The organism is Mycobacterium sp. ENV421 (genome assembly GCF_002887815.1).
Lineage (GTDB): Bacteria > Actinomycetota > Actinomycetes > Mycobacteriales > Mycobacteriaceae > Mycobacterium.
The window spans coordinates 1-57,263 of sequence record NZ_PDHO01000031.1; the positions used below are offsets into that span (position 1 = coordinate 1).

53 protein-coding genes, 1 tRNA gene, 1 other RNA gene and 1 pseudogene (1 of these 56 running past the window's edge) are annotated in these 57,263 nt (G+C 66.7%); 24 read left to right on the forward strand and 32 right to left on the reverse strand.

Translation table 11 applies throughout. The annotated features are described in order from the left end of the window. Positions 1–82 precede the first annotated feature (82 nt). On the reverse strand, positions 83–1,648 hold the full coding sequence (gene glpK, locus CRM90_RS24725; protein ID WP_199190040.1) for a glycerol kinase GlpK: 1,566 nt from the start codon (positions 1,646–1,648) through the stop codon (positions 83–85). Position 1,649: 1 nt separating this feature from the next. Here glpK and CRM90_RS24730 point away from each other — a divergent pair, with 1 nt between their 5' ends. The 3 genes from CRM90_RS24730 to CRM90_RS24740 are packed head-to-tail and all read left to right on the forward strand — an operon-like array spanning position 1,650 to position 4,635. Beyond that, entirely contained in the window at positions 1,650–2,405 is a 756-nt protein-coding gene (locus CRM90_RS24730; protein ID WP_102809595.1) for a class I SAM-dependent methyltransferase, read from the forward strand. Between the two features lie 47 nt (positions 2,406–2,452). Next, complete coding sequence (locus CRM90_RS24735) at positions 2,453–3,931, forward strand: glutamate-cysteine ligase family protein (protein ID WP_102809552.1); 1,479 nt, start codon at positions 2,453–2,455, stop codon at positions 3,929–3,931. A gap of 26 nt (positions 3,932–3,957) precedes the next feature. Further along, positions 3,958–4,635, forward strand: a complete 678-nt coding sequence (locus tag CRM90_RS24740) for a class I SAM-dependent methyltransferase (protein WP_102809553.1) — start codon at positions 3,958–3,960, stop codon at positions 4,633–4,635. Positions 4,636–4,676: 41 nt separating this feature from the next. Here the strand turns inward: CRM90_RS24740 and egtE are convergent, their stop codons facing one another. The 12 genes from egtE to CRM90_RS24795 form a co-directional block, all read right to left on the reverse strand. Next, positions 4,677–5,792: an ergothioneine biosynthesis PLP-dependent enzyme EgtE gene (egtE, locus tag CRM90_RS24745; protein ID WP_102809554.1), complete on the reverse strand. Its 1,116-nt coding sequence runs from the start codon at positions 5,790–5,792 to the stop codon at positions 4,677–4,679. Further along, a complete protein-coding gene (gene egtD / locus CRM90_RS24750; RefSeq protein WP_102809555.1) occupies positions 5,789–6,754 on the reverse strand; it encodes an L-histidine N(alpha)-methyltransferase in 966 nt (321 codons plus the stop codon). The genes egtE and egtD overlap by 4 nt, the downstream gene beginning before the upstream one ends. Next, on the reverse strand, positions 6,751–7,443 hold the full coding sequence (gene egtC / locus CRM90_RS24755; RefSeq protein WP_102809556.1) for an ergothioneine biosynthesis protein EgtC: 693 nt from the start codon (positions 7,441–7,443) through the stop codon (positions 6,751–6,753). Before egtC ends, egtD begins: the two co-directional genes overlap by 4 nt. Continuing rightward, a complete protein-coding gene (egtB, locus tag CRM90_RS24760) occupies positions 7,443–8,729 on the reverse strand; it encodes an ergothioneine biosynthesis protein EgtB (RefSeq protein WP_102809557.1) in 1,287 nt (428 codons plus the stop codon). Before egtB ends, egtC begins: the two co-directional genes overlap by 1 nt. Next, positions 8,726–10,015 (reverse strand): ergothioneine biosynthesis glutamate--cysteine ligase EgtA, encoded by a 1,290-nt coding sequence (gene egtA, locus CRM90_RS24765; RefSeq protein ID WP_102809596.1) that lies wholly within the window; start codon positions 10,013–10,015, stop codon positions 8,726–8,728. The genes egtB and egtA overlap by 4 nt, the downstream gene beginning before the upstream one ends. Positions 10,016–10,092: 77 nt before the next feature. Then, positions 10,093–10,734, reverse strand: a complete 642-nt coding sequence (locus CRM90_RS24770) for a sensor domain-containing protein (protein WP_102809597.1) — start codon at positions 10,732–10,734, stop codon at positions 10,093–10,095. A gap of 5 nt (positions 10,735–10,739) precedes the next feature. Continuing rightward, complete coding sequence (locus CRM90_RS24775; RefSeq protein WP_199190041.1) at positions 10,740–11,168, reverse strand: organic hydroperoxide resistance protein; 429 nt, start codon at positions 11,166–11,168, stop codon at positions 10,740–10,742. An 83-nt stretch (positions 11,169–11,251) separates the two neighbouring features. Beyond that, positions 11,252–12,700, reverse strand: a complete 1,449-nt coding sequence (locus tag CRM90_RS24780; RefSeq protein WP_102809559.1) for a catalase — start codon at positions 12,698–12,700, stop codon at positions 11,252–11,254. A gap of 147 nt (positions 12,701–12,847) precedes the next feature. Further along, positions 12,848–13,303 (reverse strand): hypothetical protein, encoded by a 456-nt coding sequence (locus tag CRM90_RS30775; protein WP_199190042.1) that lies wholly within the window; start codon positions 13,301–13,303, stop codon positions 12,848–12,850. Between the two features lie 677 nt (positions 13,304–13,980). Then, on the reverse strand, positions 13,981–15,060 hold the full coding sequence (locus tag CRM90_RS24785; protein ID WP_102809598.1) for a DUF4185 domain-containing protein: 1,080 nt from the start codon (positions 15,058–15,060) through the stop codon (positions 13,981–13,983). A gap of 81 nt (positions 15,061–15,141) precedes the next feature. After that, entirely contained in the window at positions 15,142–16,176 is a 1,035-nt protein-coding gene (locus tag CRM90_RS24790; RefSeq protein WP_102809560.1) for an aspartate-semialdehyde dehydrogenase, read from the reverse strand. A gap of 2 nt (positions 16,177–16,178) precedes the next feature. Continuing rightward, positions 16,179–17,444, reverse strand: coding sequence for an aspartate kinase (locus CRM90_RS24795; protein WP_102809561.1), 1,266 nt, complete (start codon positions 17,442–17,444; stop codon positions 16,179–16,181). A 95-nt stretch (positions 17,445–17,539) separates the two neighbouring features. Between CRM90_RS24795 and CRM90_RS24800 the strand changes: the two genes are divergently transcribed. Continuing rightward, entirely contained in the window at positions 17,540–18,223 is a 684-nt protein-coding gene (locus CRM90_RS24800; RefSeq protein ID WP_102809562.1) for a nitroreductase family protein, read from the forward strand. Here CRM90_RS24800 and CRM90_RS24805 read toward each other — a convergent pair. Then, a complete protein-coding gene (locus tag CRM90_RS24805; protein ID WP_102809563.1) occupies positions 18,164–18,607 on the reverse strand; it encodes a hypothetical protein in 444 nt (147 codons plus the stop codon). The two genes, CRM90_RS24800 and CRM90_RS24805, sit on opposite strands and share 60 nt — an antisense overlap. Before the next feature lie 133 nt (positions 18,608–18,740). Between CRM90_RS24805 and CRM90_RS24810 the strand changes: the two genes are divergently transcribed. The 7 genes from CRM90_RS24810 (at position 18,741) to CRM90_RS24840 (ending at position 26,156) form a co-directional block, all read left to right on the forward strand. Further along, positions 18,741–19,994 carry an ammonium transporter gene (locus CRM90_RS24810; RefSeq protein WP_102809564.1) on the forward strand — a complete coding sequence of 418 codons (1,254 nt, stop codon included), beginning with the start codon at positions 18,741–18,743 and terminating at the stop codon, positions 19,992–19,994. 90 nt (positions 19,995–20,084) lie between these two features. Continuing rightward, the gene (gene glnT, locus CRM90_RS24815; protein WP_102809565.1) at positions 20,085–21,392 is read left to right on the forward strand and encodes a type III glutamate--ammonia ligase; all 1,308 of its coding nucleotides are present in this window, start codon (positions 20,085–20,087) and stop codon (positions 21,390–21,392) included. Positions 21,393–21,411: 19 nt separating this feature from the next. Continuing rightward, the gene (locus CRM90_RS24820) at positions 21,412–22,305 is read left to right on the forward strand and encodes a class II glutamine amidotransferase domain-containing protein (RefSeq protein ID WP_102809566.1); all 894 of its coding nucleotides are present in this window, start codon (positions 21,412–21,414) and stop codon (positions 22,303–22,305) included. Then, complete coding sequence (locus tag CRM90_RS24825; protein WP_102809567.1) at positions 22,293–22,979, forward strand: protein glxC; 687 nt, start codon at positions 22,293–22,295, stop codon at positions 22,977–22,979. Before CRM90_RS24820 ends, CRM90_RS24825 begins: the two co-directional genes overlap by 13 nt. Then, positions 22,980–24,314, forward strand: coding sequence for an FMN-binding glutamate synthase family protein (locus CRM90_RS24830; RefSeq protein ID WP_102809568.1), 1,335 nt, complete (start codon positions 22,980–22,982; stop codon positions 24,312–24,314). Then, entirely contained in the window at positions 24,311–25,507 is a 1,197-nt protein-coding gene (locus CRM90_RS24835) for an NAD(P)/FAD-dependent oxidoreductase (RefSeq protein ID WP_102809569.1), read from the forward strand. The genes CRM90_RS24830 and CRM90_RS24835 overlap by 4 nt, the downstream gene beginning before the upstream one ends. Then, positions 25,482–26,156 (forward strand): helix-turn-helix domain-containing protein, encoded by a 675-nt coding sequence (locus tag CRM90_RS24840; RefSeq protein ID WP_199190043.1) that lies wholly within the window; start codon positions 25,482–25,484, stop codon positions 26,154–26,156. The genes CRM90_RS24835 and CRM90_RS24840 overlap by 26 nt, the downstream gene beginning before the upstream one ends. On the opposite strand, the gene CRM90_RS24845 is transcribed toward CRM90_RS24840, so the two are convergent. After that, the gene (locus tag CRM90_RS24845; RefSeq protein WP_142391448.1) at positions 26,128–26,988 is read right to left on the reverse strand and encodes a hypothetical protein; all 861 of its coding nucleotides are present in this window, start codon (positions 26,986–26,988) and stop codon (positions 26,128–26,130) included. The genes CRM90_RS24840 and CRM90_RS24845 overlap by 29 nt on opposite strands. Before the next feature lie 213 nt (positions 26,989–27,201). Between CRM90_RS24845 and leuA the strand changes: the two genes are divergently transcribed. Together leuA and CRM90_RS24855 are read left to right on the forward strand one after the other, a co-directional pair. After that, complete coding sequence (leuA, locus tag CRM90_RS24850) at positions 27,202–29,079, forward strand: 2-isopropylmalate synthase (RefSeq protein WP_233209495.1); 1,878 nt, start codon at positions 27,202–27,204, stop codon at positions 29,077–29,079. A 29-nt stretch (positions 29,080–29,108) separates the two neighbouring features. Next, positions 29,109–29,495: an SHOCT domain-containing protein gene (locus CRM90_RS24855; RefSeq protein WP_102809572.1), complete on the forward strand. Its 387-nt coding sequence runs from the start codon at positions 29,109–29,111 to the stop codon at positions 29,493–29,495. A 93-nt stretch (positions 29,496–29,588) separates the two neighbouring features. Here CRM90_RS24855 and CRM90_RS24860 read toward each other — a convergent pair whose 3' ends face one another. From CRM90_RS24860 to CRM90_RS24870, 3 genes are all read right to left on the reverse strand, one after another. Then, positions 29,589–29,795 (reverse strand): hypothetical protein, encoded by a 207-nt coding sequence (locus CRM90_RS24860; protein WP_102809573.1) that lies wholly within the window; start codon positions 29,793–29,795, stop codon positions 29,589–29,591. Positions 29,796–29,914: 119 nt separating this feature from the next. Further along, positions 29,915–32,230: a putative bifunctional diguanylate cyclase/phosphodiesterase gene (locus tag CRM90_RS24865; RefSeq protein ID WP_233209496.1), complete on the reverse strand. Its 2,316-nt coding sequence runs from the start codon at positions 32,228–32,230 to the stop codon at positions 29,915–29,917. Between the two features lie 41 nt (positions 32,231–32,271). Continuing rightward, complete coding sequence (locus CRM90_RS24870; RefSeq protein ID WP_102809575.1) at positions 32,272–33,261, reverse strand: DEDDh family exonuclease; 990 nt, start codon at positions 33,259–33,261, stop codon at positions 32,272–32,274. Positions 33,262–33,365: 104 nt separating this feature from the next. Between CRM90_RS24870 and CRM90_RS24875 the strand changes: the two genes are divergently transcribed. Both CRM90_RS24875 and CRM90_RS24880 read left to right on the forward strand, forming a co-directional pair. Continuing rightward, positions 33,366–34,631: a Mur ligase family protein gene (locus CRM90_RS24875; RefSeq protein ID WP_102809576.1), complete on the forward strand. Its 1,266-nt coding sequence runs from the start codon at positions 33,366–33,368 to the stop codon at positions 34,629–34,631. Continuing rightward, complete coding sequence (locus tag CRM90_RS24880) at positions 34,628–35,338, forward strand: type 1 glutamine amidotransferase (RefSeq protein ID WP_102809577.1); 711 nt, start codon at positions 34,628–34,630, stop codon at positions 35,336–35,338. Before CRM90_RS24875 ends, CRM90_RS24880 begins: the two co-directional genes overlap by 4 nt. 33 nt (positions 35,339–35,371) lie before the next feature. Here CRM90_RS24880 and CRM90_RS24885 read toward each other — a convergent pair whose 3' ends face one another. The 4 genes from CRM90_RS24885 to CRM90_RS24900 form a co-directional block, all read right to left on the reverse strand. Then, on the reverse strand, positions 35,372–36,253 hold the full coding sequence (locus CRM90_RS24885) for a type IV toxin-antitoxin system AbiEi family antitoxin (protein ID WP_102809578.1): 882 nt from the start codon (positions 36,251–36,253) through the stop codon (positions 35,372–35,374). 121 nt (positions 36,254–36,374) lie between these two features. After that, positions 36,375–37,148 (reverse strand): EAL domain-containing protein, encoded by a 774-nt coding sequence (locus tag CRM90_RS24890; protein WP_102809579.1) that lies wholly within the window; start codon positions 37,146–37,148, stop codon positions 36,375–36,377. A 19-nt stretch (positions 37,149–37,167) separates the two neighbouring features. Further along, complete coding sequence (gene recR, locus CRM90_RS24895) at positions 37,168–37,779, reverse strand: recombination mediator RecR (protein ID WP_036341909.1); 612 nt, start codon at positions 37,777–37,779, stop codon at positions 37,168–37,170. A gap of 4 nt (positions 37,780–37,783) precedes the next feature. Then, positions 37,784–38,110 (reverse strand): YbaB/EbfC family nucleoid-associated protein, encoded by a 327-nt coding sequence (locus CRM90_RS24900; protein WP_036346464.1) that lies wholly within the window; start codon positions 38,108–38,110, stop codon positions 37,784–37,786. A gap of 203 nt (positions 38,111–38,313) precedes the next feature. Between CRM90_RS24900 and CRM90_RS24905 the strand changes: the two genes are divergently transcribed. Then, entirely contained in the window at positions 38,314–39,027 is a 714-nt protein-coding gene (locus tag CRM90_RS24905) for an Rv3717 family N-acetylmuramoyl-L-alanine amidase (RefSeq protein ID WP_102809601.1), read from the forward strand. Here CRM90_RS24905 and CRM90_RS24910 read toward each other — a convergent pair. Beyond that, on the reverse strand, positions 39,024–39,470 hold the full coding sequence (locus tag CRM90_RS24910) for an SRPBCC family protein (protein WP_102809602.1): 447 nt from the start codon (positions 39,468–39,470) through the stop codon (positions 39,024–39,026). The genes CRM90_RS24905 and CRM90_RS24910 overlap by 4 nt on opposite strands. Before the next feature lie 88 nt (positions 39,471–39,558). Between CRM90_RS24910 and CRM90_RS24915 the strand changes: the two genes are divergently transcribed. Together CRM90_RS24915 and CRM90_RS24920 are read left to right on the forward strand one after the other, a co-directional pair. Next, the gene (locus CRM90_RS24915) at positions 39,559–40,941 is read left to right on the forward strand and encodes an FAD-binding oxidoreductase (RefSeq protein WP_102809580.1); all 1,383 of its coding nucleotides are present in this window, start codon (positions 39,559–39,561) and stop codon (positions 40,939–40,941) included. After that, positions 40,938–42,251, forward strand: a complete 1,314-nt coding sequence (locus CRM90_RS24920) for a class I SAM-dependent methyltransferase (protein WP_102809581.1) — start codon at positions 40,938–40,940, stop codon at positions 42,249–42,251. Before CRM90_RS24915 ends, CRM90_RS24920 begins: the two co-directional genes overlap by 4 nt. A 3-nt stretch (positions 42,252–42,254) precedes the next feature. Here the strand turns inward: CRM90_RS24920 and CRM90_RS24925 are convergent, their stop codons facing one another. The 4 genes from CRM90_RS24925 to ffs form a co-directional block, all read right to left on the reverse strand. Then, positions 42,255–42,626 carry a heme-binding protein gene (locus CRM90_RS24925; protein WP_102809582.1) on the reverse strand — a complete coding sequence of 124 codons (372 nt, stop codon included), beginning with the start codon at positions 42,624–42,626 and terminating at the stop codon, positions 42,255–42,257. A gap of 83 nt (positions 42,627–42,709) precedes the next feature. Then, positions 42,710–44,644 carry a DNA polymerase III subunits gamma/tau gene (locus CRM90_RS24930; RefSeq protein WP_102809583.1) on the reverse strand — a complete coding sequence of 645 codons (1,935 nt, stop codon included), beginning with the start codon at positions 44,642–44,644 and terminating at the stop codon, positions 42,710–42,712. Between the two features lie 9 nt (positions 44,645–44,653). After that, positions 44,654–45,949, reverse strand: a complete 1,296-nt coding sequence (locus CRM90_RS24935) for an aspartate aminotransferase type Ic (protein ID WP_102809603.1) — start codon at positions 45,947–45,949, stop codon at positions 44,654–44,656. A 13-nt stretch (positions 45,950–45,962) separates the two neighbouring features. Beyond that, positions 45,963–46,057, reverse strand: an RNA gene (ffs, locus tag CRM90_RS24940) — signal recognition particle sRNA small type. A gap of 105 nt (positions 46,058–46,162) precedes the next feature. On the opposite strand from ffs, the gene CRM90_RS24945 reads away from it, so the two are divergent. From CRM90_RS24945 to CRM90_RS24960, 4 genes are all read left to right on the forward strand, one after another. Then, positions 46,163–46,248, forward strand: a tRNA-Ser gene (locus CRM90_RS24945). A gap of 72 nt (positions 46,249–46,320) precedes the next feature. Next, entirely contained in the window at positions 46,321–47,091 is a 771-nt protein-coding gene (lucA, locus tag CRM90_RS24950; RefSeq protein WP_102809584.1) for a lipid uptake coordinator LucA, read from the forward strand. Positions 47,092–47,152: 61 nt separating this feature from the next. Continuing rightward, positions 47,153–48,220 (forward strand): NAD(P)H-dependent amine dehydrogenase family protein, encoded by a 1,068-nt coding sequence (locus CRM90_RS24955; protein ID WP_102809585.1) that lies wholly within the window; start codon positions 47,153–47,155, stop codon positions 48,218–48,220. A gap of 501 nt (positions 48,221–48,721) precedes the next feature. Then, positions 48,722–48,937 (forward strand): hypothetical protein, encoded by a 216-nt coding sequence (locus CRM90_RS24960; RefSeq protein WP_102809586.1) that lies wholly within the window; start codon positions 48,722–48,724, stop codon positions 48,935–48,937. A gap of 8 nt (positions 48,938–48,945) precedes the next feature. On the opposite strand, the gene CRM90_RS24965 is transcribed toward CRM90_RS24960, so the two are convergent. Next, positions 48,946–51,237, reverse strand: coding sequence for a CocE/NonD family hydrolase (locus tag CRM90_RS24965; RefSeq protein ID WP_233209497.1), 2,292 nt, complete (start codon positions 51,235–51,237; stop codon positions 48,946–48,948). A gap of 16 nt (positions 51,238–51,253) precedes the next feature. Here CRM90_RS24965 and CRM90_RS30555 point away from each other — a divergent pair, with 16 nt between their 5' ends. Next, positions 51,254–51,397 (forward strand): hypothetical protein, encoded by a 144-nt coding sequence (locus CRM90_RS30555; RefSeq protein WP_158249058.1) that lies wholly within the window; start codon positions 51,254–51,256, stop codon positions 51,395–51,397. Positions 51,398–51,625: 228 nt separating this feature from the next. On the opposite strand, the gene CRM90_RS24970 is transcribed toward CRM90_RS30555, so the two are convergent. After that, positions 51,626–52,936, reverse strand: a complete 1,311-nt coding sequence (locus CRM90_RS24970) for a PecA family PE domain-processing aspartic protease (RefSeq protein ID WP_102809588.1) — start codon at positions 52,934–52,936, stop codon at positions 51,626–51,628. 40 nt (positions 52,937–52,976) lie between these two features. On the opposite strand from CRM90_RS24970, the gene CRM90_RS24975 reads away from it, so the two are divergent. After that, positions 52,977–53,243 (forward strand): hypothetical protein, encoded by a 267-nt coding sequence (locus CRM90_RS24975; RefSeq protein WP_102809589.1) that lies wholly within the window; start codon positions 52,977–52,979, stop codon positions 53,241–53,243. Between the two features lie 239 nt (positions 53,244–53,482). On the opposite strand, the gene CRM90_RS24980 is transcribed toward CRM90_RS24975, so the two are convergent. The 3 genes and pseudogenes from CRM90_RS24980 to ligD all read right to left on the reverse strand — a co-directional run. Continuing rightward, positions 53,483–55,453: a cadherin-like domain-containing protein gene (locus CRM90_RS24980; RefSeq protein ID WP_158249059.1), complete on the reverse strand. Its 1,971-nt coding sequence runs from the start codon at positions 55,451–55,453 to the stop codon at positions 53,483–53,485. Positions 55,454–55,887: 434 nt separating this feature from the next. Further along, positions 55,888–56,088, reverse strand: a pseudogene (locus tag CRM90_RS30780) (PASTA domain-containing protein); the annotation flags it as partial. 152 nt (positions 56,089–56,240) lie between these two features. Further along, on the reverse strand, positions 56,241–57,263 hold the 3' portion of the coding sequence (ligD, locus tag CRM90_RS24990) for a non-homologous end-joining DNA ligase (RefSeq protein ID WP_199190044.1). The gene runs 30 nt beyond the window's last position; the window shows 1,023 of its 1,053 coding nt (coding positions 31–1,053); its start codon lies off the right edge, out of view; its stop codon occupies positions 56,241–56,243.

Here is a 57,263-nt window from a genome sequence, read left to right on the forward strand (position 1 = left end):
CAACCTCCCCGCTGAAAACGACACCGACCGACTCCACGCAGCTTGACAACGCCCGACAGCGCACGAAACCGCGCCCAACTCGTCAGACCTCCACCCAATCCAGGGTGCGCTGCACGGCTTTGCGCCATCCGGCGTAGCCGGCCTCACGCTGGTCGTCGTCCCACTCCGGCGACCACCGCCGGTCCTCCTGCCAATTGGCTCGCAGGTCATCGGGATCGGCCCAGAATCCGACCGCCAACCCGGCGGCATACGCCGCACCCAGTGCGGTGGTCTCGGCCACCACCGGGCGCACCACGTCCACGCCCAGCACATCGGCTTGGATCTGCATGCACAGCTCGTTCTGGGTGACCCCGCCGTCGACCTTCAAAATCTCGAGGTGCACACCGGAATCGGCTTCCATCGCGTCGACCACGTCGCGGCTCTGATAGCAGATCGCCTCCAGCGTCGCGCGGGCAACATGGGCGTTGGAGTTGTAGCGGGACAGCCCGACGATCGCCCCACGCGCGTCCGAACGCCAATACGGCGCGAACAGCCCCGAGAACGCCGGCACGAAGTACACGCCACCGTTGTCGGCGACCTGCCGCGCCAGGGTCTCGCTCTGCGACGCGCCGCTGATGATGCCGAGCTGGTCGCGCAGCCACTGCACGGCCGAACCCGTCACCGCGATCGAACCCTCAAGAGCGTAAACGGGTTTCGCTTCTCCGAACTGGTAGCACACCGTGGTCAGCAACCCGTTCTCGCTGCGCACGATCTTCTCGCCGGTGTTGAGCAGCAGGAAGTTACCGGTGCCGTAGGTGTTCTTGGCCTCGCCCGGACTCAGGCACACCTGCCCCACCATCGCCGCCTGCTGATCGCCGAGGATGCCGGTCAACGGCACCTCACCGCCCAGCGGGCCGCCGGGTAACGTCACCCCGTACGGCTCGGGCGACGACGACGGTCGGATATCCGGCAGCATCGCGCGCGGAATGCCGAAGAGCGACAACAGTTCGTCGTCCCAGTCCAGCGTCTCCAGATTCATCAGCATGGTGCGGCTGGCATTGGTGACGTCGGTGACGTGCGTACCGCCGTGGGTTCCCCCGGTCAGGTTCCACAGCACCCAGGTGTCCGGCGTCCCGAACAGCGCGTCACCGCGTTCGGCGTCGGCACGTACGCCGTCGACGTTCTCCAGGATCCATTGCAGCTTGCCGCCGGAGAAGTACGTCGCCGGCGGCAGGCCCGCCTTGCGGCGGATGATGTCGCCGCGGCCATCCCGGTCCAGGGCGGCTGCGATCCGGTCGGTGCGGGTGTCCTGCCACACGATCGCGTTGTGGTACGGCCGTCCCGTCTTGCGGTTCCACACCAGCGTCGTCTCCCGCTGGTTGGTGATGCCCAGCGCGGCGAGGTCTTCGACGGACAGTTTCGTCTTGTTCAACGCCGAGACCACCACGGTCTGCGTGCGTTCCCAGATCTCCACCGGGTTGTGCTCCACCCACCCGGACTTCGGCAGGATCTGTTCGTGCTCGAGCTGGTGTCGGCCCACCTCGGCGCCCTTGTGATCGAAGATCATGCAGCGGGTGCTGGTGGTGCCCTGGTCAATCGAGGCGACGAAGTCAGCCAACGGTGCTCCTCTGACGTGCGATGCTGCCGAGGCAGCCGACCTTTCGTCCATGATGGCCTACATGGCATCCGAGATCACCGACATCGCCGACATGCCGCGGGGTGGCCCGGACGCGTCGTGTCTGGATCGCCTGCTGGAGACCAACCGTCCGGAATACCTCGACCGCGACGACGTCGACGACGAGGTCAAGCGCGGCATCGTCACGGCGCTGGACGTGATCGGCAACCTGTTCCGTGAACACGATCGCAACGCCGAACTGGTGCTGCGCGAGGTCGCCGATGTCGTCGACCCCGCCATTCTGGAACTCGGCGCCGGTCACGGAGCGTTGTCGCGCCGGGTGCTCGAGCAGCATCCGACCGCCCACGTCACGATCTCCGACGTCAACGCCGAGTCGGTCGCGGCTATCGCGGCATCCGACCTCGGTGAGCACCCCCGCGCCACCGTGCGCACCATCGACGCGACCGCGATCGACGCCGACGACGGCGCGTTCGACCTGGCCGTCTTCGCGTTGTCGTTTCACCATCTGCCGCCCACCCAGGCCGCCCTGGTTCTCGCCGAAGGCACCCGGGTGGCCAACGAACTCCTGGTCATCGATCTGCCCCGGATGCCCTCGCTTCTGCACATCGCCAAGCTGGCGGCGATGGCGCCACTGGTGTGGTGGCCGTTCGTGCACGACGGACTGGTCAGCTCGCTGCGCTCCTACAGCCCGTCGGCGCTGCGGGCGCTCGGCGCCCACGCCGGAGTCGAGGTGGAGGTCAGCACCAACCCGTTCGATCGACAGGTTCTGCGGGCACGCCGGCGCGGTTGATGGCGATTTGCTTGCGCAGCTTGGTCTGAACCGGTTCCATCGACCCCATGGGCGACGAGGTCAAGCACGCCACCTTCAACCGGGCGCACCGGCAGCAGTACCGGCGCAAGGTCCAGTTGTGCCTGGACGTGTTCGAAACGATGCTGGCCCAATCCAGCTTCGACTTCGACCGGCCGCTGACCGGGATGGAGATCGAGTGCAACCTGGTCACCGATGACTACCAGCCGGCGATGTCCAACCAGGAGGTCTTGGCCGCGATAGCCGATCCGGCCTACCAGACCGAATTGGGTGCCTACAACATCGAATTCAACGTCCCACCACGACCTCTACCCGGTCGGACGGCACTGGAGCTGGAGGCCGAGGTTCGTGCGAGCCTGAATGCCGCGGAGACCAAGGCCAACACCGACGACGCACACATCGTGATGATCGGGATCCTGCCGACGCTGATGCCCGAGCATCTGACCGGCCACTGGATGAGTCCGTCGCTGCGCTATCAGGCACTCAACGATTCGATCTTCACCGCCCGCGGCGAGGACATCCTCATCGACATCACCGGCCCTGAGCGGCTGAGCATGCACGCGGAGTCCATCGCTCCCGAATCCGCTTGTACCAGTATGCAATTGCACCTGCAGGTTTCCCCGGCCGAGTTCGCCGCCAACTGGAACGCCGCTCAGGTGCTGGCCGGCCCGCAGCTCGCCCTCGGTGCCAATTCGCCGTACTTCTTCGGCCACCAGTTGTGGGCCGAGACCCGCATCGAGCTGTTCGCCCAAGCCACCGACACCCGGCCCGACGAACTCAAGGCGCAGGGCGTCCGTCCGCGAGTGTGGTTCGGGGAACGGTGGATCACCTCGATCTTCGACCTGTTCGAAGAGAACGTCCGCTACTTCCCCTCCTTGCTGCCGGAGATGTCCGACGAGGACCCGGTCGCCGAGCTCGCGGCAGGCCGCACGCCTGCTCTGTCCGAACTGCGGCTGCACAACGGGACGGTGTACCGCTGGAACCGGCCGGTATACGACGTCGTGAACGGTCGGCCGCACCTGCGGGTGGAGAATCGAGTGTTGCCGGCCGGGCCCACGGTCGTCGACATGATGGCCAACTCGGCGTTCTACTACGGCGCCTTGAGAGTGTTGGCCGAAGAGGACCGTCCGCTGTGGACGAAGATGAGTTTCACTGCGGCACATGACAACTTCATCGAAGCCGCTCGGCACGGCATGGACGCCAGGCTGTACTGGCCCGGGCTCGGCGAGATCACGCCCGACGAGCTTGTGCTGCGCACCTTGCTGCCGATGGCCGATGAGGGTCTGCGCCGCTGGGGCGTGGCCGCCGAAGTACGGGACCGCTATCTCGGCGTGATCGAGGGCCGCGCGAAGACGGGGCGCAACGGGTCGGCATGGCAGGTCGCGACGGTGCAGGCGCTGCAGGGTCGGGGCATGGCGCGCCCGGAGGCGCTGGCCGAGATGCTGCGGCGCTACTGCTCCCTGATGCACAGCAACGAGCCAGTGCACACCTGGGACATCACCGAGTGACAGCGAGTCCTTGTAAGTTGACGGACATGGACTCTGAGGTGATGGACTGGGACGGCGCCTATAAAGAGGAGGGCGCGTTCGCCGGGCCGCCGCCGTGGAATATCGGTGAGCCGCAGCCCGAACTGGCCGCTCTCGTCCGGGACGGGATGGTCAGCGGTCATGTGCTGGACGCGGGCTGCGGGCATGCCGAACTCGCGTTGGCCCTCGCGGCGACGGGCAGCACCGTCGTCGGTATCGATGTGTCGCCCACGGCGATCTCGGCCGCGACCGAAGCCGCCCGGCAGCGCGGGTTGAGCCACGTGACCTTTGTGTGCGCCGACATCACCTCCTTCACCGGCTACGACGAGCAGTTCGCCACGATCATCGACAGCACGCTGTTCCATTCGCTGCCGGTCGGCGCCCGCGACGCCTACCTCGGTGCGATCCACCGGGCGGCCGCACCCGGGGCGCGGCTCTATGTTCTGGTCTTCGCAAAGGGCGCCTTCCCGCCGCACCTCGAGACCAAGCCCAACGAGGTCGACGAGGACGAGCTACGCGCCGCGGTGTCGAAGTACTTCGTGATCGACGACATTCGGCCGGCGAAGATCCATTCCCACAAGCCGGCGTTCGCCGACCTGCCCCAGGGGGCGATGCCGTTCGAACTCGACGCGAAGGGCCGCCTGATGATGCCGGCCTACCTGCTCAGCGCACATAAGGCGGGCTGAGTACCGCGCACCCCCACGCCCATGCGGGTTCTGCTGGTCGGTCAGGTGACGGCGCGCAGCGCGGCGACCAGCGCCTCGATGTCTTCAGTGCCGGCGTCGACGTGCGGCGAAATCCGCAGCACTGGCGTCGTCAGCTCCAGCGGAGCGCGCTCCACTCCGGCCGCAGTCGTCACGATGCCGTGCTCGTCGATCAGGCGGGCTCGCACCTGCACGGGGTCGGCGCCGTCGGCGGGCTCCAACGTGGTGATGGCGGTCGGGGCGTCGTCGGGTTCCACCACTCGCCAGCCCTGCACCTCGGCCAGCATCGCGCGGGTCTGACGTCCGAGCGCGGCCAGCCGCTGCCGTACCGTTTCCGGTCCGGCCGCGAGGTGCTGTCCCACCGCGACGGAAAAGCCAACCCGCGCAGCGATATTGGCTTCACCGAACTCCAGGCACTGCAACGCCGATACCGCACCGGCCCACGGCGGGGACTGCAACAGGTCGGCCAGCGCCGGACGCGCCGCCAGCACTCCTACCCCGCGCGGGCCCGCCAACCACTTGCGCGACGACGAGTAGACCGCGTCGGCGTCGGCCACGCAGTCGATGTGGCCCAGCGCCTGCGCGGCATCGACGATCAGCGGGACGCCGATCTCCCGGCACACCTCCGCGACCGCGGCGACGGGTTGTACGACACCGCGGTGGCTGCCGACCGCGGTCAGGTGGACCATCGCCGGCGGCGCATCGGCCAGGGTGTTGCGGGCGGCATCCGGGTCGACCCGGCCCAAACTGTCGACCGGTAGCTCCTGCCGGGTGAAGCCGCGCGCAGTGAACTCCACCAGATTGGGGCCGTACTCGCCGGGCAGGCACGCCACGGTCCGTTCCATCGGCCACACGCCGAGCAGCAGTTGTAGCGCGTTGCCCGATCCGGTGGTGAAAATGACGTCGTCCGAGGACATTCCGGTCAGCACGGCCACACCGGCGCGGCCGGCGTCGAGAACCGGAGCGGCCGCCTGCGCAGCGACGTAGCCGCCCACCTCCGACTCGTGGCGGGCGTGTGCGGCAGCCGCATCGATCGCCGCCAGGCTCTGGCGTGAACACGCGGCGCTGTCCAGGTGCACACCGGCCGCGGGCAGCCGTGCCTCCCGCCAGCTGTCAGCCAGAGCGTCGGGTGCGCTCACTTCACCGCCAGGGACAGCCCGAAGTCCCCGGCCTCATCGGTCCACCACTGCGTCCGCCGCAGCCCGGCCGCCTGCAGCTCGTGCGCGACGGCCTCGGGCCGAAACTTGCACGACACCTCGGTGAGCATCTCTTCGCCTGCCGCGAACTCGACGCGCAGATCCAGCCCGGCGACGGTGACCTCCTGCGGAGACATTGCGCGCAGCCACATCTCGATGCGCTCCTCGTCGGGGTTCCAGCGGGCGACGTGCTCAAAGGCGTCGATGTCGAAGTCGGCGTTCAGTTCTCGATTGACCACGGTCAGCACGTTGAGGTTGAACCGCGCGGTCACCCCGGCGCTGTCGTCGTAAGCGCGAACCAGGCGTTCGGTGTCCTTGACCAGGTCGGTGCCCAGCAGCAGGCTGTCCCCGGGGTCGAGTACGTCGGCGAGCGCGGTGAGGAACTCCGCGCGTGGGGCGGCGGTCAGATTGCCGATGGTGGACCCGAGGAACACGAACAACCGGCGACCGCCCGAGGGGATCTTGGCCAGATGTTCCTCGAAATCGCCGCACACCGCGTCGATGTCGAGATCCGGATACTCGTGCTCCAGCGCGGCTCCGGCCAGTTCCAACACACTCGAGTCCACGTCGAACGGCACGAATCGTCGCAGCGACCCGTTGTCGCGCATGGCACTCAGCAGCAGCCGCGTCTTCTCCGACGTCCCGCTGCCGAGTTCCACCAGTGTGTCGGCACCACTTGCGGCGGCGATCGCCGCCGACTGGGATCGCAGGATCTGCGCTTCGGTCCGGGTCGGGTAGTACTCCGGCAGCCGGGTGATCTGGTCGAACAGGTCACTACCGACGGCGTCGTAAAACCATTTGGGCGGCAAGGACTTCGGTGTCTGCGCCAAGCCGTGCAGCACATCGTCGCGGAGCGCCTGGGCGGCAGCGTCGGCGGCCAGGTAGTTCGACAGCGTGAACGTCACAAAGATCCTTTCAGCGGGGTCAGCGTCACCTGTCCCCCGCTCACGTCGACGAGATGCCGGTCCGGGATGTCCTGCCAGTCGGGGTGGTCGTCATAGGGTTCGCTGGCCAGCACCACTCCGTCACTGCGGCACAACACCGACAGAGTGTCACCCCAGGTGGTGGCCAGCAGCCGAGATCCGTTGGCGGCCATGATGTTCAACCTTGCACCCGGATCCGCCACCCCGACTTCGGCGATCGTATCGCCGAGGTTCTCCGGTCCGCGGTCGAAGATCAGCGCGGCAAGCATCGCGCTGTCGACGGTCGATTCGGCCGCCGCGCTGACGGGCAACACGCCGCGGTCGACCACCCCGTTGTGGGACAGCAGCCAGGTGCCGTCGCTGAACGGGGCAGACGCACTGGCCTCGATCGGCATGCCGACCGACGCCGAACGCACCGCTGCGACAATGCAAGTGCTACGCAACGCCGGTGACACCGAGGCGAACGAGACATCGCCCCACAGCGGCGACGCGCTGCGCCAGCGGCGCACCTCGCCGCCATCGAAGAAGCCCACACCCCAGCCGTCGGCGTTGATCAACCCGTGCTTCTGCCGGCGCGGGGCATAGGACTGAACTCTCAACCCGCACGGCGGGTCGAGGACCAGCGAGGCGATCGCCACCGGTTCGCCCAGCCAGCCCAGGTGCCGGCACATCAGACGTCCCACGCCAAGCGCACACCGGAGAAGATCTGCCGACGGATCGGGTGATCCCAATTCCGGAAGCTGGGGCGCAACGTGTCGGCGCCCACCGCCCACGAACCACCGCGAAGCACCTTGTAGTCACCGTCGAAGAACGGCTCCGAATAGCGTTGATAGATCATCGGTGTGAAGCCCGGCCATGGCCGCAGCGGCGACGTGGTCCACTCCCACACATCTCCGAGCATCTGCTCGGCGCCATAGGCAGACGCCCCGTCGGGATAGGCCCCAACCGGCGCGGGGCGCAGCGCCTGCCCACCGAGGTTGGCCCGGTGCGGTGTCGGTTCCTCCGGGCCCCACGGGTAACGACGGCGCGAGCCGACCTCCGGATCCCAGGCGGCGGCCTTCTCCCATTCGACTTCACTCGGCAGCCGTGCGCCCGCCCACGCCGCGTAGGCCTCGGCTTCGAAGAAAGTGACGTGTTGGACGGGTTCGTCGCCGGGGATGTCCTCGACGTGGCCGAATCGGGTTCGGGTGCCGTCCGGATTCCAGAACTCCGGTGCGCTCAACTCGGCTTGGAGCCGGTGCTCCCATCCGCGCGGTGACCACCATCGCTGTTGGATGTAGCCGCCGTCATCGATGAACTGGCGCCATTCGGCGTTGGTCACCGGTACCCGGCCGATGCGGAACGCCGGCACATCGACCACGTGGGCGGGGCGTTCGTTGTCCAGTGACAGCGGTTCGGTCGCCGCGTCGACGCCGAGGACGAACGGGCCGCCGGGCACCAGAACCGAACTGCCGGCCAACGCGGGCCTGCCCTGCGGCAGCGTCATCCGATGCGCCAAAATCGGTGCGCCGCTGCGCAAGTTGAGTGCCTGCAAAATTGTCTCGTCGTGCTGGTTCTCATGGCTGATCACCAAGCCGAAGCGGAACGCGACCTCGGCATCGTCATCGCGGTGGGGCAAGGTGTCGAGCACGTCGAGTGCGGCGGCCCGCACGGTATTGCAGTAGGCGCGGGACTGCGCCGGTGACAGCAGCGGGAGATCGACGCGGCTGGCGCGAGTGTGCACGAAGGCGTCGTAGAGGCCTTCGATGTTCGCGGGCAGCATCCCCGGCCGATTCGGGTCGCCGTCGCGCAGGAGCCAGAGCTCCTCCTGTTGCCCGATGTGGGCGAGGTCCCAGACCAATGGACTCATCAGCGGGCTGTACTGGCGATGCAACTCGGCGTCGTCGAAGTCGGTCAGCGTCCACGTGCGCTGGCGGGCCCGTTCGAGGTCCCGGGCCAGCGTCTCGCGTGCGATCACGCCGTCGCCTCGGCCATCTGCAGGACGGCACCTTCGATGCCGCGCTCGATGACCCGATCGGCGAATTCGTCGGCTGGGCAGCGGCCTTCTTCCACGTTGTGCACCAACCGCCGCATGGACTCGGATAATTCCGCGGGGGCCCGGTCGGCGACGAGCGCGACGCATCGGTTGGCGGCTTCGTAGAGGCGGTCGTCCTTGAGACCGACCCGCGCGGCAAGGTCCCACGCCGTCTCAACCGATTCGACGGCCTCGGCGGCCAGTTCGGCGAGGGCCGGGTCGTCGAGAAGGGTGACGACGAGGAACACGACTGCGGGCAGCAGATCGTCGGGCACGCTGTCGAGGTACCGGATTTCCAGCCAGCGGCGGGGGCGCACCGGCGGGAACAGCGTGGTCAGGTGGTAGTCGAGGTCGGCGGTGGTCGGGCGGCGATCGCCGAGCAGCACCAGTCCGTCGGCCCAGTCCGCGAACGGCACGTGCTCGGTGACCGCGACGGGATCCGGGTTGTGCACCAACATCACCGGTGCCTTGAGCGCGTAGCGCGCCCAGTCAGTGCACGGATCGTCACCGCTGGCGCCCAGGACCGGCCCACAGCGCGCCGAGTCCAGCTGACTCCACACCCGCTGACGGGTTGACACCCAGCCGGTGAAGTCCCCGCCGAGCAACGGTGAATTCGCCGCGATCGCGATCATGGTGGGGCCGAGCGCATGGGCGAGCCGCACCCGCTCGGCCCAGCCGTCGCGGGGACCGGCGTCGAGGTTGATCTGGATCGAGGCCGTCGAGGTCATCATCGCCGCCCCTGCGCTGGCCGTCCCGGACGCGACGAAGAACTGTTCCATCGCCTCATAGCGGGCGCCGGGATTGACCCGATGCGGGCGGCGTAGCGGGTCGGCGCCGAGCAGCACCAGGCCGAGGCCGGCGTCGGCGAACGCCGAACACAACCTCGCCCGGTCGGCGGCCAGCGCGGCGATGGCCGGCACCGGGCCGTCGGCCGGCGGGCCGGACAGTTCGACCGCGCCCCCCGGTTCCACGGTGACGGCGCTGCCGCCGGGCAACGGTCCGACGGTGGCGATCACGTCGCTCAGTTCCGACCAGCCCGGGCGGCGCAGTGGATCAGCCAGATCGAAGCAGTGCGCTTCGAGTTCCAGACCCACCCGACCGATCGGACCGTCGTCCAGTGAAGCGCCGGCGATGTGCAAGGCAGCCGAGGATGAGCTGTTCAGGACTCGTTCTTCGGCACCCGACCCGCAAGGTGCCCGGCCCGACTCCGAAGTGACGGCGAACGTCATGACATCCATCTTCCAGACCGCACCGACAAGTTTCGTCGATCCGCGGCTGACCCGTTGATGACGTTCACCCGACCTCGCTATAGACCCAATGTGTTCTGCATGGCGCCGGCCAGTACGTTCACCGCCGGCCCGCCGTTGCCGGACTGGCAGACCTTGGCCTGCAACAGCACGTTTTCCCGCAACCGCGTCTGGGTGAAACACCGCCGATCGGTATCTGCTTCCTGTTTGACCCACACCGCGTCGGTGGCCGTCGGGGCAGCACCGCCGAACGACCACACCTGAGTTGTTCCGTCGGCGAGGTGCATGGCGGTGGTCTGACCGGCGCACCCGACCGTGCGGTCGACGACGCGGTGGTACGCACGGGTGGCGGCGTCGACGGTCGCAAACACCCCGACGGCCTGTTTGACCAGGTGGTTCTGGTCGGTGGCCGAGGTCTGCGTGACCGCGCTGTTGAACGACGCAAGGTCGGGATCGTTGAACACCTCGGGCAGCCCGATGTCGGCCCAGTTGTTGCAGACCGGCAGATCGACCCAGAACCCCTGCACCGGGTCGGTGCTCACTGCCTCCCACGTCATCGGTGCTCCGACGATGTTGCCAACCGAGCCTTTGGCGAGCACGGCGTATGAGACCACGCCCGGGTCCGCCGGCCGGGCCTGCGCCGGAGCGGCCGCGACTACGCCCGCTGCCAGCACAGCGGCCGCCGCTGCGGCGGTGCGCATCACCCTCAGACCTTGGCGGTCAGCGTGACGTCGATATTGCCGCGGGTCGCTTTCGAATACGGGCACACCTGGTGAGCCTTGTTCATCAGGTCCTCGGCCTGACTCTGTTCGAGTCCGGGGAGGTAGCCGATGAGGTGGGCGTTGATGCCGTACCCGCCGTCGGCGTCCTTGCCGAAGCCGACCTGCGCGGTGATGCCCGACGCACTGTCGAGTCCGATCTTCTCCGAGCGCGCCACCAGTTGCAGCGCGCCCAGGAAGCAGGCGGCGTAACCCGCCGAGAACAGTTGCTCGGGGTTGGTGCCCTCGCCGCTACCGCCCGCTTCCTTGGGCGGCCTGGTGTCCAGATCGATCCGGTTGTCCGACGACTTCACGTGGCCGTCACGCCCGCCGCCGCTGGCCGTCGATTCCGCGGTGTAGATGACCTCGATGCTCATGACTTCGATCATGCCAGGCCGCGAGATCGACATGAAGGTCGTGAAAATTCACCCGATCACAACCCTCATGTCGATGTCGGCTGCTAGCCGGTGTTGCCTCGCACGCCTTCCTCGATCTTCTTGCCGAGGTCGGCATCGATGTTGCTCCAGTACTCGAACACCCGGGACAGCACAGGCTCCTTGACACCTTTGGATACGTGACCGATGACGTTGTGCGCCAACCTGTCTCGGGCATCGTCGTCGAGAACTTCCCGGACCAGGGCGCCGGCCTGACCCCAGTCGTCATCGTCTTGACGAAGGGCGTACGCGGAGCGGACCATATCTCCGTCCGAGGCCCAGTGCACCTCAGCCGCACGCGCGGGATCGGCCTGCGGACCACCCATCGAGTTCGGCGCGTACACCGGATCGGTCACGTTGTGCATCCGCATCGCACCGTCTTTGGAGTAGCTATGCACTTCGACTCTCGGCGTGTTGACCGGGATCTGCTTGTAGTTCACCCCGAGCCGGTGCCGATGGGCGTCACTGTAGGAGAAGCCACGTGCCAACAGCATCTTGTCCGGGCTCAATCCGGTACCGGGCACGATGTTGTTTGGTTCGAAAGCAGCCTGCTCGATCTCGGCGTGATAGTCGGTGACGTTGCGGTTCAACGTCATTCGACCAACTTCGTGTAGCGGGTAATCGCTGTGCGGCCACACCTTGGTCAGGTCGAACGGATTGAACCGGTACGTCTTGGCGTCCTCGAACGGCATGATCTGGACGTGCAGAGTCCAGCTCGGGAAGTCGCCGGCCTCGATGGTGTCGAAGAGGTCGCGCTGGTGGTAATCGCCGTCGCTGCCTGCCAATTCGTCGCCTTCCTCCTGCGTGAGGAATTCGATGCCCTGGTCGGTCTTGAAGTGGTATTTCACCCAGAACAACTCGCCGGCCGCGTTGAGCCAGCTGTAGGTGTGGCTGGAGTAGCCGTTCATGTTTCGCCAGGACTTCGGGATGCCGCGGTCACCCATCAACCAGGTGACCTGGTGTGCGGATTCCGGTGAAAGCGTCCAGAAGTCCCACTGCATGTGGTGATCCCGCAGGTTCGACGACTGCAGGCGCTTCTGAGAGCGGATGAAGTTCTGGAACTTGATCGGATCCCGCAGGAAGAACACCGGCGTGTTGTTACCGACGAGGTCGAAGTTGCCCTCGGAGGTGTAGAACTTCAGAGCGAATCCGCGGGGGTCACGCCAGGTGTCTGGGCTGCCGCGCTCGCCGGCGACGGTGGAGAATCTGGCCACCATGTCGGCTTTGATGCCGGGCTGCAGGAACGCCGCACGAGTGAACTTGCTGACGTCCTGCGTCACTTCGAACGTTCCGAACGCACCGCCGCCTTTGGCGTGCGGTTGGCGCTCCGGGATACGTTCGCGATTGAAGTTGGCCATCTGCTCGATCAGGTAGTGGTCCTGGAGCAGGATCGGGCCATCCGGCCCGACGGTCAGGGAATGTTCGAGGCTCGGCGCCGGTGCACCGGCATCTGTCGTCGCAAATTTCTCAGTCATCGTCTCCCCTATCTGGAGTCAGCACCTTTCAGAAGGCGTGTACCCAAGACCCGTTCTACTCTCCCAAAACGGTTCCGGGGCAATCCCTGAACAACAGGGTGCCCAGCGTCCCTGGGGGGTGGGACGCTGGGCACGTCTGCGGTGCGGTCAGGGACGCGGGGTCGGGGTGACGGTGCCGCCCGGACCTGCGCCACCCGGACCTCCTGGCCCGAATCCGGGGCCGGCGCCCGGACCCTGGCTCTGCCCACCCGGGCCCCCGGGGCCCATCGGACCCCACGGTCCTGCGCCGGGCATCATCATCCCGGGGCCGCCACCAGGTCCGCCCCGGTGGTGGAACTGTTGAGAGTCACCATCCCCGCGGTGGTGGTGCCAGCCGCCACCGCCGCCGCTGTGGCGGCCGAGGGCGAAGCCGGTGAAGAAGACTGCGCCGACGATGAAGACGGTGCCGGCGACGATCGCGACCCAGGCAACGGCCTGGTACAGCCGGTTGGGTCGGGTGGCGACGGGGACCGGGCCGTAGTAGGGCGGTGGCGGAGGCGGCGGGTCGAGAGTGGCGACAGGGCTGGTTGCGGGCTCGTCGGCCCGCTCGGGTGTTTCGGTCATGAATCGATGATGCGAGCCCGCCGCCCAGTGCGGGTTAAGTACCGCCTTTGAGTTGGCTATGAATGGTGCACCCAGCGCTGCGCTACGGGACTAGACAGTTTTAGCGAACTTTGAAACTATGTTCCGAAAGTTGCGGTGAAGGAGTGTCCACTGTGTGGTTATACCTTTACCTGTCCGGCGTGCCGCTATTCGGATTTCTGGCTTGGATATTCTCTGATTCTGGCGAAGAAGGTGGCGCAGCACGAACCCACGAACGCCTTCCGCTGATTGTTGCGGCGGGAGTCCTGTGGCCGGTGTTGCTAATGGGAGTTGCCCAGATTCAAGTATTCCGAATACGAGCGAAGTTTCGTGCGTCACTAAAGCAGCCCCGCCAGAGCAGCTGGCGAGCCCCGTAGAGCAACCACGAGCAGAATTATTGTGTTTGTCAATTACCTGTGAAGCGACGCGCTTCGCAGATACCGTTTCGGTTCTCGGGAGAAACCAGGCGCAGACTCATGGCAGCCAATGCCGCAATCGCCTTGACGTGCGCACGCTCGACCGGGTGCCACAACCCGGTACGCCGCGGCGCTCAGCGTGGTCAGTGGCGGGTCAGCGCGGACACTAAGCCTGGGGCCATTCACCGCTGCACACGGCTTTGATGCGGTCGACGGCGCAGCGCACGCAGGTCAAGGAGGGACTCACCAGGGCTTGATCGGGTTCACCGCGAACTGCAGCACCCGGTAGGGCGCGCGGTCGCGCGGCGTGGTGTTCCACTGACTGACGAATACCCGCACCTCGTCGAGCGTCGAACCCGGCGAGATGTAGCCGCCGTACGGCTGCGCCAGCCGGTTGTCTTCCGGCGGCGGCAAGCTCTCCGCGGGGTCGGGCCAGTCGCCCGCTTGCACCACCGTCGTCACCGGCGCGGTTCCCAGACCCGTCGGGTCGTAGGCCACCCGCATCTCCATGTTCCCGGTGCTGGCGTTGAAGTAGGACAGCACCGGCTTTCCGTCGACCTCGCGCAGGCTCATCTCACCGATCTTGTCCGGCCATAACGGGGTTGGCGTCTTGTTCCAGCCGCCGCCCGGACCGGCCGCCCAGCCTTGCCAGCGCGCACGGTCGGTGAAGTTCTCTCGCGTGGCGCGGTAAAGCATCACCGGCCCGGACCGGTCGAAATTGTTGGCCACGATGTACACCCAGCCGGTCTGCGAGTCCGGTGTCGGGATCGGGTCGTAGTAGCCGCTGATCTGCGTCTGACGGCCGCCGGCGTAGGAGGCGGGCCGCTGCGAACCCGCGACGGTCTGCCAACCGCCTTGCCCGGCAACCGCTTTCACCAGCCGCGACGTCTGCGGTACCAGGTCTTTGGTGGTGGTCACCAGCAGATAGTTCTGCCGGTTGATCTGCACCACCCCCGCGGGCAGCTGCGAAGCACCCGGCGGCCGGGGGTCGGCCAGCAAGGGTTTGTCCACCCCGACGACGCCGGTGTAGCGGATGCCGCCGGGATCATCGACCGAGTCGCCGGCCACCCGCAGTGCGACCGGCGAGAACCACCCACCGAATCCGACGCCCTGGCCGGCAAAGCTGTCCCCGCAGATTTGGAGCAATTCAGTTGGGAATTCCATGAACTCGCACAAGTCGGTGGCGCCTATGCCGTACTCGCGGGTCGGCGTCCCGGTGCCGGCGATCGGCCCGATCCGCACCACCTGGCCCGGCGCCAACGGCGCGAGGATCGGGTCAGGAGCTGGGCTCGGCGGATCGGCGATCGCCGGGGGCGCCAGCATCAGCGCCGAGATCGACGAAATGGCGCACGCCACTCGCAGTTTCACGCCCAAACGTCGGTTTCGGCGCAAGGGGGACCAATCCTAGAGCTCGGCGGCCAGCAGCTCGGCGATCTGAATCGTATTGAGGGCAGCACCTTTTCGCAGGTTGTCACCCGAAAGGAACAGTGCGAGGCCACGGCCGTCCGGCACGCCGGGATCCTGGCGAATCCGGCCCACCAGGGTCTCGTCCACCCCGGCAGCAGCCAGCGGCGTGGGGACGTCGACCAGCTTCACCCCGGGGGCACCGTCGAGCAGCGCAGTGGCCCGCTCCGGCGAAATCGGCTCAGCGAATTCGGCGTTGATCGACAGTGAGTGCCCGGTGAACACCGGAACCCGCACACACGTCCCGGACACGGCAAGCTCCGGGATGCCCAGGATCTTGCGGCTCTCGTTGCGCAGCTTCTGATCCTCGTCCGTCTCACCGGAGCCGTCGTCGACCAGTGACCCGGCCAGCGGAACCACGTTGAACGCAATCGGCGCAACATATTTCACCGGAGCCGGGTAATCCAGCGCCGACCCGTCGTGCACCAGCTCCTCGACCCCGGAGATCACCGCGCGGGCCTGGGTGGCCAACTCGTCGACACCGGCCAGCCCACTGCCCGACACCGCCTGATAGGTGGAGGCGATCATCCGCACCAACTGGGCTTCGTCGTGCAGCACCTTGAGCACCGGCATCGCGGCCATGGTGGTGCAATTCGGGTTGGCGATAATGCCTTTGGGCCGATTGCCCGCGTCACGCGCGAAGTTCACCTCGGACACCACCAGCGGCACCTCGGGATCCTTACGCCACGCCGAGGAGTTGTCGATCACGACCACACCGGCTGCAGCGAACCGCGGCGCCTGTACCCGCGACATCGTCGCGCCGGCCGAGAACAACGCGATGTCCAGGCCGGTGGGATCCGCGGCCTCGGCGTCCTCGACCTCGATCTCCTGGCCGCGGAACGGCAGCTTCTTGCCCGCCGACCGTGACGAGGCGAAGAACCGCACGCTGGTGACCGGGAAGTCCCGCTCCTCGAGCAGGGTGCGCATCACCTGGCCGACCTGGCCGGTGGCTCCGACAACACCGATGTTGACCATGACTACCGACCCGTCCCGGCGTAGACGACGGCTTCTTCATCGCCGCCGAGACCGAACGCCTCGTGCAACGTGGCAACGGCCTTGTCCAGCTCAGTGTCCTTGACCAGCACCGAGATTCGGATCTCGGATGTCGAGATCAGCTCGATGTTCACCCCGACCTCGGCCAGCGCCTCGCAGAACGTCGCGGTCACACCCGGGTGGCTGCGCATCCCGGCGCCCACCAGCGAGACCTTGCCGATGTGGTCGTCGTAGAGCACCTTGGTGAAACCGATCTCACCCTGCAGTGCGGTGAGCTTCTCCACCGCCGTCGGCCCGATGTCGCGCGGGCAGGTGAACGTGATGTCGGTTTTGCCGTCCTCGACCTTGGAGATGTTCTGCAGCACCATGTCGATGTTGATGTCGTTGTCGGCAACCGCACGGAACACCTTTGCGGCGTAGCCGGGTACGTCGGGCAGCCCGACAACGGTGACCTTGGCCTCACTGCGGTCGTGGGCAACTCCGGTCAGGATGGCGTCTTCCATGGGGATGTCCTCGATAGATCCTGTGACGATCGTGCCGGGCTTGTCGGTGTATGAAGACCGGACGTGAATCGGAACGTTGTAGCGACGGGCGTATTCCACACAGCGCAGCATCAGCACCTTTGCGCCGCAGGCCGCCATCTCGAGCATTTCCTCGAAGCTGACGGTGTCCAGGCGACGGGCATTGGGCACGATGCGCGGGTCGGCGGTGAAGATGCCGTCGACGTCGGTGTAGATCTCGCAGACGTCGGCATTCAGGGCGGCCGCCAGCGCGACGGCGGTGGTGTCCGAGCCGCCGCGGCCCAGCGTCGTGACGTCCTTGGTGTCTTGGCTCACGCCCTGGAAGCCGGCGACGAGAACGATCTGTCCCTCGTCGAGCGCGGATCGCAGCCGGGTGGGCGTGACGTCGATGATCTTGGCGTTGCCGTGGGCGCCGGTGGTGACGACACCGGCCTGCGATCCGGTGAAGGACCGGGCCTGCGCCCCTAGCGACTCGATGGCCATCGCGACCAGCGCGTTCGAGATCCGCTCGCCCGCGGTCAGCAGCATGTCCAGCTCACGGGCGGGCGGTGCCGGGCAGACCTGCTTGGCCAGATCCAGCAGTTCGTCGGTGGTGTCGCCCATCGCCGAGACCACCACGACGACGTCGTTACCGGCCTTCTTGGTTTCGACGATGCGCTCGGCGACGCGCCGGATCCGGTCGGCATCGGCCACCGAGGATCCGCCGTACTTCTGCACGACGAGCGCCACTGTCTGCCCTTTCGAAAGAGTGGGATGTCGGCTCTAAGGATAAGGGGTCGCAGCACCTGCTTTTTCCGGCCCGATCGGCGCGTAACGTCGCGGCGGTGCCTGACCAACGCGCCGACCCGCTCCGCGAACGTCATGCCCGGACCCGGGTGCCGATCCACCCGCCGATCGCCGACAGGTGGAGTCCGCGGGCTTTCGACCCCGACGCCGAGGTCACCTCGGAGCAGCTGATCGCACTGATCGAGGCGGCCCGGTGGGCCGCGACCTGGGGACATCGACAGCCCGTGCGCTTCGTCGTGGGGCGGCGGGGCGACGCGGCGTTCACCACGCTCACCGGGTTCCTGCGCCGCGGCAACAGTTACGCCCACGCCGCGGGCGCGCTGATCCTGGTGTGTGCCGACGAGGGCGAGGACGAGCGCACGGCGCTCTACGCGGCCGTGGATGCGGGTGCGGCCATCGCGAATCTGTCCGTCGAAGCCGTCGCCCGTGGCCTCATCGTGCATCCGATGGCCGGCTTCGACGTCGACGGTGCCCGCACCGCATTCAACCTGCCGGACGGGGTGCGCCCACTGGCGGTCGTGGCCGTCGGCGCTCTCGGTGACTATGCACAGTTGCCGCCGGAGATCGCCGAACGCGACGGCCGGCCGCGGGAGCGGCTGCCGCTCGAGGAGATCGTGCTCAACTGGTCAGGAGCATGGCCGTCGTCAGGAGCATGGCCGTCGTCAGGAGCAGGTCTTGCGCAGCTCGCCGAGCTTGGCGACGATCCGGTCGTTGAGCAGTGACATCTCGTAGACCTGAGGCGGCGCCGGGGCGCCGGGCGCGCGGTTCTGGGTCTGCGACCGCAGCGTCGGTAGCCCGCTGACGAACTGGTTGGCCAGCTGCGCCACCTCGGTGGCCTGGGCGGCCAACCCCGGATCGGTCACCTTCTGCGCCCGCTCGGCCAGGCCGTCGGCCCAGTCCTTGTAGGCGGTGTCCTCGGCGACGGTCGGCACACCCTCGTTGCCCTTGGAGTCGATCTTCGCCGCCTGAGATCGGCTGAAGTCCAGGAAGTCGATCACCGGCTTGCACTTCTCCGGCGGCCCGTCGAACCACTTCGAATAAATGGCGAAGCCGACCGCGATCACCACCACGGTGATGGTGAGGACCCAGCGCGGACGTCGGTGCATGGTCGCCCAGCGTAGCGAAGCGTCAACGTTTAACGCGGCGGCAACACCACGAGGGTGTCTACGTAACAGAAACATCGTTCACTGCCGGTGAACGGCCCAACCATGGACGGGCCGCCCACCCGCAGGAGATTAGATGGATACAGGGACCACAGCATTCATGCTGTGTTGCATCATCGGGCTGACGATGATGATCCCGGGCCTGGCGCTGTTCTACGGCGGCATGGTCTCGGTCAAGAGCTCCACCAACATGATGATGATGACGTTCGGCGCTGTGGCCATCGTCGGCGTGCTCTGGATTTTGTTCGGCTTCTCCATGACGTTCGGTACGTCCTACGGCGGTTTCGTCGGCAGTCTGACCGAATTCGCCGGGATGAAGAACCTGCTGGAGTCGCAGACCACGATCTCCGGTCTGCCGGTCAGTCTGTTCGCGTTGTTCCAGGCACTGTTCGCGGCAATCACGGTCGCACTGATCTCCGGTGCGGCGGCCGACCGAATGAAGTTCGCGGCCTGGATGGTCTTCGCGACCCTGTGGGCGGTTCTGTGCTATTTCCCCGTCGCACACTGGGTGTTCGCGTTCAACGGGGTGGTCACCCCGGACGCAGTCGGTGGCTGGATTGCCAACAACCTCAAGGCAATTGACTTCGCCGGTGGTACCGCGGTGCACATCAACGCCGGTGCAGCCGCGCTGGCGGTGGCCATCGTGCTCGGCAAGGGTGCCAGCTGGGGCAAGCTGCGCAAGCCGCACAACGTCCCACTGACACTGCTCGGCGCCGGACTGCTGTGGGCCGGCTGGTATGCCTTCAACGGCGGTTCGGCTCTGGCCGCGGGCAATTCGGCGGCCATCGTCATGGTCACCACGTTCGTCGCCACCTGCGCTGCCACGCTCGCCTGGCTGGCGGTGGAGAAGTTCAAGGTCGGCCACGTCACCGGTGTCGGTGCGGCGGCGGGTGCCATCACCGGCCTGGTCGCGATCACCCCGGCCTGTGGTTCGGTGACGCCGGTCGGCGCGATCATTCTCGGCCTCGTCGCGGGCGCCATCTGCCCGTTCGCCGTGGGCCTCAAAGAGAAGTTCGGGTACGACGATTCGCTCGACGTCGTCGGCGTGCACCTCGTCGGTGGTGTCATCGGCACCCTGCTGATCGGCTTCCTGGCCAGCGACACCATGCCGAACAAGGTGAACGGTTTCTTCTACGGCGGCGGTTTCGACCAGCTGTGGCGCCAAGCCGTGGCGGCCGGTGCGGTGATGATCTATTCGTTCGTGATCGCATTCGTCATCGCGTGGGCCATCAAGAAGACGATGGGTATCCGGATCTCCTCGGAAGAAGAGGAGAAGGGTATCGACACCCACGTCCACCGCGACCCGGCGTACGAGCTCGAGTACGCCTGATGCGGACTCGAGCCGGGCGTGGCACTCCTTCCCCCGCCCGGCTCGAGCCCCTCGCGCATTCCCAATTCACCAAAGAGCTTGTTGGAGAACATGTCTGCCACCCTCGCTGAGTTGGCCGAGGCCTCAGCAACCAAGTTCATCCTCGCGTTGTTCGTCGACCTGCGGGGAAAGCCCTGCGCCAAGCTGGTCCCCGTCGAGGCCGTCGATCTACTGGCGACCGAGGGAGTCGGCTTCGCCGGATACGCCGTGGGCGCAATGGGTCAGGAGCCCAAAGACCCTGACCTCATGGCGATCCCGGACCCCGAGTCGTTCACCCCGATTCCGTTCATCAAAGACGGCCTGGCGATCGTGCACTGCGATCCGCACGTCGAGGGTCGGCCGTGGCCCTTTGCGCCGCGCGTCATCCTCAAGTCGTTGATCCAGCGGGCCGCTGACGCCGGCTTCGAGCCCTGGGTCGGCGCGGAAGTCGAATACTTCCTACTGACCCGCGGCGCGGACGGCGCACTGGCCACCGCCGACACCGCGGACACCGCGGCGCAGCCGTGTTATGACGCGCGCGGCGTGACCCGGATGTATGACCACCTCACCGCGATCTCGACCGCGATGAACACCCTCGGCTGGTCCAACTATGCCAACGACCACGAAGACGGCAACGGCCAGTTCGAGCAGAACTTCCAGTTCGCCGACGCGCTGACCACAGCCGACCGGGTGGTGACGCTGCGCTACCTGCTGTCGATGATCGCCGCCGAGCGCGGCATGGTGGCCACGTTCATGCCCAAACCCTTCTCCGATCGGACCGGCAGCGGCCTGCACCTGCACCTGTCACTGACCAGCGGCGGCACCCCGGTGTTCCCCGAGGAGTCCGACGATCGCGGGCTGGGCCTGTCGCCCACCGCGTATGCGTTCATCGGCGGCATCCTCGACCACGCCTGCGCCCTGCAGGCCGTCGTCGGGCCGACGGTCAACTCCTACAAGCGAACCGGAGCACTGACGACGGCTTCCGGGGCCTCCTGGGCTCCGCGCCTGCCCACCTACGGCGGCAATGACCGCACCCACTACATTCGGGTTCCGGACTCTCAGCGGGTGGAGCTGCGGGGTGGCGACGGGTCGGCCAACCCGTATCTGGCCATCGCGGCCGCGCTCGGCGCCGGGATCGACGGCATCAAACGCAGCACCGACCCTGGCGCGATCGGCAACACCGACGGCCGCACGGCCCTACCACCGACACTGCTGCACGCCGTCGAAGAGTTCGAGGGTGACCCGGTGGTCACCGGTGTGCTCGACACCGTCGGCGACGGAGTCGCAGCCTACTTCGCCGGCATCAAGCGTGACGAATTCTTCGCCTACCACAGCGCGGTCAGTCCGTGGGAGGTCGACCAGTACCTGACCGCATTCTGACCCCGAGGAAGGAACAACCATGTGTGGGATCGTGGGTCTGCACCTGCGCAACCCCCAGCTGTACCCCCGGCTCGGTGAACTGCTGACCGGCATGCTGTGTGAAATGTCCGACCGGGGAAGCGATTCCGCCGGAGTAGCCGTCTACGGTGATCCACGCTGGTCGCCGCCGGGTAAGGGCACCGTCTCGGTGCTCGACGTGGACGACAGCCCCGATCAGATAGCCGAGGCGCTCCACGCGGCGCTCGGCGAGGTGTCGGTGCACCGTGTCGACGAAACCTTGCTGGTGTCGGCCGATGTCGCGGCCAAGGCGCTGCACGCGGCGGTCACGGCACACTACCCACATGCGCTCATCGCCGGGTTCGGCGCAAGTGTGGCTGTGCTCAAGGGAGTCGGGCATCCGAAGGCCCTCACCGAGGCCTGGGGGCTGGCTCATGCGCAGGGCTGGCAAGGGGTGGGTCACACCCGGATGGCCACCGAGTCGGCGGTGATACCGGCCGGCGCCCACCCCTACGCGGTGGGCCCGGACCAGTGTCTGGTGCACAACGGCTCATTCGCCAACCACGCCACCATCCGCCGCGACCTGCGGGCCCAGGGCGTCATCTTCGACAGCGAAAACGACACCGAAGTCGGTGCACGCTTCGTGGCCGACCAGCTGGCCCGGGGCCGCGACGTCGAGACCGCGCTCAAGGAGTTGTGTGCCACCTTCGACGGCTTCTACACGCTGCTGGTGTCCAACCACGACTCGTTCGCGGTTGTCCGCGACGCGATCGCCTGCAAGCCTGCCGTGATCGCCGAGACCGACGACTGGGTGGCAATGGGTAGCGAATACCGCGCGCTGGCAGGACTTCCCGGCGTCGAGAAGGCGGTCATCTGGGAGCCTGAACCGGAGGTGGTGTACGCATGGACGAGGTGACGACCTTCGATTTGGCGTCCACACCGCTGCGCGAGGTCAACGCCGCCCTGCACGCGCCGGGCCTGTCCGGTGAAGTCGCGATCACCAACCCCGCCGGTGCGCACAACGTCGCGGTCGGCGTCGACGCCCCGGTCCGGGTCCGGATCGACGGCCACGTCGGCTACTACGCCGCCGGGATGAACAAGCAGGCGGAGGTCATCGTCGACGGCAACGCGGGGACCGGAGTGGCCGAGAACATGATGAGCGGCACCGTCTGGGTCAAGGGCAATGCCTCCCAGTCGGCGGGCGCCACCGCACACGGCGGCCTGCTGGTGATCGAAGGCGACGCCGCTGCACGCTGCGGGATCTCGATGAAGGGAGCCGACATCGTGGTGGGCGGCAGCGTCGGACACATGAGCGCGTTCATGGCCCAGGCGGGACGGCTGGTGATCCGCGGCGATGCCGGTGAGGCACTGGGTGATTCGATCTACGAGGCCCGCCTGTACGTTCGCGGCGCGGTCGCATCGCTCGGGGCGGACTGCATCGCCAAGGAGATGCGCGCCGAGCACCACGAAGAACTCGGCCGCCTGCTCAAGGCCGCCGGATTCGAGGACGACGACACCAGCTCCTACACCCGCTACGGCTCGGCCCGCCAGCTGTACCACTTCCACGTCGACAACGCAGAAGTTTATTAGATGACATACACCAGAGACGACCGCGCCCGCCTCGGCCTGCGCGAGTCAGCCACCTTCGACCGCGGCACCATCGCGGCGATCCAACGAGCCGCCGAGACCGGTATCTACGACATCCGCGGTTGGGGCGCCAAACGCTCGCTCCCGCACTTCGACGACCTGCTTTTCCTCGGCGCGTCGATGTCGCGGTATCCGCTCGAGGGCTACCGCGAGCGGTGCGGCACCGACGTCGTACTCGGCGACCGCCACGCCAAACACCCACTGCACCTGGACATCCCGGTGACCATCGCGGGCATGTCGTTCGGAGCGCTGTCCGGGCCGGCCAAAGAGGCCCTCGGTCGTGGGGCCAGCGAGGTCGGCACCTCGACCACCACCGGTGACGGCGGCATGACCCCGGAGGAACGCGGACAGTCGAAACATCTTGTCTATCAATATCTTCCGTCGCGATATGGGATGAACCCCGACGATCTCCGCAAAGCTGACGCCATCGAGGTCGTACTCGGTCAGGGCGCCAAGCCCGGTGGCGGTGGAATGCTGCTGGGACAGAAGATCTCCGAACGGGTGGCCGGTATGCGGACACTGCCCGAAGGCATCGACCAGCGATCTGCCTGCCGGCATCCGGACTGGACCGGCCCGGACGACCTGACCATCAAGATCAACGAACTGCGTGAGCTCACCGACTGGGAGAAGCCGATCTACGTCAAGGTCGGTGCCACCCGCACCTACTACGACGTGAAACTGGCGGTGGCGGCGGGCGCCGACGTGGTCGTCGTCGACGGTATGCAGGGAGGTACCGCTGCCACTCAAGACGTGTTCATCGAGCATGTCGGCATCCCGACGCTGGCCGCGGTACCACAGGCGGTGCAGGCGCTGTCCGAGCTGGGCGTCCATCGCAAGGTACAGCTGATCGTGTCGGGTGGGATTCGCACCGGTGCCGATGTCGCCAAGGCCATGGCTCTGGGTGCCGACGCGGTGGCGATCGGTACCGCGGCGCTCATCGCGCTGGGCGACAACGACCCGAAATACGCCGCCGAATACGAAAAGCTCGGTAGCGCAGCCGGTTTCTACGACGACTTCCAAGACGGTCGCGACCCGGCCGGTATCAGCACGCAGGATCCCGAGCTTGCGGCCCGCCTCGACCCGATCGAGGGCGGCCGCCGCCTGGCCAACTACCTGCGGGTGCTCACCATGGAAGCCCAGACCATCGCGCGCGCGTGCGGTAAGGCCCACCTGCTGCACCTGGAACCCGAGGACCTCGTCGCGGTGACCATCGAAGCCGCCGCCATGGCGCGGGTGCCGCTGGCGGGGACGTCGTGGATTCCCGGAGCGGGGCTGTGAGCGAGACCGCCGATGTCGTCATCGTCGGCGGCGGCATCGAAGGGTGCGCCGCCGCCTGGGCGTTGAGCCAGCGCGGAATCACCGATGTCGTTGTTCTCGAACGCAATACCGTCGGATCCGGGATGACCGGCAAGTCCAGTGGTATCGTGCGCTGCCACTACGGTGTGAGCTCCCTGGCCGCGATGGCCACCGTCGGCCTGGAGGTGTTCGAGAAGTCTCAGCAATTTCTCGGAGATCACGCAATCGACATCGGCTTCCGCCAAACGGGATACGTCGTCGGCGTCGGCGAACCCAACGTCGACGCGCTGCGGAGCAGCATGGCCGCGCAGCGCGCCGTCGGTGTGCAGACCGAGGAGATCGACGCCGCGGAGGTGGCCCGATTGTGGCCGTGTGCCGACCTGTCATCGTTCGCCGCGTTCGGATGGGAAGCGCGCGGCGGGTATGGCGACGCCTACCAGACCGCCCAGGCGTTCGCCATCGCCGCGCGGGCGAGCGGTGTACGAATCCGCCAGGGCGCCACCGCCACCGGACTGCTCACCGACGGCGACACCGTCACCGGGGTGCACCTGGCCGACGGCACGCAGATCAGCGCCGGCAGCGTCGTGGTCGCCACCGGGGTATGGACCCAACCCTTCCTGGCGCCCTATGGAGTCGACGTGCCGATCCGGGTGGTGCGCGAGCAGATCGTGATGATCTCGCCGGGCGTCGATCTGGGACCGGTGCCGGTGTTCTCCGATCTGGTCTCACTGCAATACGTGCGTCCCGAGGTCGGCGGTGACGTGCTGTTCGGCAACAGTGACCTGTCCGATGTGCTGACCGCCGATCCGGACGACTACCTCAACCGGGCCACCGAGGACTTCATCGATCTGACCGTCGACAAGGTGGGCACCCGATTTCCCGGTTTCACCGGCGCGGCCATCACCTCGAGCTACGCCGGATGCTACGACGTCACGCCCGACTGGAATCCCATCATCTCCGCCGCTGGCCGCGACGGCCTGTTCGTGGCCGCCGGCTTCAGCGGTCACGGGTTCAAGATCGCCCCGGCGGTCGGGCGCCTGGTCGCAGACCTCCTCGTCGACGGCCGCAGCAGCGATCCACGGATACCCGAGACCGATTTCCGGCTGTCCCGCTTCGCCGAGGGCGAGTTGCTGAAGAGCCCGTATCCGTATGTGGGTGCGGGGCAGATGCGATAGTGCGCTTGTGACCGATCTGCTCCGCAACCAATCGGGGACCGCCCGCGATCGCGACCCGCACGAGCCGGTCGCGGACGTGGAGTTCGAGACCGCGATCGCGCGCAACGTGCGGCAGCTACGTCAGCAGTTGGGCCTTTCCGTCGCCGACATGGCGACCAGGGTCGGCATCTCCAAGGCGATGATGAGCAAGATCGAGAACGTGCAGACCTCGCCGAGCCTGTCCACTCTCGCGTTGTTGGCCAAGGGGTTCGACGTGCCGGTGAGCACACTGTTCCGTGGCGCCGACGTGGAGCGGCCGGCCGCCTTCGTCAAAGCTGGTACCGGCGCGCGGATCGTGCGCAACGGCACGAAAGCCGGTCACGAGTACGAGCTGCTCGGCTCGTTGCGTGGCGAGCACAAGCGGCTGGAATGCCTGCTGGTCACATTGTCGGAGAAGAGCACGACCTATCCCCTGTTCCAGCATCCCGGCACGGAGTTCATCTACGTGCTCGAAGGCGTCATGGACTACGCCCACAGCCGCTCGGTGTACCGGCTGCATCCCGGCGATTCACTGCAGATCGACGGTGAGGGCGCACACGGTCCCGCGGATCTGATCGAAGTGCCGATCCGATTCCTGTCGGTTATCGCGTTTCCCGATTCCCAGGTCTAGCCGACCGGCCCTTGCCGTCCGAGGCCACCTTTCGGGTGCCGGCGGCCGTGCGCGATGCGCTGGGCCGCTTCGCAGCGCTCGGTGCGACGCTCTGCTGCGCACCGGGGACCGACGCCGACCGTCGGCTCTGACCGACCGCCGGATTCGTGGCCTCCGACGGTGACGCGGCGGCCGACGCAGCTGACGGAGCGGACTGCTTCGGAGCGGTGGCAGCGACGGGCTGCGGGGACTCCGCGGGTGGCGTTATCTGCAGCGCTTTGGCGATCGACGGCCCGATCGACAGCAGGTAGCCGAGCGGCCCCGGATTAAGCAGTCCGAAGGCCAGCTGAAACAGCGGGGTGGAGCAGCAATTGAGCGTGGTGTTGAGGTAGACCGCGGGCGCATCGATGAACGCCTGCAGCACAGTCTCCGGGGTGGACGGGTACTTGGCGGTGTCGGCGATCAACTGCACGATCATGACGCCGGGAGCGATGAACGGGCCGATCAGGCTGAGCGGCGCCATCACCGCGACGGTGGCCACCACGCCGGCCGCCGCCGCGGCGTGATCACTCATGGTCTGCACGATCTTCAGGGGGGTGCCGCCGTCCTGCCCGACGAGCCAGTGCGAATAGGTGGTGAAGTTCTTCGCCACCTGAGTCAGGATCGGCGCGGGCTGGTAGTTGACGACCATCGACGCGAGACTGGCGATATCGACCTGGACATTCGCCTGCAGCGTCTGCCAAGCGCCGGTGAGGGCGACCGGGACGGCGCGCGTGGCCGGCTGCGGATCTGTGGGCAGTGGCGCCAGCGCGATGGTCGCGGCCGCGGTCAACGAGACCCCCGTTGCGAGCATGGAGCGAACACTCAATTCCACGAACAACCCCCGATCACGGCTTGCGGCGTCGTCAATTTACCCTGCCAGCGAACTCTGGGGACTGGTATTGAACTCATGCTTTGGCCTGGTGGGACAACCGGAGTACAGTACGGACTTGTGCAGCGGGTGCTCCTCCTCGGACGCCGCGACGGGGTCTGATCCAGACTGGCTTCCCGTCGCGGGTGTTTCGCGATGCGCCGGTCTGAATCCAATCCAAGACACCCGGAGCCAATCGTGACCACCCACAAGCCGTCCTTTGATTCAGTGGACGCCTACGTATCTGCCCGCACCATCTCCACCCCCGCCGGCCCGCGACGCGATGGCCAGCCCTCCTGGAACACCCAGCGCAACTCCTCGATGCCGGTCGACCGGTACCGCTCGTTCGCTGAGGAAGTCGAGCCAATCAGCCTGCCGGACCGCACGTGGCCGGACAAGGTCATCAAGCACGCACCGTTGTGGTGTGCGGTCGACCTGCGCGACGGCAACCAGGCCCTGATCGATCCGATGAGCCCGGCCCGCAAGCGCCGCATGTTCGAGCTGCTGGTCAACATGGGCTACAAGGAGATCGAGGTCGGGTTCCCATCGGCCAGCCAGACCGATTTCGACTTCGTCCGCGAGATCATCGAGCAGGGCGCCATCCCCGACGACGTCACCATCCAGGTGCTGACGCAGTGCCGCCCGGAGCTGATCACCCGCACCTTCGAGGCCTGCCAGGGCGCGCCGCGGGCGATCGTGCACTTCTACAACTCGACGTCGATCCTGCAGCGCCGCGTGGTGTTCCGCGCCGATCGCGAGGCCGTCAAGAAGATCGCCACCGACGGCGCCCGGCTGTGCGTGGCGGAAGCGGCGAAATATCCCGGCACCCAATGGCGATTCGAGTACTCCCCCGAGTCGTACACGGGCACCGAGTTGGAGTACGCGGTCGAGGTGTGCAACGCCGTTGCCGAGATCGTGCAGCCCACTCCGGAGGTGCCACTGATCGTCAACCTGCCCGCGACCGTCGAGATGGCCACGCCCAATGTGTATGCCGACTCGATCGAGTGGATGCACCGGCACCTGACCCCGCGCGACTCGATCATCCTGAGCCTGCACCCGCACAATGACCGCGGAACCGCCGTTGCTGCAGCAGAATTGGGCTACCAGGCCGGCGCGGACCGCATCGAGGGATGCCTGTTCGGCAACGGTGAGCGCACTGGCAATGTGTGCCTGGTGACACTGGGTTTGAACCAGTTCTCCCGCGGCGTGGATCCGCAGATCGACTTCTCCAACATCGACGAGATTCGTCGCACCGTTGAGTACTGCAACCAGCTGCCCGTGCACGAGCGCCACCCCTACGGCGGCGATCTGGTGTACACCGCGTTCTCCGGCAGCCACCAGGACGCCATCAACAAGGGCCTGGACGCGATGAAAGTCGCTGCCGACGAGGCGGATTCGGATGTCGACGACATCCTGTGGCAGGTCCCGTACCTGCCGATCGATCCCAAGGACGTCGGCCGCACCTACGAGGCCGTCATCCGGGTCAACTCGCAGTCCGGCAAGGGCGGCGTCGCGTACATCATGAAGGCCGACCACGGCCTGGTGCTGCCGCGCCGGCTGCAGATCGAGTTCTCCCAGGCCATCCAAGCCATCACCGACGGTGAGGGCGGCGAGGTGTCGCCCAAGGAGATGTGGGATGCGTTCGCCGACGAATACCTGTCCCCCATCCGCCCGTTGGAGCGCATCCGCCAGAAGGTGGTCGGCGCCGAGGTCGACGGTGGCACCGACGTCATCGAGGCCGTCGTGAAGATCGACGGCACCGAGACCGAGATCACCGGCCAGGGCAACGGACCGCTGGCCGCGTTCGTCGACGCCTTGGGCACAGTCGGTTTCGACGTCAGCGTGCTGGACTACTCCGAGCATGCGATGTCGGCCGGCGAGGAGGCCGCCGCGGCCGCCTACGTCGAGGCGTCGATCGGCGGGCGCACGGTGTGGGGCGTGGGCATCGCGACGTCGATCACGACGGCATCACTGCGAGCCGTGGTTTCCGCGGTAAACCGCGCCGCCCGAATCGGCGCCATCCCAACAACGTAACGTTCTCTCGACGACTTAAGGAGTAGGTCATGGACTGGGGTTCAACGTGGGATTTCCTGTGGCACTTCCTGATCATCTTCGCCTGGATCGCCTATCTGCTGGTGCTGTTCCAGATCCTGGTGGACCTGTTCTGGCGTGACCACACGACGTCCGGCTGGATCAAGGCCGTCTGGGTGATATTCCTGATCGTGTTCCCATGGGTGACCGCGTTGATCTACCTGATCGCCCGCGGTCAAGGCATGACCGAACGCGCGCGGGAAGCCGCGATGGCCGCGAAGAAGGACACCGACGCCTACATCCGGGAGGCCGCCGGACGTTCTCCGGCACAGGAGATCGAGCACGCCAAGCAACTCCTGGATGGCGGGACCATCTCCCAGCAGGAGTTCGAGTCACTGAAGGCCAAAGCCCTCAGTTAGTCGGCGGATACCGCGTCGAACTGCCGGTCGATCAGCCCGGCTGGGTCATACCTGTCGGGTTGATCGATCGTGAATCCCGGCGTGGCCGTCCGATCACGGCACCGCAGACACCATGGTCGTGGTCACGGCCCCGGAAACCTCTGCAGGCGGCGGCGGGGTCGGGGTGGGGAATTTCGACTCCTGCCCCGAGTCGGCCGTGGTGCGGGTGGTGGTGGCGCAGGCACCGTCGGTGACGGCGAACAGCGCGAGCATCGCGATTGCCGCTGCACCGATCATCGCGGTGAGTGTCTTGTTGTTCATCTTCAGCCTCCTGCCAACAATGTTGTCAGTGGCCCCAACTCGGCTTTACGCCAACATATTTCGTCCAGAGCCTCGGCTCAGGGTCTTGGGGACAGATACACAGGATCCTGCGAGGGTTCCTATTGCCGTGTCTGTGCCGCCACCAGCTCCGAGATGTCGGTCGAGGAGACCGGCCGCGAGAAGTAGTAGCCCTGGCCGATGTCGCAGCTGTGTTCGCGCAGCCATGAGGCGGCTTCGGCGTCCTCCACGCCCTCGGCGACCACCGTGATCCCGAGGTTGTGGGTCAGGTCGATCACGGCGCTGACCACGGCCGCGGCTCTGGCGTCCGTCGCCACCGAGGCGATGAAATGCCGATCGAACTTCACCTCGTCGATCGGCAGATCGCGCAGGTAGCTCAAAGCCGAATAGCCGCTGCCGAAGTCGTCGATCGCAATCCTGATCCCGTCGTCGCGCAGCTGTTGCAGCACACCGGTCACCCGGCCCACCTCGTCGAGGACCAGGTCCTCGGTGATCTCGATGGTCAGCAGTCCGGGGGGCAGATTCCGTTCCTGCAGTACCCGGCGCACCGTGGCAGGCAGTTGTGCGTCGCGCAGCAGCGGTGCGAACAGGTTCACCGCGACCGGAACTTCCAACCCCATCGACACCCAGCGCGCACAGTCATCGAGAACCTTCCGGAACACCAGATCGGTGACCGGTCGCATCAACCCGTGCCGCAGGATCAGCGGCATAAACGCGCCTGGCCGAAGGACATTCAGCCGTGGGTGCGGCCAGCGCAGCAGTGCTTCCACACCTGCGATCCGTCCGGTTCTGAGGTCCAGCTTCGGCTGATAGACCATCTCGAGGCCACCGCGGTCGATCGTGCGGCGCAGTTCACCCAGCAGCCGCACCTGTTCGGCTCCGCTCTTGGCCGAGCGAGGTTCGCCGTCGCGGGCCAGTTCCTCGATGTCCGGATCGAGCAGCGTCATGTCCGAGCTGAAGGTATGCACCGTCGAATTACGCGACCGCTTCGCGGAGTACATCGCGGTGTCGGCACGTTTCACCAGATCCTCGGCCGTGATGCCGTTGTCCGCCACCGACGCAACGGCCAAACCCGCGCTGGGATGCATCAGCACCTCGTGTCCGTCGATCAGGAACGGGGTGTCGAATGCCGCGATCACGCGCTCGCACACCAGGTGTGCCTCGTCGACGTCGCCCTCGAGCAGCAACGCGAATTCGTCACCGCCGAGCCGTGCCACGGTATCGCCGGCGCGCAGACAGCTTGCGATGCGCTCGCCGACGCGGATCAGCAGGCTGTCGGCCGCCGGATGACCCATGCTGTCGTTGATCAATTTGAAGTCGTCGAGATCCAGCGACAGCACCGCGACAGACCGATTGTCGCGGCCGCGCAACGCCATTGCGTGCGCCAGCCGATCCCGGAACAACGTGCGATTGGCCAGCCCGGTCAAGGGGTCACGCAACGCCTGGTCGGCTGCGGCCGCGAGTAATCGCCGGTTCTCCCAGCCCGAAAGGACCTGTCGGGCGCAGATGAGGGTCATCAGGATCGGAACCAGGATCCGCAGCAGACCGGACATGACGAGCGCCGGCGCCACCGTGCCTGCGATCAGCAGCGGCACATAAGGCAGCCACAGGGCGATCGAGGATTGCGGTACCGGCGTCGGCAGGACAGGTGGGCGCGGCCGGCGACTCAGCAACGCGGCCGCGCCGAAGCACGACATTCCCAGTGCCCAGCCAATACTCGTGACATGTCCCGGGTGATAACGGTTGGAGCCCTGCAGGACGGCGAATGCGACTCCGGAGAAAGCCATGACCGTGACCCCTCCCACGAGAAGCCACATCACAACGTTGTTGCCGGCACCGGACCGGACGACGAACACCACCGCCCCGACGAAGACGAACAGAATGAACAGCGGGTACAGCAGCGCGCGCCCCTGCTCGGCGCTGCCCACTCCGGTGGCCTGATACACGTTGCCGAGTACCACCACCCACAACACGAGGAACAACGACGTGGCGACGATCAACGCATCGAACAGCAGCCGGATACGTGAGCCCGGCGTTGGTTCGGCCGGGAACTGCAGGAAAGCAACCGGGGCCAACACGACGAAGATCAAGTACAGGAAGTCCTCCGGCGACGGGAACAAACTGCGTTCCAACACCAGAGTCAAGTACGCGCGGGTCAACTCACCTAGGGTCCACGCCGCCAAGGCGATGGCCATGGTGGTCCAGGCCCGGCGGCTTCGTCCGTGGGCCGCGCGGGCCGCGACGACCGCGCACACCCCCGCGTACGCTCCGAACGCGGCGAAAGCTACCCCGTCGACCATGCGGACGGCATGGTCACCGCCCCACTTGAACGCGAAACCCAAAGCGAGCAGCAGACAGCTGAGCGCCGACAGAAGGATGGGCGCGGCCGACTGCAGCAGGCTCCTGCGATCGTCCACGGCATCATCACCTCGGTGGACGATGCTAACGGTGCGACCAGTTAGAAAAGGGCGAACTGCTGACCCTGGTCAACCGAGGGCGCGAAGTCGTCGAGTCCGGTGCCATGTGCGACTGAATCAACCGAATCCATGAACTGCCGGTCGGACACCACCGGCACCCCGAGTTCCCGGGCCAGATAGCCCTTGCCCTGTTCGGGTGTGCGCGCATTGCAGATGACCAGCGAGGTCTCCGGGTCGACGGCATCGGAGTAGGCAAGCCCGGCGTGGATGATGCGCTCCACGAGTTCTTCGTGGGTGCGATCCACCTCGGCCGACAACGCGACCCGCATGCCCTGCACCAGGGGCGCACCCCGTCGGTACGGCCCCGGATTCTGGTACGGGCAGGGCATCCGGGAAGCCAGCATCTTCAGCGGCCGCAACTCGTCGTGGGTGACCTTGCCGTTGGGCCAGCGGCGCCTGGTCACGGGCCGGACCGGCAGCCACACCTCGCGCTCGCGAGCGCGCTGCAACGCGGGGCTCAACACCCGCGACAACACCAGGGCGTCGTCGAAGGCGTCGTGAGCGCGGGTCTGCGGCACCGCCCAGTGCCGCGCCAGCGTCTCGAGCCGCAGGTTGTCCAGTCCGAGGTCGAGGCGGCGAGCAAGCTCGACGGTGCACATGACGGTATCGACGGGCAGCGCGGTCTCGGCGAGTTCAGCCTCGCTGGACAGGAACGCGTAGTCGAACGCGACGTTGTGGGCGACCAGTGTGCGGCCGTGCAGGAGATCGATGACATCGGGGGCGATATCGGCGAACGTCGGCTGATCTTCCAGCATCTCGGCGGTGAGGCCATGAATGTGGGTGGGTCCGGGATCGACTCCGGGGTTGAGCAGGCTGACCACGGAGTGCTCGACACGGCCGTCCGGATCCAGCGCCAGCGCGGCGAGGCTGATGACCCGGGCGTGACCGGGCCGAAAACCCGAGGTCTCGACGTCAACCACGACCCAGCCGTCCCCCGGCTCGCGGGCTGGTCGACCCCAGGTGTGGCTCACACAGTCAGGATGGCACGCAGGTCCGACAGTCCCCGGGACATCGAATCCGTGTCGGCCCGCCCGTCATTTCACGCATAAACTGCCTTCCGATGCCCAGGCCGACCATGACACTGCGGGGGCGCGCCGCGCTGGCCGCCGGATCCGCCGCGCGCTGGGCTTCCCGGGCGACCGGGCGGGGTGCCGGCGCCATGATCGGCGGCCTCGTCGCGATGACGCTGGACCGCTCGATCCTGAGCCAACTCGGGACCGGCCGGCGCACCGTCGTCGTGACCGGCACAAATGGCAAATCCACCACCACGAGGATGACCGCGGCCGCGCTCGCCACGCTGGGGTCGGTGGCGACCAACGCCGAGGGCGCCAACATGGACGCCGGGCTGGTGGCCGCGCTGGCCGGCACCCGGGACGCGGCGCTGGCCGCCCTCGAGGTCGACGAGATGCATGTGCCGCACGTCGCCGATGCGGTGGACCCGACGGTGATCGTGCTGCTGAATCTGTCCCGCGATCAACTGGACCGCGTGGGTGAGATCAACCACATCGAGCGGACGCTGCGCGCCGGGTTGGCCCGTCACCCCGATGCGATCGTCGTCGCCAATTGTGACGACGTCCTGATGACCTCCGCGGCCTACGACTGTCCCCGGGTGGTGTGGGTGGCCGCAGGCGGCGGCTGGGCCAATGACTCGGTCAGCTGCCCACGCAGCGGCGAGGTGATCGTCCGCGACGGTGTGGACTGGTACTCCACCGGCAGCGACTTCAAACGGCCGACTCCACAGTGGTGGTACGACGACGCCAAGCTGTACGGCCCGGACGGGCTCGAAGTGCCGATGCGGCTCTCGCTGCCGGGCACCGTCAACCGCGGCAATGCCACCCAGGCGGTGGCGGCCGCGGTGGCGTTGGGTGCGGATCCCGTCGCGGCAGTGGCCGCGGTCTCCCGGGTGGACGAGGTCGCGGGCCGCTACCAGACCGTGCCGATCGGTGAACACACCGCGCGCATCCTGCTGGCCAAGAATCCGGCCGGATGGCAGGAAGCGCTGTCGATGGTCGACAGGAGCGCCGACGGGGTGGTGATCGCGGTCAACGGTCAGGTGCCCGACGGCGAAGACCTGTCCTGGCTGTGGGACGTCAACTTCGAGCACTTCGAGGACGTGCCAGTGGTCGCCGCCGGTGAGCGGGGAACGGACCTGGCGGTGCGACTCGGGTATGCGGGTGTCAGTCACACGTTGATGCACAACACGATTGACGCGATCGTCTCGTGCCCGAAGGGGCATGTCGAGGTGGTCGCGAACTACACGGCGTTCCTGCAACTGACCCGGACGTTGGGGCGGATGCGCCCGGCGGGCAGGAGCGCAGCGACTCGGGGTGAAGAGCGATGAGTACGGTGCGGATCGGGCTGGTGCTGCCCGACGTGATGGGCACGTACGGCGACGGCGGTAATGCCGTGGTGTTGCGTAAACGGTTGCAGCTGCGCGGAATTCCGGCTGAGATCGTCGAGATCGCGCTGGCCGACCCGGTGCCCGACTCGCTGGACCTCTACACCCTCGGCGGCGCCGAGGACTACGCGCAGCGACTGGCCACCAAACACCTTCTGACGCATCAGGGTTTGCAGCGGGCCGCCGGCCGCGGTGCGCCCGTGCTGGCGATCTGCGCGGCGATCCAGGTGCTGGGTCACTGGTATGAGACGTCGGCCGGCGAGCGGGTCGAGGGCGTTGGCCTGCTGGATGTGACGACCTCGCCGCAGGAGAAGCGAACGATCGGCGAGGTGGTGTCCACGCCACTGGTCGACGGGCTGACCCAGCCGCTGACCGGTTTCGAAAACCACCGCGGTGGAACGGTTTTGGGGCCTGACGCTCGGCCGCTGGCGACGGTCGTCAAGGGCGCGGGAAACCGCGATGGCGACGGATACGACGGCGCCGTGCAGGGTAGCGTCGTCGCGACCTATCTGCACGGGCCGTGTCTGGCTCGCAATCCCGAGCTGGCCGACCTGCTGCTGTCGCGCGTGGTCGGGCCGCTGGAGCCCCTTGAGCTGCCCGAGGTCGAGCAGCTGCGCCGTGAGCGGCTGGCCGCCCCCCGCCGGATGTAGTCGGCGCCGCTTTCCCTTACGCCCAAACCGACACTACGCAGCGAAAGTGCGAGTAGATCGCGTCATTTCGTCGATCTCGGCGCCGCCGCGCCGAAGATATGCCTCCTTCGCGCGCCATAGAACCTCGGCAGGTCTGTCTTCGGCAATGACGCGAATGACCTCCCAACCGAGCCGCTCCAGCATCGGTAGACGGCGAATATCTCGCACATATTGACGCCTATCGCTGCGGTGTTGGTCGCCGTCGTACTCGAAAGCCAGCTTGAGATCGCGGTAACCCATGTCCAGGTATGCGATAGGAACTCCGCCGTCGAACACCGGGATTTGCGTCTCGGGTGTCGGCAGTCCGCCGTCGATCAGCAGGAGACGAAGCCAGCTTTCTTTTGGCGAAGCCGCTCCGGCATCGATCAACGGTAGGAGTTCGCGCAGCTGCCGGACGCCCCTAACCGGGCCATAGCGCTTCATGATCAACTCGACACTCTCGGAAGAGATTGTCGTGACACGCATTAGCGCGTCCAGCCGCGCAAGTGCCGTCGCGCGCTTCTGGTACCGACCCAGGTCGAAAGCGGTGCGCGCGATAGTCGTCACCGGCAAGCCATCAACGGTCGTGACTTCGTCGTCGCTCACACGATCCATCCGGACTATCAGCCCGGGCTGCCGCCGTCGTTCACCCACCAGCACTTCGATCGCTACGTCGTCGTCGACCCATTCGGCGCCGTGCAATGCCGAGGCGGCGACGCCACCGATTACACCCGTTCGGTCGGTGTATAGCCACGCACCGAGCGCGCGGTCGCGCACGGATGGGATGGCGTACTTCGGGACGTAGACGCCTCGATACATCTGCCGGTACCAACGCTGTAGATCGTGACGGGAGAGGCCGCCGGCCAGCCCTTCCCTGCCGAGAAATACTTCAGTCATGTCGGCATCGTCGCCGCGGGGTCCGACAACCCGCCGAGATCGACGGAATGTCGCGATCTACTCGCACTTCTTCTGCGAAGTGTCGGTTTGGGCGATCAGGCGACTCGCGGGCATTGGGCGATCAGGCGGCTGCGCATACCTCGGGATTGACGTCGGCCACGCTCTCGAATGTCGGCCTGGCGATGTAATAGCCCTGGAACAGATGCACACCCAGGTCTTGCAGGCACTCCATCTCTTCGCGGCGTTCGATCCCCTCGGCGATGAGCCCGATCCCCAGCTCCTCGCTCATTCCGACGATGCCCTTGCAGATGGCCCTGCGCGCCTTGTCCTGATCGATGTCGCGGACCAGACCCATATCGATCTTGACCAGATCCGGCTGAAGATCCGCCAACAGGTTGAGTCCGGCATACCCGGCGCCGAAATCATCCATGGCGACGGTGAATCCGCGCTGCCGGTAGTCGGCCACGATCGCCTGCAGGTGCCCGAAGTCAGCGATCTTCTCCGCTTCGGTGAACTCAAAAACGATGCGGTCGGCAGGAAAGTCGTACGTCTCAGCGGCTTCCAGCGTCGTCCGGATGCAGAGTTCCGGGCGGTAGACGGCGTTCGGCATGAAATTGACGTTCAGTGACGTCGAAATCCCCAACTGGGCCGCCAATCTGATCGCCGTGACACGGCACACCTGATCGAACCGGTACAAGTTGTGGTCGCCGACTTGGGCGAACACCGCCGACGCCGGCTCGTTGCGCACACCGCGAACCAGCGCCTCGTGCGAGTGAACCTGTTTGGCACGACTGTCGAAGATCGGCTGGAACGCCATCGAGATCTCGAAATCCAAACCGGCACCGTCGACGCAGGCCCCGCAGTTCAGTGGGACAAAGTCGTCGGGCCTCGCCATGTAGGCGATCCTACGGAAGCTAAACCATCTGGCGGCGGCCGGACAGCGCGCGGCCCAGCGTCAGCTCGTCGGCGAACTCCAGATCGCCACCCATCGGCAAGCCCGAGGCGATCCGCGACACCGTCAGCCCGGGAATGTCGCGCAAGATCCGCACCAGGTAGGTGGCTGTCGCCTCGCCTTCGGTGTTCGGGTCGGTCGCGATGATCACCTCGGTGATGTCCACCCCGTCGACCCGCTCACCAATCCTGTTCAGGAGCTGGCGAATTCGAAGTTGATCAGGTCCGATGCCGGACAGCGGGTCGAGCGCTCCGCCAAGTACGTGATAGCGCCCGCGGAACTCGCGGGTGCGTTCCACGGCCTGCACATCCTTGGGTTCCTCGACCACACACACCAGCGCCCCGTCGCGACGCGCGTCACTGCAGATGCGGCACCGCTCGGCATCGGAGACGTTGCCGCACACCTCGCAGAACTGCACCCCGTCGCGGACCCTGCCCAGCGCCGCGGTCAGCCGGTCGATGTCCGGCGGCTCCACCGACAACAGATGGAACGCGATCCGCTGCGCACTCTTGGGACCGACGCCCGGCAGCTTGCCGAGCTCGTCGATCAGATCCTGGACGGGTCCTTCGAACAACGCGTCAGGCCCCCGGAATGCCTGGGGCCTGCCCGGCCAACGGGCCGAGGTGGGTCTGGGCCAGGATCGTGAACTGGCGAGCCGAATCGGCGAGCGCGCCGACGATCAGGTCCTGCAGCGTCTCGACGTCATCGGGGTTGACGACCTTCGGGTCGATGCGGATCCCGACGACCTCACCGCTGCCCTTCATCGTCACCTGCACCAGACCGCCGCCGGCCTGACCGTGCACCTCGGCGGCGGCCAGCGCGGCCTGCGCCTCCATCAGCTTCTGCTGCATCTCCTGGGCCTGCGCCAGCGCGGCCTGCAGACCGGGCATCACCTGGTCGCGCATCTGCTCCGCCTGCTCGCGAAAACCCTCGAGGTTCGGAATCTCACCGGGTTGCATGACAGTCTCCTTGCGTCTCGGTCTCGACTTGGTTTCGCCTGCGAATTCGGGCAGTCAGCGACTTCAAGACTAGACGGCGAAGAGTTACGGTGACGCGCGTGCTTATGTCCGCCCGAGCTCGTGTCGTGGCCGCAGCATGCACCAGCGTCATGCTGGTTGTGTCGACGGTGACCAGTCCGCTTGCCCATGCCGCGCCGACCAGCATCGCCGGGATGATCGTGTTCCTGGACCCCGGCCACAACGGTGCCAACGACGCGTCGCTGACCAAGCAGGTGCCGACCGGCCGTGGCGGCACCAAGGACTGCCAGACGTCGGGCACCACCACCAACGACGGCTTCCCCGAACACACCTTCAACTGGGACACCGTGCTGCTGATCCGCCAGATGCTGACTCAGCTCGGAGTCCGCACCGCGATGTCCCGCGGCAACGACAACCAAGTGGCGGCCTGCGTCGACGAGCGCGCCGCGATGGCCAACGCACTCAAGCCGAACGCGATCGTGTCGATTCACGCCGACGGCGGCCCGGCGACCGGGCGCGGTTTCCACGTCAACTACTCCAGCCCGCCGTTGAATCAGGCCCAGGCCGGCCCGTCGGTGCAGCTCGCCCGCGCGATGCGCGACCAGATGGTCGCGGCCGGGATCCCGGCAGCCAACTACATCGGCTCTGACGGCCTCTACGGCCGCGCCGACCTCGCCGGGCTGAACCTCGCCCAGTACCCGGCGGTGCTGGTCGAGTGCGGCAACATGAAAAATCCGGCCGACTCGGAACTGATGGAAAGCCCGGAGGGTCGCCAGAAATACGCCACCGCCGTCGTTCAGGGCATCGCGGCGTTCCTGGCCACCCAGCCGGCGCGCGCCAGCTAGGCCTTCCCGGCCTCGACGGTCTTCTTGAGGTTGCCCAGCAGCTCGTCCTGAATCCGGCGCAGGCCCAGCGGCGCGAACGTCTTCTCGAAGAAGCCGCCGATGCCGCCGGCGCCGGTCCACGTCGTCTTGAGGGTGACGCTGGAGCCCGGGCCGGCGGGCGCGACGGTCCAATTGATCACCATCGAGGAATTCGCGTCCTTCTCGATGACGGTGTGGCCGGCGACATCGACGACGGCCTGCACCTCCCGCACCCGCGACTTGGTGGCCTGCAGCTTCCACTTGGCGACCGTGCCCTGGCCCTTGCCGCCCTGCAGCACCTGGTACTCGCTGTACTGCGGCGAGAGGATCTTCGGGCGCACGTTCTGGTAGTCGGCGATCGCGTCGAGCACGGCGGCCGGTTCGGCGTCGATCAAGATCGAACTTGCGGCGCTGACCTGTCCCATCGGGTAAAACTCCTCGTTAACGGCGGTTTCGGTGTGATCCACCAGCCGTGCGGTCGCATCGGCTGTGGCTGCGGACTAGCGTAGTCGTGTGTCTGTTTCTGCAGCACTGTCAGCTCATGCCCAGGGCGTGGAGCGGCTTCTGGCCAGCTACCGCGCCATTCCTTCGAACGCCCCCGTCCGTCTGGCGAAACCGACGTCGAACCTCTTCCGCGCACGCGCCAAGAGCACCGCGCCCGGGTTGGACACCTCCGGGCTGACCAACGTGATCTCCGTTGACCAGGCTGCCAGGACCGCCGATGTCGCGGGCATGTGCACCTACCAGGACCTGGTGGACGCGACCCTGCCCTACGGCCTGTCCCCGCTGGTGGTTCCGCAGCTCAAGACCATCACCCTGGGCGGGGCGGTGACCGGACTGGGGATCGAGTCGGCGTCGTTCCGCAACGGTCTGCCGCACGAGTCCGTGATCGAGATGGACATCCTGACCGGCTCGGGTGAAGTGATCACCGCAAGCCGGCACCAGCATCCAGACTTGTTCCGGAGCTTTCCCAATTCCTATGGCACACTTGGCTATTCGGTGCGCCTGAAGATCGAGCTCGAGCCGGTCAAGCCGTTCGTCGCACTCAAGCACCTACGGTTCCACTCGTTGGCCGACCTGGTCACCGCGATGGACCGGATCATCGAAACCGGCGGATACGACGGCACCCGGGTCGACTACCTCGACGGCGTGGTGTTCAGCGCCGACGAGAGCTATCTGTGCCTGGGCGTGCAGACTCCCACCGCCGGATCGGTCAGTGACTACACCGGCCAGGACATCTACTACCGCTCGATCCAGCATGCCGGGGAGGACGGGGCGGTCAAGGACGACCGGCTGACCATTCACGACTACCTCTGGCGCTGGGACACCGATTGGTTCTGGTGCTCGCGGGCTTTCGGCGCACAGAACCCGAAGATCCGCCGGTGGTGGCCGCGGCGCTACCGGCGGAGCAGCTTCTACTGGAAGCTGATCGGCTACGACCAGCGGTTCAACATCGCCGACCGGATCGAGGCCCGGCACGGCCGTCCGCCGCTGGAGCGAGTGGTCCAGGACGTCGAGGTGCCGATCGAGCACTGCGTCGAATTCCTGGACTGGTTCCTGACGAACGTCCCGATCGAGCCGCTGTGGTTGTGCCCGCTGCGGCTGCGCGATCCGGCGGGCTGGCCGCTGTATCCGCTGCGCGCCGAGCACAGCTACGTCAACATCGGGTTCTGGTCCTCGGTACCGACGGGGCCCACTCCCGGCCACACGAACCGCCTCATTGAAGAGCAGATCGGCAAGCTCGACGGGCACAAGTCGCTGTATTCCGACGCGTTTTACAGCCGGGAAGAGTTTGACAATCTCTACGGCGGCGAAACCTATAAGACCGTAAAAAAGACCTACGACCCTGATTCACGGCTGCTGGACCTGTATGCAAAGGCGGTGCAACGACAATGACGACCTTTCGTGAGAACGAGGCGCATACGCCCGGAAAGTTCAAACTGGCCGAGATCCTCGAGATCTTCACTGCCGGTGGCGAACTACCGCTGAAGTTCACCGCCTACGACGGCAGTTCCGCGGGGCCCGACGACGCCGAGCTGGGCCTGGACCTGCTCACCCCGCGGGGGACCACGTATCTGGCGACCGCCCCGGGCGATCTGGGCCTGGCGCGCGCCTACGTCTCGGGCGACCTCGAGATGCAGGGCGTACACCCCGGCGATCCGTACGACCTGCTGCGGGCGCTCTCCCACCAGTTGGATTTCAAGCGGCCACCAGCGCGGGTTCTGGTCGATATCGTGCGCTCGATCGGTATCGAGCACCTCAAGCCGATCGCTCCGCCGCCGCAGGAAGCGCTGCCGCGGTGGCGCCGCGTCGCCGAAGGCCTGCGGCACAGCAAGAAGCGCGACGCCGATGCCATCCACCACCACTACGACGTGTCAAACACGTTCTACGAGTGGGTTCTTGGGCCGTCGATGACCTACACATGTGCCTGCTACCCGAACGCGGACGCGACGCTGGAAGAGGCGCAGGAGAACAAGTACCGGCTGGTGTTCGAGAAGCTGCGCCTGAAGCCCGGCGACCGTCTGCTCGACGTCGGCTGCGGCTGGGGTGGCATGGTGCGCTATGCGGCGAAGCACGGCGTGAAGGCGATCGGCGTGACGCTCTCCCGTGAGCAGGCCGCCTGGGCGCAGAAGGCCATTGCCGAGCAGGGCTTGGCCGACCTGGCCGAGGTCCGCCACAGCGACTACCGCGACGTGCGGGAGAGCGGCTTCGACGCGGTGTCGTCGATCGGGTTGACCGAGCACATCGGGGTGGCCAACTACCCGGCGTACTTCGGCTTCCTGAAGACCAAACTGCGCGTCGGCGGGCTGCTGCTCAACCACTGCATCACCCGCCCCGACAACAAGACCGGCCCCAGCGCGGGCGGTTTCATCGACCGTTACGTCTTCCCCGACGGGGAGCTGACCGGGTCCGGCCGCATCATCACCGAAGCCCAAGACGCCGGCCTGGAAGTCGTGCACGAGGAGAACCTGCGCCACCACTATGCGATGACGTTGCGCGACTGGTGCCGCAATCTCGTCGAGCACTGGGACGAAGCTGTCGCAGAGGTGGGGCTGGCCACCGCCAAGGTGTGGGGCCTGTACATGGCAGGCTCCCGGCTCGGATTCGAAACCAATGTCGTTCAGCTGCACCAGGTTCTGGCGGTCAAACTGGACGAGAAGGGCGGCGACGCCGGACTGCCGCTGCGCCCGTGGTGGACGGCGTAGATCCTAGACCGCCGATCCGGGCAGCTGACCGCAGCGATTCTTGATGTCCAGCAACGGTTGTCGAATTCCGGTGATGTCGGAGGCCGTCTGCGGGTTGGCGGCCATGTAGGTCTTGACCCGGGTGAGCACCTGGGCGCGGGGCAGGCCGGCCAGGCTGGTGAAGAAAGCATTCACGTCGGGATGGGTGAACAGGTACGCCGATGTCGCGGCCTGCACGCCCATTCGCACGCCTTCCAGATCGGCGGCGGTGCAGTTCGGCGGTGGCGGCGGCACATCGGGATCTGCTGCCGCAGAGGGAAGTTGGCCGAACAGAGCCACTGCGAGGGCGCCGCATCCGGCGAGCGTCGCCGCGATTCGACGACTGTCGATGATCATGCACCGACGGTAAAGGGGCCGACGCACCAGCGCTTCACAGCACAGCAGACCCACAGCGGACCACGAGACCGCACACAGAACTGCTAGCCCTCGATCTTGCGGGCGCCCAATTCGGTCTGCAAAAGCTCGAGCGCCACTTCCTCGGGATCACGCCGCGGGGCCGCGTCCTCATCGTCGCGGCCGACCTCGGCGATCATGCTGTCCTCTTCGGCCCGCTGGCGTTCGACCGGATCAGGTGCCGGTTCCGGTGGGAGCGGCTGTTCGGTCTCCTGCACGGGCTGGCCGACGCCGACCTCGCAGCGCACCTTCCAGTTCACGCCCAGCGCATCCTTGAGCGCATCGCGGATCACGTCGGCGTTGCGCTGTTCACATAGCCGCTTGGCCAACGGCGCCGACTCATGTCCGAGGATCAGCGTGTTGTCCTCGACCGCACGCACGATCGCGCCGGCCAGCATGACCTCGGTGGTGCGGCTGCGCTGACGAACCTTCTCCCGCACCGTCGTCCACATGGTGCGCACTGCGGCCGCACCCGGTTCACCCGTGGCGGCGGCGGCCGGTGCCGCGGCGGGTTCGGTGGTCGGCGGCCGGGGTGTGGCCTCGGGCACCGGATCCGGCGCGGCGACAGGTTCGGGCCGCGCGACCGGTTCGGGTCGCGCAATCGGCTCCGGCTTGGCGATCGGCTCGGGAACAGGCCGCGGTGCGGGCGGCTCGACCACCGGTGTCGGCGCGGGCGCCACGGGCGCGGGCGCCGCTGCTGCCGGCTCGGGGGCTGCCGGCGCCTGCTGCGTCTTGCGCACATACTGCTTGGCCGGCACCGCCGGGGGTGCACCGGAATTCAACCCGGCCTCGCCCGCCGGGATCGTGATCTCCATCCGGGTCTCGATGCGTTCGATCCGCTGCAGCAGCGCCGACTCGGTGTCGCTGGCCGACGGCAGCAGCAGCCGGGCGCAGACCACCTCCAGCAGCAGCCGCGGCGCGGTCGCGCCGCGCATTTCTCCCAGCCCTGCGTGCACCACCTCGGCGTAGCGGGTCAGCGTCGCGGGCCCGATCTTCGCGGCCTGCTCACGCATCCGCTCCAGCACGTCGTCGGGGGCGTCGACCACACCGCGGCTGGCAGCGTCCGGAACTGCTTGCAGCACAATCAAATCGCGGAACCGCTCGAGCAGGTCGACGGCAAAGCGGCGCGGGTCATGTCCGGCGTCGATCACCGACTCCACCGCACCGAACAGCGCAGCCGCATCGCCCGCGGCCAGCGAGTCGACAGCGTCGTCGATCAGGGCCACATCGGTGGCGCCCAGCAGCGCGAGCGCGCGCTGATAGTGCACGCGATTGCCTTCGGCACCGGCGAGCAGCTGGTCCAGGACGCTCAACGTGTCGCGGGGCGAGCCGCCGCCGGCCCGGATGACGAGCGGATACACCGCGTCGTCGACGGTGACGCTCTCCGAGGCGATGATCTTCTCGATCAGCGCGCGCATGGTCTTCGGGGCCAGCAGCCGGAAGGGGTAGTGATGGGTGCGCGACCGGATCGTCGGCAACACCTTCTCCGGTTCGGTGGTGGCGAACACGAAGATCAGGTGCTCAGGCGGCTCCTCGACGATCTTCAGCAGCGCGTTGAAGCCCGCGGTGGTGACCATGTGCGCTTCATCGACGATGAAGATGCGGTAGCGCGACTGGGCGGGCGCGTAGAACGCCCGGTCGCGGAGTTCGCGGGTGTCGTCCACACCGCCGTGGCTGGCGGCGTCGAGTTCGACGACGTCGACCGAGCCCGGGCCGTTCGGGGCCAGTGCCACACACGAATCGCATACCCCGCACGGCGTCGGTGTCGGCCCCTGTTCGCAGTTCAGCGAGCGGGCGAGGATGCGGGCCGAGGAGGTCTTCCCGCAGCCGCGAGGTCCGGAGAACAGATACGCGTGGTTGATCCGATGCGCCGTCAGCGCGGTCGACAGCGGTTCGGTGACGTGCTCCTGGCCCACCACCTCGGCGAAGGTTGCCGGCCGGTACTTGCGGTAGAGCGCCACGGGTGAAGGCTACCGACCGTCGGTGACAGCCGCGGACCCCAGCAAGGACTCGGTGGCTGCCAGCAACGCGCAGGTGGCCAGGCCGTCGATCGCGTCGGTCAGATCCGACACCGGCGGGAACGTCGGCGCGATCCGAATGTTCTTGTCGTCCGGATCTTTTCGATAGGGGAACGACGCGCCCGCCTCGGTGACCGCGATGCCGGCGTCCTTGGCCAGCGCGACGGTCCGCTTGGCCGTCCCGGGCAGCACGTCGAGGCTGATGAAGTAGCCGCCCTTGGGCTCGGTCCAGGACGCGACCTTGGAATCGGTGAGCCGCTTGTCCAGGATGTCCAGAGCGAGCGCGAACTTCGGCGCCAGCAGCTGCTGGTGGCGCTGCATGTGTAGCCGCACCCCGTCGGCATCTTTGAAGAACAACAGGTGCCGGAGGTGGTTGACCTTGTCGGGGCCGATCGACTTCTTACCGGCGTACTGCAGATACCAGGCGATGTTGCCCAGCGATCCGCCGAAGAAACTCACCCCTGCCCCGGCGAAGGTGATCTTCGAGGTGGACGCGAACACATAAGGCCGGTGCGGGTTGCCCGCCTTGTCGGCCAGGCCGAGGATGTCGACCTGGCGCGGGAAGTCCAGCGTCAGCGTGTGGACCGCGTAGGCGTTGTCCCAGAACAACCGGAAATCCGGTGCGGCGGTGCGCATTTGCACCAGCCTGCGGACCACTTCCCAGGAATAGGTGGTGCCGGTCGGATTGGAGAACACCGGTACGCACCACATGCCCTTGATGGCGGGGTCGGCGGCGACAAGCTCCTCGATGAGGTCGACGTCGGGGCCGTCCTCGTTCATCGGGACGCTGATCATCTCGATGCCGTAGCTCTCGGTGATCGCGAAGTGCCGGTCATATCCCGGAGCCGGGCAGAGGAACTTGATCACCGGCTCCTCGCTCCACGGCCGCGGCGAGTCGACGCCACCGTGCAGCAGCGAGAACACCACGATGTCGTGCATCAGCTCCAGGCTGGCGTTGTTCCCGGCGATCAGATTGGGCACCGGGATGCCGAGAAGGTCACTGAAGATCGAGCGCAGACCGGGCAGCCCATGCAGGCCGCCGTAATTGCGGGTGTCGGTACCGTCCTCGTCGCGGTACTGCTCACCGGGCAGGCTCAACAGCGCATTGGACAGGTCCAGCTGCTCTGCCGACGGCTTGCCCCGGGTGAGGTCCAACGACAGCTTCTTGGCCTGCAGGTCGGCGTAGTTTTGCCGCTGCAAATCATGCTGGGCTCGCAACTCATCGGGGCCCAGGGAGTGGAACGACACCATGCGCCTTTCACGAAGGGGACCCCGCGCACCCGCCAGAGCCCATTGACCCTTGCTGCCTTCCGGCCCTGGGGGAGTTCACAGGATAGACGCCGCGCGGGGTCCGTTGCGAGTGTAATACCCGCCGACGAGTGCTCCGCCGCGGAGGCGGCAAGACGAGGTGAGCCAGGCGGCCGGGGCGAGGCACCTCCCGAGTCCGCTACCATTGCCGACGGAGGATTCGCCTAGTGGCCTATGGCGCTCGCCTGGAACGCGGGTTGGGTTAACAGCCCTCAGGGGTTCAAATCCCCTATCCTCCGCACCTGATCCGAGGTGCGACTGGGGGGTCACAGCGCCTGGTCGCACCTCGGATTTTGATTGTGAGGAGGGGTATGGGGCGCGCCGCCGCGACTGCACTTCAGCTGGTGCTGTGGGTGCTGGCCGGAGCTCTGTACTTCTTGTTCGTGTTGCCCCGGTGGTGGGAGCTGATGGGCGACACCACCCACACGCTGGGCACCGTTGCGCGCATCGTCGCCGGTGTCCTGTTCGCGCTGGCCGCGCTGCCGGTGTTGCTCACCTTGGTGCGCAGCCGCAAGCCCGAGGCCGGCACTCCCCAGTTGGCGCTGCGCCTGCGGCTGTGGTCGGTGATCCTGCACGTGGTCGCCGGTGTGCTGATCGTCGGGACGGCGATCGCCGAGATCTGGGTCAGCCTCGACAAGGGCGGCCCGTGGCTGTTCGGCGTCTACGGCGCCGCCGCGGCGATCGCAGTGCTCGCGCTGCTCGCCTTTCAGCTGGCCTACACCGCCGAGCTGCCGCCCAAGCCGGCGAAGCCGAAGAAAGAGAAGAAGGCCAAGAAGAAGCGCGGCAAGGCGGCCGACTCCGAAGAGACCACCGAGATCGCCGAAGCCACCGACCCTGCCGACTCCGCGGACGCAGAGCAGACGAGCGAGCCGGCCGTCGAGGACGAGAAGCCCGCCGAAGTGTCGGCCGAGGCAACTCCCGAGCCCGAGCCTGAACCCGAGTCCGAGCCCGAGGCCGAGGCGCAACCCACTGACGACGCCGACGCCGAACCTGCTGGTGCGCTGCGGAACAAGCGCCCGACCGGCAAGACGAACCATCGTCTGCGCCGGCGCAACCGCGGCAACGTCGCGGTCGACGAGTAGAAGACTGTCGAGTTCACCTAAACAACCGTCTGAACTGCGCAGCCGACCCTATGCTGAGCGAGTGCCCAACATTTCCCCCTATCGGGTCGTCCAATGGACGACCGGCAATGTAGGAAAGAGCTCCGTCCAGGCGATCACCGCCAACCCCACCTTCGAACTCGTCGGCTGTTATGCGTGGTCGGCGGACAAGGCCGGCCGCGACGTCGGCGAGCTGGTCGGTATCGAACCGCTGGGAGTCACAGCTACCAACGACGTCGACGCCCTCCTGGCACTCAAGCCGGACTGCGTGGTCTACAACCCGATGTGGATCGACGTCGACGAGCTGGTCCGGATCCTGTCGGCAGGCGTCAATGTCGTCGCCTCGGCGTCGTTCATCACCGGCCAGAACCTGGGCGAGGGCCGCGCCCGCATCGAGGAGGCCTGCAAAGCAGGCGGCTCGACGATGTTCGGCTCAGGGGTCAGCCCCGGCTTCGCCGAGCTACTGGCAATCGTCGCCGCCACCTCCTGCGATCGCGTCGACAAGATCACCATCGCCGAGTCCGCCGACACCACCCTCTACGACTCCCCCGAAACCGAGCGACCGGTCGGATTCGATATGCGCATCGACGATCCCGCGCTGGAGCCGATGGCCGCCAAAGGCACCGCGGTGTTCGCCGAGGCGGTGCAGCTGGTCGCCGATTCCCTCGGCCTGGAGCTGGACGAGATCACCTGCGTGTCCGAATACGCCCAGACCACCGAGGACCTTCCGATGGCATCGTGGACCATCAAGGCAGGCCACGTTGCCGGGGTCTACGCGAGCTGGCAGGGCATCGTCAACGGCAAGACCGTCATCGACATCAACGTGCGATGGAAGAAGGGCACCACCCTCGAGCCGGACTGGCAGCTCGACGCCGACGGCTGGAAGATCACCATCGACGGACGTCCAACGGTGAACATGCAGGTCGGATTTCTGCCGCCGATGGACATGATCGAGAACGCGACATCACTCGAAGACTTCTTCGTGCTCGGCCACATCATGACGGCGATGCCGCCGATTCACGCGATCCCCGCCGTTGTCGCCGCGCCACCAGGCATCGCGACCTACAACGATCTGCCGCTGCCGAAGGCTCGAGGCGTGGTGCCGAGCTAGCGGCCGCTAGATGCAGGCACCGCCGGTCACCAGCCCGAACGGACCGTTGGCCTGCACGCAGGCGGCGGGCGGGCCCGTAGTACACGGGGCCGTAGTCCGGCCCGCGCCAGTCGCCACGGCCGCGGTGATGGTCATTCCACTGCCAGCCGTCATGGCCGTGGCCATGTCCCGGGTCGGCGTAGGCGACACCGGTGCCCACACCGAGGCCGGCCAAGCCGAGCCCCGCGGAAAGTGCTGCCGCTGCGATCTTCGTCAGTGTCATCGTGTTGATCCCTTACGACCTCAAGCGCCCCGACCCGTCACACTCGTTTTGCAACAGAGCAGATTTTGATCGAATTCCCCTAGCCGCCAACAACTTAGGGAGACCCCCACCAGCGTCTGCTCCTGTGTATTTGCTCTTGAGTTCCCGTCGGGTACGGCGCGCCTAGTTCTGGCGTGGTCAACCGATGCCACCATGCAGCCGTGCACACGCATCGGAGCGCACCATTTTTTGCTGCGGGTGTGATCGCACTCGCAGCGCAGGTGATGCTGCCCACGACCTCGATCGCGCACGCGGACGCCTGCCCCGACGTCCATGTCGTGTACGCCCGCGGAACCGATACCGTCCCGCCGGTCGACGCGGTCGGCCAAGCTCTGGTCAATACCAGATACGTCAGTTCCGGGGTGGTCACTCAAGCCGCGCAGTTCGCGGTCAGCCGGCTGACGTCAGCCGGCTGACCGGGTCCTTACGGCTCCGGGCTGAACTTGGTCGGGTCGGCTGTCGGCAGCGTCAGGTTGATGTTGGAGATGTTGACGACGCCGAACGCGGTGAACCTCTCGTATGCGGTCGCCGAGCTGGTGATCTGCAGAGTCAGATCGTCGCTCGCATCGGCAGCGGTGTAGACCATGTTCTCCATGTTGATGGTCGCGGTGTGAGTGCGCCCATCCAACGTCACCGCCACCGGCGTCACCAGGTTCCCAACGACCAGACCCGTCTTGTTGTCCACCAGCTGTGCGTAGACGAAGCGGCTGTTACCCAGACCCTGGTAGTCGAAGCTCACCGTGGGCGCGCCCAGGTACGTCGTACCGACCTGGGTCGGCACGGCCACGTTGATCGCGTTGCGCGCTTTGGACGCCAAGCCCAGCGAGTACGGGATCGCCGCCTGCGGCGCGGGCCCGGAGCCACCGATGATCGGGACGATTCCCAGCCTCCCGCCGGACGCTCCGGTCACCGCTTGATCGGGTGTGCCGAACAAGTCGCTGCCCGACGTGGGAAGGGAGTCTGACTGGTACCAATTCCCGTTCTGGTCGGTGAACTGGAAATTGGGGATGTTCGGTGTCCCGCTGGTGTTGCCGTCCTTCACGTAGTAGTCCAGCCAGGCGAACGTCGAGGCCAGGTTGGGGTTGACGTCACCGTTGTTGGTCAGACACACCCCGTGGCCGCCGCAGAACCAGATCATCTTCACCGGCGTGCCATACGGGTTGGCGATGATCGTCTGCGCGTTGTCGATCGCCTGCTGCAGGGTGAACAACACGTCGACCGTGCCCTGGATCAGCAGCGTCGGCGCCTTCAGCTGGTTGAGCAGCGACGTGGGACCGCTGCTGGCCAACAAAGACTGCGCAGTGTTGGTCAGGACTCCGAACAGGTCGCCGGTGATGATGCCCTGATAGATCAGGTTGTTGATCCGGGCCTTCGACAGGACCAGCGACAGCAGCAGCAGCGACGCGTATGACGTCTTGAACGAGCCGTCGGGGTACAGCGAGTTGTTCAGTGAGTTCCACGAGATACCCGGGACGATCGCGTCGATCCGTGGGTCGGTGGCCGCGCTGGTGAGCTGGATACCGCCGCCGTAGGAGCCTCCGACCATCCCGACTCGGGGATCATTCGGACCGTCGAGAAGCGAGTTATCCAATCCGGCAACATAATTGAGGATTGACGATACGTCGCGTGCCTCGAAGAAGGGGCTGTCGAGCTGCAGGATGCCGCCGGAGGCGAACTCGCCGCGAGGATCCCAGGTGACCACGTTGTAGTTGTCGCGCAGTAGCGAGACACCCGGTGTCAGTCCGCCGATGCCGTACTGCGTGTACGGGTCGGTCTGGCCGGCCGTCGCCAGACCGGGGCCGTCGAGAATCGTTGGCGCCGTGTCGGATCCGGTGAGGCCGAGCTTCGGGAACCAGTTGACGCTGATCAGGGTGCCGTCGAAGGACGGCATCTTGTAGGTGTAGGCCACGGGGTCGGTCGCGGGCAGCACGTCCGTCGAGTTGAACGTGGCGACCTGCGAGTACCCGATGATCGGCGCCAGCAGGTCACCGAGGACCGGGGTCTGATGCAGGACCACGATCACCTGACCGGCCAAGCCGCCGAGGAGCGGGATGCTCTCCACGATCTGGTCGAACTGGGTCTTCTGAGCTACCAGAATCTTGAACTGCTCATTGACCGTTCCGCCGAGCACCGACTGGTCGGGCAGGTAGCTGAAGTTGCCGAGCGTGTAGTTGGTGTCGCCGGTCGCGGAGAAGGTGATCTTCCCGCCCTTGTTGGGCCCACTGATCAGTGTGTAGGTGAGTCCGGACGCCCCGGTGGCGTTGGTGGTGCCGTCGATGATGCCGTCATTGATGACCAGTACCGGATTGATCGCGATCGGATTGCTCGCCAACGCCGACGCGGTCGTGCGCCGCTGCAGTGCCGCGAAGGTCAGCGCCAGTGGCGAGTCGACGGCAGGCCTGGGCAGGCCACCGGAGAACGGGTCGAGCACGTCGTGCAGAGCGTTGGTCAGCACTCCGGAGATCGCACTCGGGGACGGCAGCACAGGCAGCTTGGGAGCCAGCGATGCCGCCGGCGTCACTACTGCGGCAGTCGAGTTCGCCGACGGTGCGACGACATCGGAGCTACCGCCGGAACCGGATTGCGATCCCGAGTTGTTTGCCTCTCCGGCAGTGGAACTCGTTGTTTGCGCGGACACCGCGGAATCGGCGCGCACTGGAGCTGGGCCGGCCTTGGAATGCTTGGAGCTGGTCTTGGCACCGCCGGTACCGACCACGTGACCTGACCCGACGGTGGTCGTCCGCTTGGACGCCCCGGTGGATGTCGACGCCCCCTTCGACCCGGTTCCGGACGAGTTCGCGGCGCCGCTCGCAGAGCTCGAATTCGAGCTTGCCCCCGACGATCCCGTCGACCCGTCCGCCCATGCGACGCCGTAACCCGTGGAGAACACCGCGGCGCCCACTCCGAGGGCCACCGCCAATCCGCCAACCCGACCGACAAACCTCGAAGCACCCATGACTTTCTACCTCCCGACCAACGACGGCGACAGCGCCTCAGCGGAGGGTATGCCTGCAAACGGACGCGGGTTCACGAAACGCCCAAACTGTCAGCAACTAATTTGCTACAGCGACAAGACTGGGCGAGTCGTGTTGCGCGCCAAAGAATCAGGCGTAGTCGAAATGCGTCGCACCCTGGCCGTCAGGCGTCGTGTAGTCGAGGTAGACCGGGCCATGCTGATACGGGACGTAACCGGTGTTGATGAGCCCACTCGTGATCACCGTCGGTCGATTCTGCGACGTGACGGTGTAGGAGTACAGCAACACACCATCGGGGGTGTAGACCGAGATCCTCGTCCCCACCGGCACGCTGCCGGCGCCGCCGATCATCGAGGACAGGATCGTCCCGTACACGCCGCCGGAGTCGATGATCGCCCCGACGGTCGTCGGCGAGTTGTTGTTGATCTTCACGTTCAGGTAGGCATCGGGCGCGCCGGATACCGAGGTCCGGCTCGGCAGCGGGTTGGGTCCGAACACCATCACGCCGGCGATGCCGAGGAACAGGCTCTGGTAGAGGAATACACCCTGGCTGAGGTCACCGGGCAGGGCGGTAGTCGGCAGGCCCTGGGGTCCGGGGCCCGCCGCGTTGGCGCCGATTCCCAGGACGCCGGATGCGCCGCCCAGCTGGTGGAAGAAGGCCAAAGCGGCAGCGGCGTCCTCAGGGTTGACGATGTTGACGTTCGTCGGCCCCGAGACGATGCCGTTTCCGAAGTTCACGGTCGTCGTGTAGGTGGTGGCCGTGTAGCTGAGGCCGCCGCTGTAGCCACTCGTGACGGTGCCGGTCGGTGCGCCCAGCGGTGCCGCATCGCCAACCGAGGCCATGGTGACCACCAGTCCCGACGAGCCCGTGTCGACGAGCACGGGTGTGCTGGGTCCGCCATTGATCGTGATGTAGACGATCGGCTCGGTGGTGGACCGCATGGTCACCGGAACCAGCGCGTACACCCGACTGTTGAGCGCGGCCGTGCTGACCGCGTTCTGCACCGGCGTGATGGAGCCGGCCCCCTCCAAGGCGCCAACCAACGGCAGGAACAGTCCCGTGCTGTTGAGTGCGGTGGTGGCCAGCGTCGGGAGCAACAGCGCGCCGAGGAGTCCTACCCCGGCCAGTTCGTGCACGATCGGGACGCCCGAGGTCCTGGCGTACAGCGACTGGGTCGGAGTGATCGCGGTTCCCCAGGTGTTCAATGCCAGTGCGGCCTGCGTCAGCAGCACCTGCGGGACGATCGACACCAGACCGGCGGCGATGTTGCCGCTACCCCAGGTCTGTTGCTGCAGGTCCGACTGCGCCTGTGCGATCTGCTGCAGGGCCAGACTCACCGCGACGTTGGCGACCACCGGCGGCGTCGACGGCAGCCAGGAGTAGCTGCTGGGCGTCGCATTGGCGGCGGCGGGCGTGGCCGTGGTGGTAACTGCGGCCACCGGGCGAACGCGAGCCGAATGAGCGGTCGACGTCGTCGGCGTGGGCGTCGCGATCGGTGTCGCGCTCACCGCCTCGGTTGATCCGGTGTCGACGGCGGCCGCCGCGGCCGGTGTGTCACTCGCCGTGGCGGATGACGCCTTGCGCGCGCTGACGTTTCCGCCCGACGACGTCACGGCACTGTGGCGCGCCGAGTGCGCAGTGGACTTCTTGACCGCGGTCGAGTCGGTGGCACTCGACGACGTCGAGCTGCCTTCGGAGCTGCTGGCCGTGGACTTGCCCGCCGCCGAGGCGCCGGTATCGGCATGAGCGACGGCGGTTCCACTGGCGAGGGCGGCGCCGAGACCGAGGGTCACGGCGCCGGCACCCAGCCACGCGTACGGCTGACGGCGAGGTCGCCGGGCGCGGTGAGCGCCGTGTCCGCTGCCGCTGTGCCTCATGGTTCCCCCTGCGCTCCGGCCACATCGCTCAGCTGAGAAATTCCTAAGCGAGTTTGCTGAGTGTCTACCACAACTTGCGGCGTCGGCAATAGCCAACCCGCCTGGCGATCACACGCGGATCTGCCAGCCGGCCGTCGGATCGACCAGGATGCCGGACACGTCGACGACCTCGAAGGCACTCAGCGGAACCGTGTTGAGCTCGGATTGAGCGGTGAGGTGCTCGCTGCCTGCCCAACCGTTACTCATCGCCAGCAGCTTCGCGCCGTCCTGGCCGGGCACGGTCGAGTCGTAGACCACCGCGCCGTGTTCCTGCAGCGCCCGCAGCACCACCTGCGTCGCGGCGGAGTAGCCGGACATGTCGAAATCGCCGCGCAACCGCAGCACGCTGCCCATCGGCACCCCATCCGGGTTGACGCCGGTCCCGTCCCCGGCGCCTGCCGGCCAGGCATACCCGGTGCCCCGGTCCTTGGCGATCACAATGCCGAGCATGTGGTCGACGCTGCCTCGGGCCAGATCATCTGGGCGCAGGATGAGCGGCAGGTACGGCAGGTGCGAAGCGTTGGCCCAGCCGACGGACGGGTACAGCGGGGAGCTCATGTCGTAGTGCACCCCGGCCTCGGCAATCCATTTAGACCCGTACCTGGCGCGGTAGAGCGCGTTGCCGACGCCGTCGAGCGGACTGTTGGCCGGCATCTCCACCCCGTTGGCGACGTTGTACAGCTCCTGTGAAATGCATGTTCCCTCTTGAAACACCAGTAGGTGCCGGTCCCAGGCCGGCAGTGCGGGCATGCCCTCGACGATGGGCCGGTTCGGGATTGCGTACGGCCTGGGGTCGATGCTCGGTCCGCTGGTGGAGTAGCCGCGGTTGAAGATCACCGTCTCGGTGGGATGCGTTGCGCCCACAACGTTTACCGGCATTCCACCGGTGCTCTTCATCCATTGGTTGCCCCAGTTGGCGCCCAGTGTGGCGCCTCGCCCGGCACCCAGCACGCCAAGCCAGGTGCTCGACTTCGCCAGCACCGGAAGGTCCCTGATGTCGGCGTGGAAGATCGTGTCGGCCGGCATCAAGGTGCAGCCGCAGAACGTGGTGAGCCCGTTGGCCGCGATCGTGTTGCCCGGGCTGACGGTGATGGTGACCGCCACGTTGGTGGTGCCGCCGTGCGCGTCGGTGAGGGTGACCGAGAAGGTGTCCACCTTGTCGGTCACTGGCCCGCTGAATACCGCGGCCTTGGCGCGCGCGGCCGCGGTGGGTGTGTAGGTGAAGCTGCCGTCCGGGTTGACCACTACCGCACCTTTGGCCGTGCTGATCGATCCCGCGAAGGTGATGGCGTCACCGTCGGCGTCCGCGCCGAGGACCGCGCCGGTGACCACACCGCTGTTGACGTCGCGTGGTCCGATGGCGGGCCTGCCGGTCGGCGCGGTGTTCTTCGGGCTGATCGCAACGGTGACCGGTACAACCAGGGTTCCGCCGTGACCGTCGTCGATCGTGACGGTGAACGTGTCGGTCTTGTCGGTGCCGGTCGCGGCGGTGTGCCGGGCTTCCGATGTGGGTGTATAGCTGAACGCGCCGCCGCCGTTGACGGTGACGGTGCCGCCCTTCGCGGTGGCGGGGTTCACGCTGTAGAGCAGGCGGTCTTTGTCGACGTCGGCACCGACGACCTTGCCGTAGACGATGCCGGTGTTGGCGATAGGCGCGTTGACCGTGGTCCTGGCAGTGGGGATGGCGTTCTTCGGCGCGATCGGCACCGTGATCGTGCTGGTGGCGGTCAAGCCGGCAGGGTCGGCGACGACCACGTTCACCGTGTCTCTGGCTATGAGGGCATCGACGTTGCCGATCGCCGCGTTGTGTCGGGCCACCGGGGTCGGGGTGTAGGTGAAGACACCGGCGCTTGTGATCGTCACCTTGCCCTTGCCGGAGGTGCTGGCCCGGTAGGTGATCGTGTCGCCGTTCGGGTCGCTTGCGGTGACGGTGCCGGTGAGCGCGCCGGTGGCCGGCGAGGGTGTGCCCAAGGTGACGTTCTGAATCACCGGTGACCCGTTGGCCGCGGCCGCGGCTGCCCGTTCCGGTCGTCGGGCCACCGCCAGCACCGCCAACGACAGCGGCGAGTCCGGCGATGGTGTCGCCGGACGGCGAGCCGGCCTGGTCGCAGGCTTGACCCGGGCTGTCGACGAAACTCGTTGGCTCGCAGCGGGTTTCTTTTCGGTCGACCTATTGACATGCCCGGTCGAGTCCGAAGACGCGGCCGACGCCGCACCGGGACAGGCAACCGCGATTGCGATCCCAAGGCCTAACGCAACCGCGAGTCCGCTGATTCGCCCCACATACGCTGCCGCAGCCATGTCGTGCCCCTCCCCCGAGACGGCGATTCCACCATAACGGGCGAATCAGGGGATTCTCGCGATTCAGCAAAGTTCAACGATTCAGCAAAGTTCAACACTGAGCCGAACGTAACGCCAGGGCGGGATTCGGCGCCGTGCGCAACCCTGGCGTCACGTTCGCGAGAGGACGTTGGTCAGGCGGCGAACTGCAGAGTGATGACCGCGTCGCTGGCGATGACCTGGCCCGGCGCCGGGGTCTGCACGGCGATCTGATTGCGCGCATAGGGGGTGTTCGGCAGACTCGGGCCTTTGTCCAGCACCCCGGTCCAGCCCAGTGTCCGGAGAGCCGGATCCGCGTCGGCCCAGTACATTCCCCGCAGGTCGGGCATGACCAGCGCTTCGCGCGAACGCGCCTGCGGGCTCCGCGTGATCGCCGGAGCCGCGGTTGTGGCAGCCGAATCAGTCGCGACGACGGGTTGGCCTGCCGACGAGCATGCCCCGAGGAAGAACACCGTCGACGCTGTAATGATCAGTCCGCGTAGCCCTTTCACTTCTTCGGGTTACCGTGTTCATCCCAGTGCGCGGCGACTTTTTTGCTCGGCTGCACGCGCGGCGGTTCGCCGGGCATCTTCGGATAGTTGGGCGGGTAGGGCAGGTCGCCGAGGCCGCGCTCCTCATCGGCGGCCGCCATCTCCAGCAGCGCATCGATCGAGTGCGCAACCTCGTCCAGGCCGGCCATCGGGTCGCCTCGTTTGGCGATCAGCGCCGGCACCGTGGCCATGGTGAACTCGTCGGGATCGGCGTCCGCCAGTTCTTCCCAGGTCAGCGGGGTGGAGACGGTGGCGATGGGCGTCGCGCGCACCGAGTAGGCGCTGGCGAAGGTGCGATCGCGGGCGTTCTGGTTGTAGTCGATGAAGACCCGCTGGCCGCGTTCCTCTTTCCACCATGACGTGGTCACCAGTTCCGGCGCGCGGCGTTCGAGTTCGCGCGCCAACGCGATCCCGGCGCGACGCACCGCGGTGAAGTCCCAGTCCGGCCGAATCCGGACGAACACGTGCACACCACGGCCGCCGGAGGTCTTCGGATACCCGACCAGGCCGAGCTCGTCGAGCACCGGCTTGAGGATGTCGATGGCGATGGTGCGCGCCTCGTCGAAGCCGGTACCCGGTTGCGGGTCGAGGTCCACCCGCAGTTCGTCGGGGTGATCAGTGTCCGGACAGCGAACTTGCCACGGGTGCAACGTGATTGTGCCCATCTGAGCGGCCCACACGATCGCCGACGGATGGGTCACCTTCAGGGCGTCGGCGGTACGCCCGGACGGAAAGGTCACCCGGCAGGTGTGCAGATAGTCGGGGCGCTTTTCGGGCACCCGCTTCTGGTAGATCTCCTCACCGTCGATGCCATCCGGGAAGCGCTGCAGGTGAGTCGGGCGGTCGCGCAATGCGGTCAGCAGCTGTCCGCCCGTTGCCACTGTGCGGTAGTACTCGACGAGTTTGCCCTTGGTCCCGTTCGACCCGAGTTTGGGGAAGTAGACCTTGTCCGGGTTGGTGAGCCTGACGGCGACGCCGTC

Coding starts and splice junctions, on each gene's coding strand:
- CRM90_RS24790 (WP_102809560.1), bottom strand. CDS start 16,176: ATGGTCAACATCGGTGTTGTCGGAGCCACCGGCCAGGTCGGCCAGGTG.
- CRM90_RS24855 (WP_102809572.1), top strand. CDS start 29,109: ATGGACTGGGGTTCAACGTGGGATTTCCTGTGGCACTTCCTGATCATC.
- CRM90_RS24880 (WP_102809577.1), top strand. CDS start 34,628: ATGAGTACGGTGCGGATCGGGCTGGTGCTGCCCGACGTGATGGGCACG.
- CRM90_RS24820 (WP_102809566.1), top strand. CDS start 21,412: ATGTGTGGGATCGTGGGTCTGCACCTGCGCAACCCCCAGCTGTACCCC.
- CRM90_RS24810 (WP_102809564.1), top strand. CDS start 18,741: ATGGATACAGGGACCACAGCATTCATGCTGTGTTGCATCATCGGGCTG.
- CRM90_RS24785 (WP_102809598.1), bottom strand. CDS start 15,060: ATGCTGGCGCCCCCGGCGATCGCCGATCCGCCGAGCCCAGCTCCTGAC.
- CRM90_RS24875 (WP_102809576.1), top strand. CDS start 33,366: ATGACACTGCGGGGGCGCGCCGCGCTGGCCGCCGGATCCGCCGCGCGC.
- CRM90_RS24770 (WP_102809597.1), bottom strand. CDS start 10,734: ATGCGCACCGCCGCAGCGGCGGCCGCTGTGCTGGCAGCGGGCGTAGTC.
- CRM90_RS24740 (WP_102809553.1), top strand. CDS start 3,958: ATGGACTCTGAGGTGATGGACTGGGACGGCGCCTATAAAGAGGAGGGC.
- CRM90_RS24910 (WP_102809602.1), bottom strand. CDS start 39,470: ATGGGACAGGTCAGCGCCGCAAGTTCGATCTTGATCGACGCCGAACCG.
- CRM90_RS24805 (WP_102809563.1), bottom strand. CDS start 18,607: ATGCACCGACGTCCGCGCTGGGTCCTCACCATCACCGTGGTGGTGATC.
- CRM90_RS24780 (WP_102809559.1), bottom strand. CDS start 12,700: ATGACTGAGAAATTTGCGACGACAGATGCCGGTGCACCGGCGCCGAGC.
- CRM90_RS24860 (WP_102809573.1), bottom strand. CDS start 29,795: ATGAACAACAAGACACTCACCGCGATGATCGGTGCAGCGGCAATCGCG.
- CRM90_RS24830 (WP_102809568.1), top strand. CDS start 22,980: ATGACATACACCAGAGACGACCGCGCCCGCCTCGGCCTGCGCGAGTCA.
- egtC (WP_102809556.1), bottom strand. CDS start 7,443: ATGTGCCGGCACCTGGGCTGGCTGGGCGAACCGGTGGCGATCGCCTCG.
- CRM90_RS24735 (WP_102809552.1), top strand. CDS start 2,453: ATGGGCGACGAGGTCAAGCACGCCACCTTCAACCGGGCGCACCGGCAG.
- glnT (WP_102809565.1), top strand. CDS start 20,085: ATGTCTGCCACCCTCGCTGAGTTGGCCGAGGCCTCAGCAACCAAGTTC.
- CRM90_RS24905 (WP_102809601.1), top strand. CDS start 38,314: ATGCTGGTTGTGTCGACGGTGACCAGTCCGCTTGCCCATGCCGCGCCG.
- CRM90_RS24925 (WP_102809582.1), bottom strand. CDS start 42,626: ATGATCATCGACAGTCGTCGAATCGCGGCGACGCTCGCCGGATGCGGC.
- glpK (WP_199190040.1), bottom strand. CDS start 1,648: ATGGACGAAAGGTCGGCTGCCTCGGCAGCATCGCACGTCAGAGGAGCA.
- CRM90_RS24730 (WP_102809595.1), top strand. CDS start 1,650: ATGGCCTACATGGCATCCGAGATCACCGACATCGCCGACATGCCGCGG.
- CRM90_RS24825 (WP_102809567.1), top strand. CDS start 22,293: ATGGACGAGGTGACGACCTTCGATTTGGCGTCCACACCGCTGCGCGAG.
- CRM90_RS24840 (WP_199190043.1), top strand. CDS start 25,482: ATGTGGGTGCGGGGCAGATGCGATAGTGCGCTTGTGACCGATCTGCTC.
- lucA (WP_102809584.1), top strand. CDS start 46,321: ATGGGGCGCGCCGCCGCGACTGCACTTCAGCTGGTGCTGTGGGTGCTG.
- CRM90_RS24775 (WP_199190041.1), bottom strand. CDS start 11,168: ATGAGCATCGAGGTCATCTACACCGCGGAATCGACGGCCAGCGGCGGC.
- CRM90_RS24900 (WP_036346464.1), bottom strand. CDS start 38,110: ATGCGCGACCAGGTGATGCCCGGTCTGCAGGCCGCGCTGGCGCAGGCC.
- leuA (WP_233209495.1), top strand. CDS start 27,202: ATGCGCCGGTCTGAATCCAATCCAAGACACCCGGAGCCAATCGTGACC.
- egtA (WP_102809596.1), bottom strand. CDS start 10,015: ATGACGTTCGCCGTCACTTCGGAGTCGGGCCGGGCACCTTGCGGGTCG.
- CRM90_RS24845 (WP_142391448.1), bottom strand. CDS start 26,988: ATGCTCGCAACGGGGGTCTCGTTGACCGCGGCCGCGACCATCGCGCTG.
- CRM90_RS24885 (WP_102809578.1), bottom strand. CDS start 36,253: ATGACTGAAGTATTTCTCGGCAGGGAAGGGCTGGCCGGCGGCCTCTCC.
- CRM90_RS30775 (WP_199190042.1), bottom strand. CDS start 13,303: ATGACCGAAACACCCGAGCGGGCCGACGAGCCCGCAACCAGCCCTGTC.
- CRM90_RS24920 (WP_102809581.1), top strand. CDS start 40,938: ATGACGACCTTTCGTGAGAACGAGGCGCATACGCCCGGAAAGTTCAAA.
- CRM90_RS24890 (WP_102809579.1), bottom strand. CDS start 37,148: ATGGCGAGGCCCGACGACTTTGTCCCACTGAACTGCGGGGCCTGCGTC.